Annotated in this window: 55 protein-coding genes, 9 tRNA genes, 1 riboswitch and 1 other annotated feature; of the genes, 12 read left to right on the top strand and 52 right to left on the bottom strand. The window is 46.1% G+C overall.

What is annotated here, in order from left to right; translation table 11 throughout:
* Positions 1–365 precede the first annotated feature (365 nt).
* Together mqnE and WH46_RS07490 are read left to right on the top strand one after the other, a co-directional pair.
* Positions 366–1,472, top strand: coding sequence for an aminofutalosine synthase MqnE (gene mqnE / locus WH46_RS07495; RefSeq protein ID WP_017815713.1), 1,107 nt, complete (start codon positions 366–368; stop codon positions 1,470–1,472).
* 311 nt (positions 1,473–1,783) lie between these two features.
* Positions 1,784–2,860 carry an NAD(P)/FAD-dependent oxidoreductase gene (locus tag WH46_RS07490; RefSeq protein WP_017815714.1) on the top strand — a complete coding sequence of 359 codons (1,077 nt, stop codon included), beginning with the start codon at positions 1,784–1,786 and terminating at the stop codon, positions 2,858–2,860.
* A gap of 87 nt (positions 2,861–2,947) precedes the next feature.
* On the opposite strand, the gene WH46_RS07485 is transcribed toward WH46_RS07490, so the two are convergent.
* On the bottom strand, positions 2,948–3,202 hold the full coding sequence (locus WH46_RS07485; RefSeq protein WP_017815715.1) for a YuzB family protein: 255 nt from the start codon (positions 3,200–3,202) through the stop codon (positions 2,948–2,950).
* 214 nt (positions 3,203–3,416) lie between these two features.
* On the opposite strand from WH46_RS07485, the gene WH46_RS07480 reads away from it, so the two are divergent.
* Entirely contained in the window at positions 3,417–3,662 is a 246-nt protein-coding gene (locus tag WH46_RS07480; protein ID WP_017815716.1) for a NifU family protein, read from the top strand.
* 79 nt (positions 3,663–3,741) lie between these two features.
* Here the strand turns inward: WH46_RS07480 and WH46_RS07475 are convergent, their stop codons facing one another.
* Positions 3,742–4,533: an SDR family oxidoreductase gene (locus tag WH46_RS07475; protein WP_046226262.1), complete on the bottom strand. Its 792-nt coding sequence runs from the start codon at positions 4,531–4,533 to the stop codon at positions 3,742–3,744.
* Between the two features lie 158 nt (positions 4,534–4,691).
* Between WH46_RS07475 and ybaK the strand changes: the two genes are divergently transcribed.
* The gene (ybaK, locus tag WH46_RS07470) at positions 4,692–5,177 is read left to right on the top strand and encodes a Cys-tRNA(Pro) deacylase (RefSeq protein ID WP_046226261.1); all 486 of its coding nucleotides are present in this window, start codon (positions 4,692–4,694) and stop codon (positions 5,175–5,177) included.
* 90 nt (positions 5,178–5,267) lie between these two features.
* Here ybaK and WH46_RS07465 read toward each other — a convergent pair whose 3' ends face one another.
* The 18 genes from WH46_RS07465 to WH46_RS07380 all read right to left on the bottom strand — a co-directional run bounded on the left by WH46_RS07465 (position 5,268) and on the right by WH46_RS07380 (position 25,994).
* Entirely contained in the window at positions 5,268–6,107 is an 840-nt protein-coding gene (locus WH46_RS07465) for a MetQ/NlpA family ABC transporter substrate-binding protein (RefSeq protein WP_046226260.1), read from the bottom strand.
* 93 nt (positions 6,108–6,200) lie between these two features.
* Positions 6,201–6,875 carry a methionine ABC transporter permease gene (locus tag WH46_RS07460; protein WP_046226259.1) on the bottom strand — a complete coding sequence of 225 codons (675 nt, stop codon included), beginning with the start codon at positions 6,873–6,875 and terminating at the stop codon, positions 6,201–6,203.
* Complete coding sequence (locus WH46_RS07455; protein ID WP_017815602.1) at positions 6,875–7,891, bottom strand: methionine ABC transporter ATP-binding protein; 1,017 nt, start codon at positions 7,889–7,891, stop codon at positions 6,875–6,877. Before WH46_RS07455 ends, WH46_RS07460 begins: the two co-directional genes overlap by 1 nt.
* A gap of 138 nt (positions 7,892–8,029) precedes the next feature.
* A riboswitch (SAM riboswitch) is annotated at positions 8,030–8,185 on the bottom strand.
* 838 nt (positions 8,186–9,023) lie between these two features.
* Positions 9,024–10,037: a COX15/CtaA family protein gene (locus WH46_RS07450; protein WP_046226258.1), complete on the bottom strand. Its 1,014-nt coding sequence runs from the start codon at positions 10,035–10,037 to the stop codon at positions 9,024–9,026.
* Between the two features lie 351 nt (positions 10,038–10,388).
* Positions 10,389–10,745, bottom strand: coding sequence for a thioredoxin family protein (locus WH46_RS07445; RefSeq protein ID WP_017815600.1), 357 nt, complete (start codon positions 10,743–10,745; stop codon positions 10,389–10,391).
* Positions 10,746–10,778: 33 nt separating this feature from the next.
* Positions 10,779–12,413: a putative polysaccharide biosynthesis protein gene (locus WH46_RS07440; protein WP_046226257.1), complete on the bottom strand. Its 1,635-nt coding sequence runs from the start codon at positions 12,411–12,413 to the stop codon at positions 10,779–10,781.
* A 252-nt stretch (positions 12,414–12,665) separates the two neighbouring features.
* Complete coding sequence (locus WH46_RS07435; protein ID WP_046226256.1) at positions 12,666–13,154, bottom strand: DUF456 domain-containing protein; 489 nt, start codon at positions 13,152–13,154, stop codon at positions 12,666–12,668.
* Between the two features lie 221 nt (positions 13,155–13,375).
* A complete protein-coding gene (locus tag WH46_RS07430; RefSeq protein WP_156172233.1) occupies positions 13,376–14,125 on the bottom strand; it encodes a Cof-type HAD-IIB family hydrolase in 750 nt (249 codons plus the stop codon).
* Between the two features lie 581 nt (positions 14,126–14,706).
* Positions 14,707–15,597 (bottom strand): metal ABC transporter permease, encoded by an 891-nt coding sequence (locus WH46_RS07425; protein WP_046226254.1) that lies wholly within the window; start codon positions 15,595–15,597, stop codon positions 14,707–14,709.
* Positions 15,587–16,504 (bottom strand): metal ABC transporter permease, encoded by a 918-nt coding sequence (locus WH46_RS07420; protein ID WP_046226253.1) that lies wholly within the window; start codon positions 16,502–16,504, stop codon positions 15,587–15,589. The genes WH46_RS07425 and WH46_RS07420 overlap by 11 nt, the downstream gene beginning before the upstream one ends.
* 15 nt (positions 16,505–16,519) lie before the next feature.
* Positions 16,520–17,311, bottom strand: coding sequence for a metal ABC transporter ATP-binding protein (locus WH46_RS07415; protein WP_017815594.1), 792 nt, complete (start codon positions 17,309–17,311; stop codon positions 16,520–16,522).
* 50 nt (positions 17,312–17,361) lie between these two features.
* Entirely contained in the window at positions 17,362–18,429 is a 1,068-nt protein-coding gene (locus WH46_RS07410; RefSeq protein WP_082208337.1) for a metal ABC transporter solute-binding protein, Zn/Mn family, read from the bottom strand.
* A gap of 292 nt (positions 18,430–18,721) precedes the next feature.
* The gene (locus WH46_RS07405) at positions 18,722–20,743 is read right to left on the bottom strand and encodes a peptidoglycan D,D-transpeptidase FtsI family protein (protein WP_046226252.1); all 2,022 of its coding nucleotides are present in this window, start codon (positions 20,741–20,743) and stop codon (positions 18,722–18,724) included.
* A gap of 271 nt (positions 20,744–21,014) precedes the next feature.
* Positions 21,015–21,398 (bottom strand): hypothetical protein, encoded by a 384-nt coding sequence (locus tag WH46_RS07400; protein ID WP_046226251.1) that lies wholly within the window; start codon positions 21,396–21,398, stop codon positions 21,015–21,017.
* A gap of 129 nt (positions 21,399–21,527) precedes the next feature.
* Entirely contained in the window at positions 21,528–21,914 is a 387-nt protein-coding gene (locus tag WH46_RS07395) for a hypothetical protein (protein ID WP_046226250.1), read from the bottom strand.
* Between the two features lie 169 nt (positions 21,915–22,083).
* The gene (locus WH46_RS07390; protein WP_046226249.1) at positions 22,084–24,081 is read right to left on the bottom strand and encodes a peptidoglycan D,D-transpeptidase FtsI family protein; all 1,998 of its coding nucleotides are present in this window, start codon (positions 24,079–24,081) and stop codon (positions 22,084–22,086) included.
* 269 nt (positions 24,082–24,350) lie between these two features.
* On the bottom strand, positions 24,351–25,505 hold the full coding sequence (locus WH46_RS07385) for a transglutaminase domain-containing protein (protein ID WP_046226248.1): 1,155 nt from the start codon (positions 25,503–25,505) through the stop codon (positions 24,351–24,353).
* A gap of 33 nt (positions 25,506–25,538) precedes the next feature.
* The gene (locus WH46_RS07380; RefSeq protein WP_017815589.1) at positions 25,539–25,994 is read right to left on the bottom strand and encodes a VHS/ENTH/ANTH domain-containing protein; all 456 of its coding nucleotides are present in this window, start codon (positions 25,992–25,994) and stop codon (positions 25,539–25,541) included.
* Between the two features lie 215 nt (positions 25,995–26,209).
* On the opposite strand from WH46_RS07380, the gene WH46_RS07375 reads away from it, so the two are divergent.
* A complete protein-coding gene (locus tag WH46_RS07375) occupies positions 26,210–26,554 on the top strand; it encodes a toprim domain-containing protein (RefSeq protein WP_407944403.1) in 345 nt (114 codons plus the stop codon).
* 125 nt (positions 26,555–26,679) lie between these two features.
* Here the strand turns inward: WH46_RS07375 and cyoE are convergent, their stop codons facing one another.
* Positions 26,680–27,615 (bottom strand): heme o synthase, encoded by a 936-nt coding sequence (cyoE, locus tag WH46_RS07370; RefSeq protein ID WP_046226246.1) that lies wholly within the window; start codon positions 27,613–27,615, stop codon positions 26,680–26,682.
* Positions 27,616–28,042: 427 nt separating this feature from the next.
* Between cyoE and WH46_RS07365 the strand changes: the two genes are divergently transcribed.
* Positions 28,043–29,038 carry a metal-dependent hydrolase gene (locus tag WH46_RS07365; protein ID WP_017815586.1) on the top strand — a complete coding sequence of 332 codons (996 nt, stop codon included), beginning with the start codon at positions 28,043–28,045 and terminating at the stop codon, positions 29,036–29,038.
* A gap of 420 nt (positions 29,039–29,458) precedes the next feature.
* Here WH46_RS07365 and WH46_RS07360 read toward each other — a convergent pair whose 3' ends face one another.
* The 3 genes from WH46_RS07360 to WH46_RS07350 form a co-directional block, all read right to left on the bottom strand.
* Complete coding sequence (locus WH46_RS07360) at positions 29,459–30,391, bottom strand: ABC transporter substrate-binding protein (protein WP_156172232.1); 933 nt, start codon at positions 30,389–30,391, stop codon at positions 29,459–29,461.
* Positions 30,392–30,496: 105 nt separating this feature from the next.
* Positions 30,497–31,501 carry a FecCD family ABC transporter permease gene (locus WH46_RS07355; protein WP_046226274.1) on the bottom strand — a complete coding sequence of 335 codons (1,005 nt, stop codon included), beginning with the start codon at positions 31,499–31,501 and terminating at the stop codon, positions 30,497–30,499.
* A 21-nt stretch (positions 31,502–31,522) separates the two neighbouring features.
* Positions 31,523–32,527, bottom strand: coding sequence for a FecCD family ABC transporter permease (locus WH46_RS07350; protein ID WP_046226244.1), 1,005 nt, complete (start codon positions 32,525–32,527; stop codon positions 31,523–31,525).
* 383 nt (positions 32,528–32,910) lie between these two features.
* On the opposite strand from WH46_RS07350, the gene WH46_RS07345 reads away from it, so the two are divergent.
* On the top strand, positions 32,911–33,096 hold the full coding sequence (locus WH46_RS07345; RefSeq protein ID WP_017815582.1) for a hypothetical protein: 186 nt from the start codon (positions 32,911–32,913) through the stop codon (positions 33,094–33,096).
* 1 nt (position 33,097) lies between these two features.
* On the opposite strand, the gene trpS is transcribed toward WH46_RS07345, so the two are convergent.
* Positions 33,098–34,087: a tryptophan--tRNA ligase gene (gene trpS / locus WH46_RS07340; RefSeq protein WP_017815581.1), complete on the bottom strand. Its 990-nt coding sequence runs from the start codon at positions 34,085–34,087 to the stop codon at positions 33,098–33,100.
* A gap of 161 nt (positions 34,088–34,248) precedes the next feature.
* Positions 34,249–34,523: a binding site (T-box leader), on the bottom strand.
* Positions 34,524–34,651: 128 nt separating this feature from the next.
* Between trpS and WH46_RS07335 the strand changes: the two genes are divergently transcribed.
* Positions 34,652–35,629: an aldose 1-epimerase gene (locus tag WH46_RS07335; RefSeq protein WP_017815578.1), complete on the top strand. Its 978-nt coding sequence runs from the start codon at positions 34,652–34,654 to the stop codon at positions 35,627–35,629.
* Positions 35,630–35,859: 230 nt separating this feature from the next.
* On the opposite strand, the gene WH46_RS07330 is transcribed toward WH46_RS07335, so the two are convergent.
* Together WH46_RS07330 and WH46_RS07325 are read right to left on the bottom strand one after the other, a co-directional pair.
* Entirely contained in the window at positions 35,860–36,267 is a 408-nt protein-coding gene (locus WH46_RS07330) for a hypothetical protein (protein ID WP_046226243.1), read from the bottom strand.
* A gap of 300 nt (positions 36,268–36,567) precedes the next feature.
* A complete protein-coding gene (locus WH46_RS07325) occupies positions 36,568–38,373 on the bottom strand; it encodes a M3 family oligoendopeptidase (protein WP_046226242.1) in 1,806 nt (601 codons plus the stop codon).
* Between the two features lie 216 nt (positions 38,374–38,589).
* Here WH46_RS07325 and WH46_RS23640 point away from each other — a divergent pair, with 216 nt between their 5' ends.
* Together WH46_RS23640 and WH46_RS07320 are read left to right on the top strand one after the other, a co-directional pair.
* The gene (locus tag WH46_RS23640) at positions 38,590–38,742 is read left to right on the top strand and encodes a YycC family protein (RefSeq protein ID WP_017815575.1); all 153 of its coding nucleotides are present in this window, start codon (positions 38,590–38,592) and stop codon (positions 38,740–38,742) included.
* Positions 38,742–38,972, top strand: coding sequence for a hypothetical protein (locus tag WH46_RS07320; RefSeq protein ID WP_017815574.1), 231 nt, complete (start codon positions 38,742–38,744; stop codon positions 38,970–38,972). Before WH46_RS23640 ends, WH46_RS07320 begins: the two co-directional genes overlap by 1 nt.
* Here the strand turns inward: WH46_RS07320 and WH46_RS07315 are convergent.
* From WH46_RS07315 to WH46_RS07305, 3 genes are read right to left on the bottom strand one after another with little or no spacing between them, the layout of a single operon-like run.
* Positions 38,969–39,196, bottom strand: coding sequence for a hypothetical protein (locus tag WH46_RS07315; protein WP_156172231.1), 228 nt, complete (start codon positions 39,194–39,196; stop codon positions 38,969–38,971). The genes WH46_RS07320 and WH46_RS07315 overlap by 4 nt on opposite strands.
* Before the next feature lie 57 nt (positions 39,197–39,253).
* The gene (locus WH46_RS07310; RefSeq protein WP_026136412.1) at positions 39,254–39,964 is read right to left on the bottom strand and encodes a DUF2225 domain-containing protein; all 711 of its coding nucleotides are present in this window, start codon (positions 39,962–39,964) and stop codon (positions 39,254–39,256) included.
* Positions 39,965–39,985: 21 nt separating this feature from the next.
* On the bottom strand, positions 39,986–40,384 hold the full coding sequence (locus WH46_RS07305) for a globin domain-containing protein (protein WP_046226240.1): 399 nt from the start codon (positions 40,382–40,384) through the stop codon (positions 39,986–39,988).
* 595 nt (positions 40,385–40,979) lie between these two features.
* Here WH46_RS07305 and WH46_RS07300 point away from each other — a divergent pair.
* Complete coding sequence (locus tag WH46_RS07300; protein ID WP_017815570.1) at positions 40,980–41,789, top strand: NAD kinase; 810 nt, start codon at positions 40,980–40,982, stop codon at positions 41,787–41,789.
* Between the two features lie 284 nt (positions 41,790–42,073).
* Here WH46_RS07300 and WH46_RS23805 read toward each other — a convergent pair whose 3' ends face one another.
* Positions 42,074–42,868: a YutD family protein gene (locus WH46_RS23805; RefSeq protein ID WP_082208338.1), complete on the bottom strand. Its 795-nt coding sequence runs from the start codon at positions 42,866–42,868 to the stop codon at positions 42,074–42,076.
* 21 nt (positions 42,869–42,889) lie between these two features.
* Complete coding sequence (gene lipA, locus WH46_RS07290; RefSeq protein WP_017815568.1) at positions 42,890–43,783, bottom strand: lipoyl synthase; 894 nt, start codon at positions 43,781–43,783, stop codon at positions 42,890–42,892.
* Positions 43,784–43,963: 180 nt separating this feature from the next.
* Here lipA and WH46_RS07285 point away from each other — a divergent pair, with 180 nt between their 5' ends.
* The gene (locus WH46_RS07285; protein WP_046226239.1) at positions 43,964–45,193 is read left to right on the top strand and encodes a multidrug effflux MFS transporter; all 1,230 of its coding nucleotides are present in this window, start codon (positions 43,964–43,966) and stop codon (positions 45,191–45,193) included.
* 282 nt (positions 45,194–45,475) lie between these two features.
* Here WH46_RS07285 and WH46_RS07280 read toward each other — a convergent pair whose 3' ends face one another.
* From WH46_RS07280 to WH46_RS07185, 20 genes are all read right to left on the bottom strand, one after another.
* A complete protein-coding gene (locus tag WH46_RS07280) occupies positions 45,476–46,267 on the bottom strand; it encodes a TrmH family RNA methyltransferase (protein ID WP_046226238.1) in 792 nt (263 codons plus the stop codon).
* Positions 46,267–46,929, bottom strand: a complete 663-nt coding sequence (locus WH46_RS07275; protein ID WP_017815565.1) for a potassium channel family protein — start codon at positions 46,927–46,929, stop codon at positions 46,267–46,269. Before WH46_RS07275 ends, WH46_RS07280 begins: the two co-directional genes overlap by 1 nt.
* Before the next feature lie 178 nt (positions 46,930–47,107).
* Positions 47,108–48,691: a peptide chain release factor 3 gene (locus WH46_RS07270; protein ID WP_017815564.1), complete on the bottom strand. Its 1,584-nt coding sequence runs from the start codon at positions 48,689–48,691 to the stop codon at positions 47,108–47,110.
* Between the two features lie 273 nt (positions 48,692–48,964).
* Positions 48,965–50,518 (bottom strand): glucose-6-phosphate dehydrogenase, encoded by a 1,554-nt coding sequence (zwf, locus tag WH46_RS07265; protein ID WP_046226237.1) that lies wholly within the window; start codon positions 50,516–50,518, stop codon positions 48,965–48,967.
* A 248-nt stretch (positions 50,519–50,766) separates the two neighbouring features.
* Entirely contained in the window at positions 50,767–51,414 is a 648-nt protein-coding gene (locus tag WH46_RS07260) for a response regulator (protein WP_017815562.1), read from the bottom strand.
* A gap of 4 nt (positions 51,415–51,418) precedes the next feature.
* Entirely contained in the window at positions 51,419–52,480 is a 1,062-nt protein-coding gene (locus WH46_RS07255; RefSeq protein ID WP_046226236.1) for a sensor histidine kinase, read from the bottom strand.
* Positions 52,481–52,718: 238 nt separating this feature from the next.
* On the bottom strand, positions 52,719–53,387 hold the full coding sequence (gene liaF / locus WH46_RS07250; protein ID WP_046226235.1) for a cell wall-active antibiotics response protein LiaF: 669 nt from the start codon (positions 53,385–53,387) through the stop codon (positions 52,719–52,721).
* Between the two features lie 227 nt (positions 53,388–53,614).
* On the bottom strand, positions 53,615–54,349 hold the full coding sequence (locus tag WH46_RS07245) for a PspA/IM30 family protein (RefSeq protein WP_017815559.1): 735 nt from the start codon (positions 54,347–54,349) through the stop codon (positions 53,615–53,617).
* A 1-nt stretch (position 54,350) separates the two neighbouring features.
* On the bottom strand, positions 54,351–54,848 hold the full coding sequence (locus tag WH46_RS07240; RefSeq protein WP_017815558.1) for a PspC domain-containing protein: 498 nt from the start codon (positions 54,846–54,848) through the stop codon (positions 54,351–54,353).
* 3 nt (positions 54,849–54,851) lie between these two features.
* Positions 54,852–55,514: a PspA/IM30 family protein gene (locus tag WH46_RS07235; RefSeq protein WP_017815557.1), complete on the bottom strand. Its 663-nt coding sequence runs from the start codon at positions 55,512–55,514 to the stop codon at positions 54,852–54,854.
* Between the two features lie 228 nt (positions 55,515–55,742).
* Positions 55,743–56,054, bottom strand: a complete 312-nt coding sequence (locus WH46_RS07230; protein WP_017815556.1) for a LiaF transmembrane domain-containing protein — start codon at positions 56,052–56,054, stop codon at positions 55,743–55,745.
* A 686-nt stretch (positions 56,055–56,740) separates the two neighbouring features.
* Positions 56,741–56,814 (bottom strand) — tRNA-Arg (locus WH46_RS07225).
* Positions 56,815–56,830: 16 nt separating this feature from the next.
* Positions 56,831–56,904 (bottom strand) — tRNA-Cys (locus tag WH46_RS07220).
* Between the two features lie 13 nt (positions 56,905–56,917).
* Positions 56,918–56,992 (bottom strand) — tRNA-Gly (locus WH46_RS07215).
* A gap of 13 nt (positions 56,993–57,005) precedes the next feature.
* Positions 57,006–57,080 (bottom strand) — tRNA-Gln (locus WH46_RS07210).
* 18 nt (positions 57,081–57,098) lie between these two features.
* Positions 57,099–57,171 (bottom strand) — tRNA-His (locus WH46_RS07205).
* A 30-nt stretch (positions 57,172–57,201) separates the two neighbouring features.
* Positions 57,202–57,275, bottom strand: a tRNA-Trp gene (locus WH46_RS07200).
* A gap of 5 nt (positions 57,276–57,280) precedes the next feature.
* A tRNA-Tyr gene (locus WH46_RS07195) sits at positions 57,281–57,365 on the bottom strand.
* 4 nt (positions 57,366–57,369) lie between these two features.
* Positions 57,370–57,445 (bottom strand) — tRNA-Thr (locus WH46_RS07190).
* Between the two features lie 19 nt (positions 57,446–57,464).
* Positions 57,465–57,540, bottom strand: a tRNA-Phe gene (locus tag WH46_RS07185).
* Positions 57,541–57,671 lie beyond the last annotated feature (131 nt).

Raw genomic sequence — 57,671 nt, 5'->3', positions numbered from 1 at the left:
TTTTTAAGTAATTGTATTGCCCGTGTCTGATGAGAGGTTTATAATGAATAGTGAACGATGACGTGAAATGTCGAATTTCTGTCAAAAACAATTACGTTTTTAGCCTTATTTTTCGTTGTAACTTTTTTCACAATTATTGTTAATATGGATGACTTCTTATGTACATTGTTGTATATTGAATATTAGGCGTTATTTCAAAAATGATATAGTTGTGTCGAATGTTGTGACAAATCAAAGATAACCGAATCATAAATATAGGCTTCTATTATTCAATAGTGCCAAATTGGTGTAAGACAGGACAAGAGCGTCTTACGGGATTAGACACCAGAGACAGAAGCGTCACAGGAGAACAGGAGGAATATAGCATGTCCACCCTTATTACACCACATACCGATACACGGATGGCAGAGATTATCAATAAAGTACGCGCAGGTGAGCGTTTATCCCTGGAAGATGGGGTATATTTATACGAGAGCGATGATATTTTGACGATTGGGCAGCTGGCTAACGAAGCCAATATGCGCAAGAACGGCAAAAAAGTATATTTCATCGAAAATATGAGTCTTTACTTCACCAATGTATGTGAAGCTCACTGTGCTTTTTGCAACTTCCGCAAAGATGAAGGCGAAGAAGGTTCCTACACACTCAGCGGGCAGGAAATGGTCGATTATGTGAATCAGCATATTCACCCGGGCATTCGCGAATTCCATATTGTCGGCGGTCACAATAACAATGTGCCTTTCCAATATTATGTGGATTCACTCAAAGCACTGAACGAAGCATTCCCGGATGTTACCCTCAAGGCTTACACTGCAGCCGAGATTGATTTCTTTACCCGGATCAGTGGTCTGGGTATCAAAGAAGTACTGGTTGAACTGCAAGCAGCAGGTCTGGAATCCCTGACCGGTGGTGGTGCCGAGATTCTGTCGGACGAATACCGCAAAAAAATGCGTGTCAACAAAGCCAATGTAGACCGCTATCTGGAAGTACACCGCACGGCTCACGAGCTGGGCATGCGTACGCATACTACCATGCTGTACGGTTCGATCGAGACGTATGAGGATCGTGTAAACCATATGATCCAGATTCGTGAACTGCAGGATGAGACTCATGGATTCCAGGTATTTATTCCATTATCCATGCAGCCAAAAAGCAAAAACGCCAGCATTATGCGTCGCAACTCGGCTTATGAAGATCTCAAAACGATCGCGATCAGCCGTCTGATGCTTGACAATATTGATCATATCAAAGCTTATTTCATTAATATCGGTACCCAGCTGACCCAGATGGCTCTGGCGTTTGGCGCATCCGACGTACACGGTACAATCCTCAAGGAACGTATCAGTCACGCTGCAGGAGCCCTGACACCGGAAGGTCTGACTCGCAAGGAACTGATCTGGCTCGTTAAAGGGGCAGGTCGCATTCCGGTTGAGCGGGATACCTTCTATAACGAAATTCAAGTGTACGAATAACCGTTAATCTGCGCGAGCTTCACCGCTTTCGCAGGCAATACCTTTATCCGCGCTTTGCATTTCACTATACACCGGGCTTTACTTAATTGAACAGGCATGTTAATCACATGCTTTCTCATTGAAGTAAAGCCCGTTTATCCGCCTGCCGATAAACTTATTATAGTGTCAGGCGATTGGCATTACCCGGTCTCGTTATTGGCTTCCCTGCGCCGGATGATGTCAGTATACATTATCGTTTCCAAGCTATGTAATTCTATCCGGGAATCTATTACATTCTCAATTAATCACACTGCATAAAGGGAGAAGATATCATGAAAAACTTAGTCATTCTCGGCGGAGGGTATGGTGGAACCACCCTGCTGCATGAGCTGCTGGACACCAAAATTCCGGCGGATACTCAATTAATCCTGGTGGATCGCATGCCATTCCAGGGACTCAAAACCGAATATTACGCACTCGCGGCAGGAACTTCCTCCGATATGGAGCTGCGTGTCAAATTCCCTGTTCATCCCAAGCTATCTGTTCGCTACGGCGAAGTAAATGGCATCAATATGGATGAGAAAAGTATTTCTTTTGCCGATGGAGAACCGCTGGAATACGATCAGCTGGTGATTGCACTGGGCTGTGTCGATAATTTCCATGGTGTACCGGGAGCCGATACATTCACTTCTACTATTCAGACTTTTGAAGCTACTCGCGAGACGTACCGCCGTGTGAACAACCTGCCACCTCAGGCAACTGTAAATATTGTTGGTGGCGGACTGAGTGGTATCGAGATTGCTGCCGAGATTCGCGAAAGCCGCGAAGATCTGCATGTTCGTATTCTGGATCGCGGAGAAAGACTGCTGTCTGCTTCTCCTCCACGCCTATCCAAGTATGTACAGGATTGGTTCAAAGAGCATAATGTAGAGATTCGTAACAAAATCAATATCAGCCGCGTTGAGGAAGATTGCGTCTATAACGGACCGGATGAGCGTATCCCGGCAGATATTACGGTATGGACCGCAGGTATTCGTCCGGTACCGCTGGTTGATGAGCTGAACGTGAATCAGGACAACTCCGGCCGCGTCATTCTGGATGATCTGTACCGTATTCCAGGCCGTCCGGAAATATTCGTATGTGGTGACTGCGCATCCCTGCCATTCGCTGCCAGCGCACAGGCTGCTGAAGCACAGGCAGAACAGATTGCCAATGTTATCGTTGCCGGCTGGAAAGGTGAACAACCCAAAGTACAACCGCTCAAGCTCAAAGGTACACTTGGCGCACTCGGCAAGCATGCAGGCTTTGGTTCAGGATTCGGATTTGGTGGCAAAAGTTCCGTTACCGGCCGTGTACCACGTCTGCTGAAAAGTGGCGTGCTCTGGATGTCCAGACATCATTTCGGTTAATAGGCCAGGCACTGTCGCGCCTTTGACTGGTGATATATTGCATAATTGTGGTTAATCGGCATGTCTGTAAATACAAAAAAGCTGATCTCAATCAAGATCGAGATCAGCCCAGGCATCCGCCTCATTAATTTTATCCATAATTAATGTATATAAGGAATCCACATCTTCCGATGCGACAATTTCTCCGTTAACGAGTGCATACGGCATGGCATAACATTGACCGCAGTTCCCCAGACAACCGTATTCGATTACATCGTAATCGGGATGATTGTCGAGCTCCTTCATAATGCGATCTGTGCCATTATGCATATTGCTCTGGCAAAATTCAATAATCGGTCTCATGTAATACGCTCCAATCTGTGTCCTTTCAGTATAGCGATAAAGCTGTTTTTTTATCCTGCCGATCTGATCTATTTTATCATGTTTAATGCAGATTGTGACGGGATCATGTCTCATTTTCAAAATAAATTTGAAATGAGTATAAAAATCAATGGCACAAATGCTGAAATTGGTTTACTTTTATATTATAATATACTTACGAAAGGAGTTGAACAATATGAGTGAAAGCGTACAAGCTGAAATGTATGATGAAGTAATGGAAGTTCTGGACAAATTGCGTCCATTCCTGCAGCGCGATGGCGGTGACGTGGAACTGGTTGATGTTGAAGACGGTATCGTCAAACTGAAACTGATGGGTGCATGCGGTAGCTGCCCAAGTTCTACAATCACACTGAAAGCCGGTATTGAGCGCGCCCTTTTCGAAGAAGTTGAAGGTGTGGAAGAGGTAGTGCAAGTATTCTAAGCCGTTCCTTTTCATGCATTGATCTATAGGCAATTGCCACCAAAAGAGACCTTCCGGACGGAGGGTCTCTTTTTTGTGTTTATTTTACATACGGCCGAATCGGATCCAGTCCTCCGGTAATTTCCATGATATTACCTGTAATAAAGTCCGAATCGGTCTCACACAGATAGGCGATCACACGAGCAATATCCTCACCGCTTCCCGGTCTGCCGCGCGGCGTCTCGCCATCACTCATGCCGAGTACCTCATCGATTCGCTTCTCCTTGTTGTCTCCGCGAATATCACCGGGACAGATCATATTCACCGTAATACCGCTTGCGGCTTCTTCTACAGCCAATGTCTTGGTAAAGGAAACCAGACCGACTTTGGCTGCAGCATAGACGGCACGATGCGGCCAGGCTCTGGATTCTGCTGCATGACCAAAGCCAAAATGAATAATTCTTCCCCATTTGCGCTTGCGCATCAGCGGCAGTACCCGATGGTCCAGCAGCATAGCCCCAATCAGATTCCCCTGCAGCATGTCCATAATCTCGGAACGTTCATATTCCATAAATAAACGGCGTTCCCGGATAAAAGGACCCGCGTTGTTCACCAATATATCCACACTGCCCAGCTGTTGCTCAACTTCATCTACCAGCCGGTCAATATCCTTTTCTACTGATACATCTGCCTGCACAGCAATACAGCGTACACCCAGCTGCTGAATCTCCTGCTGCAGCTGCAGAGCTTCTGCTTCACTGTGTACATAATTTAGAGCAATATCATAGCCCTGACCGGCCAGCGTAAGCGCCGTCATTTTGCCAAGTCCCTTGGCGCTTCCTGTTATTAGAGCGATTCTGCGTTCCAATATGATGCCTCCCTGGTCATTCATCCTCAATTCGAGTTCACTAATAGTGTACAAACTAGTGATAGCAGATGTCAAAAGGTAACTACTAATCATACCTCACTACAGGGTACAGGTTGAATTCAGGCTGTATTTTGGATAGATTAGAATGAGAGTATGATTATCGGCAGAAAGGAATCCTGATCATGAGTGCCAATAAAAATAAAACGAATGCCATGCGCATTCTGGATAAAGAACAGATTCACTACCAGATCCACGAGTACGATCCGGAAGACGGTCAGATTCACGGCAATGCTGTAGCTGCCAAAATTAACAAGCCTGCCGAGATGGTCCATAAAACGCTGGTGACTCAGGGCAAGCATGGACTTCATATCTTTGTCATTCCGGTTGGTGCAGAGCTGGATCTCAAACAGGCTGCCCGCGCTGCTGGTGAGAAAAAGCTGGAAATGCTGCCGGTTAAAGAACTGCAAAAATGGACGGGGTATATCCGCGGCGGCTGTTCGCCAGTAGGAATGAAAAAGCTGTATCCTACCTTTATCGATCATCGCGTAACCCAGCTGGATCAAATCATCGTCAGCGCAGGACGGATCGGTACACAGATCGAACTGCACCCGCAGGAACTGGCTCAGGTTGTGCAGGCACGATTTGAAGAGTTATGCATGGAAGATTAGAACTTCTGCGCAGAATGATCAATGAATAGAACGCAAAAATACGGTGAGCCCTATATAGGACATCACCGTATTTTTATTATGGTTTATTAATTATTTGGTTTCAAATGCAGGGATTACAGCGCCTTTGTACTGCTCTTCGATGAATTTCTTGGTATCATCGGAAGTCAGTGCTTTTGCCAGCTTCTGGATCGCTTCGGAATCTTTGTTATCTTCACGGGATACCAGATAGTTCGCGTATGGTGCGCTGCTATCTTCAACTACCAGTGCAGATTTAGGATCGATTTTGGCTTCCAGTACATAGTTCATGTTGATCATCGCCATATCAACCTGGTTCAGCTGACGAGTCAGCATTGCTGCATCCATAGGTACGAATTTCAGGTTTTTCGGATTAGCAGTAATATCTTTTACATCGGAAGTGATTTTGGTTTTGTCTTTCAGTTCGATCAGACCATTGTTAGCCAGCAGGATCAGTGCACGTGCACCGTTAGATACTTCGTTCGGGATCGCGATAGTTGCGCCGTCAGGAAGCTGATCCAGGGAAGTGTACTTTTTGGAATATCCACCGAATGGCTCGATGTGTACGCCTTGTACCGTTACCAGGTTCATGCCGCGGGATTTGTTTTGCTCATCCAGGTAAGGCTTGGTCTGGAAATAGTTTGCATCCAGTTTGCTGTCATTCAGCTGTACGTTAGGCTGGATGTAATCCGTGAATTCAACAACTTCCAGGTTAACTCCTTCTTTGGCCAGAACAGGTTTGAGGTGGTTCAGAATCTCTGCGTGTGGAACAGCTGTTGCGCCGACGCGCAGTGTAACTTCCTTGCTTCCTTCAGCCGCACCGGATGATGCGGAATCTCCAGTGTTTTTATTGCCGCAAGCTGCGACGACAGCGATCAGCATGATGCTGATCAGAGCGAGTGCCCATTTTTTCATTGTGTGTTATCCCCTTTAAGATAGTTTGGTATATAGGATGAAGATATGAAGTTCAGAACGAATGATACAGGCTGTACCGACGTTTGTTCCTTATTATCTTCTTGAAAAATAAATTACCAGACGGTCGCCAATCATCTGCAGTACCTGCACAATGATAACCATCAGCACGACAGCAACCAGCATAACGGCTGTCTCATAGCGGTAATATCCATAGTTGATTGCCAGGGTTCCAAGTCCCCCTGCGCCTACCATACCAGCCATCGCCGTATTGGAGACGAGAGCGACGACAGTAACTGTCAGACCAGCGATCAGTCCAGGCATCGCTTCCCGGATCAGCACCCGGGTAATGACCTGCCATACGGAAGCGCCCATCGCATGAGCAGCTTCGATCACGCCGCGATCGACTTCACGCAGTGCTGTCTCTACCAGTCTTGCAAAAAACGGCGCTGCTGCAATGACGAGCGGCGGAATCGTTCCTTTGACACCGATCGTCGTACCGACCAGCTTATCCGTCAGCGGCAGCAAAGCCACGATCAGGATAATGAATGGAACCGAGCGAAGAATATTCACAATTACCGATAATATGCTGTATACCACACGTATAATAGGCGATGTCGAGCGAGCCGACATAAACAGGATTATTCCCAGCGGCAATCCCAGAATCAGGGTGAACAATGCCGAAGCACCGAGCATGGCGAGTGTATCCTTGGTAGCTGTACCAAACTCTGTCCAGTCTACCTGCGTAAAATCAAGTGCACCTACATCCATTACTCAATCACCTCCACATCCAGGCCTTCGCCGGTCAATATCTCAATCGTACGGCGGATCAGCGCCTCTTCTCCCTCAAAACGGACAATCAGCTGTCCGTAAGGCACATTTTTCAGTGTGGAGATGGTTCCCTGAATAATGGCAAAATCTACACCCGTCTGACGCACGGTCTGTGACAGAATAGACTGGTATGTCTTGTCTCCCAGGAACGAAATCTTTACAGCCAGTGCAGAAGCACCATGTGGTGCAGATAGCGCCGTATCCAGCAGTTCAGCCTGGCTGTACTCACGGCTGATAAAGTCGCGGGTAACTGGATGCTGCGGCTTCAGGAACACTTCAGCCACAGGACCCTTTTCCACAATACCGCCCTGATGGATAACAGCGACACGATCGCAGATGCTCTGGATCACATGCATCTCATGGGTGATCAGCACAATGGTCAGGTTAAAACGGCGGTTGATATCCAGCAGCAATTTGAGAATCGAATCTGTCGTCTGCGGGTCGAGTGCGGATGTCGCTTCATCACAGAGCAGCACATCCGGATCACTTGCCAGTGCACGGGCAATACCGACACGTTGCTTCTGTCCACCGGACAGCTGGGCCGGATATTTGCTTGCATGGGCTTCCAGACCGACCAGCGCGAGCAATTCCTCTACTTTGGCACGTACATTCTTTTCCGGGGTCTTGACGAGCCGCAGCGGAAAAGCAATGTTGTCATAGACGGTAGCCGAAGACAACAGGTTAAAGTGCTGAAAGATCATGCCGATCTTGCGGCGACGGGCTTGCAAGGCTGACTTGCTCAACCGGGTTAGATCCACTCCATCGATCCATACCCGTCCGGATGTTGGTCGCTCCAATAAATTAATACATCGTATCAGTGTACTTTTACCAGCACCCGAATGGCCGATAACACCGAAAATCTCGCCACGTTCGATCGAGAGATTCAGCTCGGACAAGGCAGGGGTTACATTTTTGCCTTTGCCATAGGTTTTGGTCAAATTCTCCAGTTGAATCAAGCTGCTGGTCCTCCTCCTCGCATCTTGCTCTATTTCAAGCTTTCATGCTGTTATGTCCTTATTTGTTCTTCAAGCGACCGCTTTATACACAAAAAGAGCCCTTTGCAGAAAAGGGCTCTCTATCATCTAGATATTGCCTTCTCATCTGCCAAAATCGCAGGATGCTATAAATTATGCATCTGCCATTTTGAAGGATTTAGCACCATGTCATTTGGAAAATAAGACCTTAACGGTCATTTCCAAATCGGCTGCCGGGTTTCATCGGGCCAGTCCCTCCACCACTCTCGATAAGAAAATATGAAAACGTCGAATGAAAATCTTTACTCAGTATATTGAAGATCACATCGTTTGTAAAGCAAAAATATATGGATTTTCGATAGATTCAGCAAAATTTCATCAAATAGTTTTTAAAGTTTATCAGAATACTTGGGATTAGTAAAAAGTTACATATTTAAAGGATGAAATTGGTCAGCGTGCTAATAAACTTGCCTCTGGATGGGCTTTGGAGCCGTTTGGTAGCAAGTTAGTGGGCTTTAGTACTTTTTCGTCCTAGTCGGCTGAATATGTTAGAGCTTTTTTGTTTTTGATGTTGGAGGAATAGTTATGCAAAGAAAATTGATTTTCATGGACTTTAATTTTGGTGAGGCAGGTGTTATTGATTTGGGCTTTGGTTCGTGAGATGATGTTTCATTTGCTTTATAAGGTTATGCTTCATTCGCTGCGAGAAGAGATTCTACCATTCTCTCCGGTTAAGAATGGAGATCCTGAACAACCGCTTGCAGCGGTCGATCTCCATTCTTAAATGTCGGTCATTGGTAGAATTCTCTTCTCTCCGCTAGAGGAAGGTGGGAATTTTTGTTTTAAACAAAGATACGCGCAATACGTTATGTGTTTGCTGTGTTTGCTGTGTTTGCTGTGTTTGCTGTGTTTGCTGTGTTTGCTGTGTTTGCTGCTTGATTATATGTGGCTCTGTCTAGCAATGCCAATAAAAAAGCCGTCCAAATAACTAATGGACGGCTGGAGGATCAACTAGACGAATGATCTGTAGAATACATAATATGCAGATGCGATATAAACTCCGTTTTATGCGCGAACCTGATTGCAGACTTAATTCATAAGACACTATACGCAATCAGTGTACGGTACCTGTCTTCTGATCGGCTGTGCTTGTACCTTCTCCCCATGCGTTGGGTGCCAGTCGGCCGTAAGAACCGCGGCTGAGCTGCCATACGCGCAGACTCATGTAGCAGAGAACACCGAACAGGAACTGAATAATCAGGGTATGTGACATGGTAGCGAAGAAGTAGACTTCCGGTACATACATGGTGAAAATATTGATTGCTCCGCTAACGAATTGCAGCAGGATCAGCAGGATAGCCAGCAGACCCATTTTGCGGATGCCCGGATTATGCGGATGACGACGATAGGCATAATGGGCGAGAATAGCGATCACGATCACGAGTGCGACAGCAGCAACACGGTGCAAAAAGGCTACTGCGACACCGCCGGACAATTCAGGGATAATCGCTCCATTACAGAGCGGGAAGCCCGAACAGCCACCACGGGAATCGGTATGCGTGACAAATGCTCCTGTATACACGACGATATACGTAAAGATTGTAGCGAACCAGGTCAGGTTGCGGAACCCTTTGCTAACTGGAGGCTCATCGGCGATATCATGAATCTTTTGACGAAGATGCAGTCGGCGTGCACTGAAGGCGAGCAGCGCGGAGCTGGCAAATGCGATCATCGAGAAACCGAAATGCAGTGCCATGACTGGAGACGATTGGGAGAATACTACTGCAAATGCGCCCATAATCGCCTGCAAAATAACAAAGAACAGAGTGAATGCAGCATACACGCGCAGCTCTTTGTTTTTATTAAAGAACATAAATCCGATAAAAGAAAACAGTGCCGTAAGTCCGGCAAATCCGCTGACTGCACGGTGTGAATATTCAATCAATGAAGCGATCGTGTAAGCCGGGATAAATTGGCCGTGACACAGCGGCCACTGGGCTCCACATCCCATACCGGAACCTGTTTTGGTTACGACGAGGCCGCCCATCGTTGCGAGAAACATGGCGAGACAGGTTATATAGCTCAGCCATTTCAGTTGCTTAATTGTTATTAGTGGCTTTTTGGCCATGATGAGAATCACCCGCTATTTATATGATAGTGACGTTCATTTGAAGTCAATCTTATTATATCAATTCTGGCTCGTTCCTAGCGGCAGGTTTGTGACAAAAAATGATCAATCTCTGTAGTATGACAGAATGGAACAGGTGTCGATATGATGTTTGATACCCGGATACAGGATTTATAAAAAAGCAGCCTCTCCTGCATTCCGTGAGCTTACGGTATCCTGGTAAATTCGTGTTACCCTGATTCCGGCAAGCTCCATGCTTGGAGAAAGCTGCTTTTTAATATGACAGGATGATCTTCAATGCCTTTCTAAGTGATCCAATGAACATCCTTTATATTTTCCAAGTGTACATTCTTACTCGGCTGTCTGTGTATTCAGCGCCGCATATACAGCCACTGCACGATCGAGGAACTGCTCAATCTCCTGGCGTGACTTGCGGGCTTTGTTTACAAAGCGAACCAGTTCTTTGCCATTGGCATAGGCTACAAAACTTGGGATGCCCATAATGTTCTGCTCCTGGCTCACATCTCCTACACTCTCCACATCCACTTCGACCAGCTGCAGACGATCTGCATACTGGGCTTCCACTTCCGGCATGAATGGATCGATAAATTTACAATCTACACACCAGTCAGCTTTGTAGACAGCTACAGTCAGTTTGGCAGAGTTAATAGTTGTATAAAAGCTTTCGCTTGAATTAATCATTTGCATGGGGTTATACCCTCCTTGATGAATAATAAATAATCAGGCTTTGCGAGATTGCAGACGCATCAGTGGTGTCAGTAGCTTACGCAGCGGCTTCGGATACGAAGACAATTCCTCTGCACGTACTACGCGCAAGATCACCAGCATCACCGGATACACTATCAGTGTCGCTATTCCTACCATACAACAACCGATGAAAAATGCAACCCTGTCGTTTATCCATGCCGTCAATCCGATTCCCGCCTGATTCAGGCCAAGTCCGACCAGTCCAAGCACAACAACCGTAACCAGGAATCCCGGCCAGCGGCTGCCCAATACAGAGAAGTTAACGACCTGATGCAGGGAGCGCAGATTGAGAATCGTAATCAGAACAAAACATAATCCGGTCGCAGCAATAATACCGTAGATACCAAGGAACTGCGACAGCACCAGGCTCAATACCAGTTTGAGTGCAATACCGGCCAGTACATGGACCATCGAGCGATTTACTTTATTGATTCCGATCAGCATGGAGTTGCTGGTCATCATCGTAATCTGGAAAATCGTACAGATAGTCAGCAGCGCAATAATACTTGGTGCATCTGCCCCTACGCTGTCACGTGAGCTGAACAATAATCCATTAATACAATAAGCAGCGGTCGCCAGCATCAGTACAATTGGAACACCGGTGAGTACCGAGATTCGCAGGGCAAGAGTCATCTGTTTTTGCAGATTCTCCTGTTCTTTGCGGGCATAGGCGGCCGAGATAATCGGAATCAACGAGGTACTCAGCGCTATCGCCAGAATTGGGGGAATACCCGCTATACTCTGCGCACGCTGTCCCAGAATCCCGAGTGAAGCCGTTGCCGCCAGATTGCCAACCTGATCAATCAGCAGCGGTTTGATGATGGTACTATCGATAATATTGACTGCCGGAATCGTCAGGGAAGCAATAACGATTGGAATCGATAATTTGAAAATATCCTTGTAAATCCGGCTTAACGGAATAACGGCTTCCCCGTCTGCTCTCACTTCCAGACGGTTCGCGGCATCCTGTTTGCGCAGCTTGAGTGTAAAGTAAATCATTACCACAAAAGCACCAATACTGCCGAGTACACTACCAAATGAAGCTGCTGCAGCAACTTCCACATCTCCATAACCAATACGAACCAACAGATACGCCAGTAAAATGGCCGTAAACACACGAGCAAACTGCTCTACAATCTGGGAGACACCGCCCGCGATCATCATATTGCGTCCCTGGAAATAACCACGCATCATGGCAATCGCCGGGAACAACAGCAGAGATGGTGCAATCGCCTGCAAGGATAATGCCGCTGCCGGCTCCTTGGACAACATTGCATAATAAGGCGCTCCGAAGTACAGAAGCAGTGTCATGACCACCCCTGCCGCTCCGGCAAACAGCAGTGCTGCATAATAAATGCGCTGTGCTTCATGCGGACGTCCTAGCGCATATCGCTCGGATACCATTTTACTGAGTGTACTTGGAATACCCGCTGTAGCGACGGCCAGCAGCATCAGATACACGTTATTGGCAATCGAGAATGCCGCATCCCCGGTAAACCCTAACAAATGCTCCAGCGGTACACGCTGAGCCAGTCCTAGCACACGGGCGACCAGTGCCGCCACGGCCAGGATGATCGTTCCTTTGATAAATGATTCTGCCTTAGCCAAAATAATTCCCCTTCTCTCCAGTCACATCATGGATGCATACTAATTAAATCGTTTCATTATATGTTTTGCTTTGCTACCTGCTGACTATTGTAGGTACAGCAGGAATCAGCAATAAAATCCTGAAGCTTACAGACTGTCTATGTAACCGAACCGGCACAAAAAACCGGAAGGCTGATTGGCCTTCCGGTCGTCGTCTTACGTCAGCATTACTATTATAGACAAGCTGTTGCGTAATTCGCAATGCACACTCGCTTAATGTACTACAATCCAGATAATCCAGACGATGATCATAGCCAGCTGCAGAATAATTTTTACAATGGCACTGGACAGCAGTCCTAGCATTGTTCCCCAGGCTACTTTGAGGGCAGTCTGGAAGTTCTTGCCGCTGATCAGCTCCCCGGCAAGTGCACCGATCAATGGACCCAGTATCAGACCGAAGGCCGGAATAACGAATGGACCGATAATCAGACCGATAGTCGACAAAATAACCGACAGCCTCGTCCCACCGAACTTTTTGGTGCCATAAGCGCTGACCAGATAATCTGTTACGAACAGTACAACTACGATAACGGTCTGGATAATCCAGAACCATGGTCCAAACTCAGCGAACGAGAAAAACCATCCGTATACGAAAAATGCAAAATATATCGCCAATGCTCCCGGCAGTACCGGATATATCGTACCCAGCATCCCTACCACAAACAGAGCAATGACCAGTATCCAACCTATTACTTCTACCATGCGTCTCTCTCCTTTGACCGTTCCGTGCGATCCGAATCGGCACATCATCATTCCTGTCATTCAGACAGTAACTTTGGGGTGTCTTCATCCTGCATCTACTCTGTATCCAGCGCAGATCAGCATAATCGCTCCCGTAGATATACTCTACTATTTGTATACCTGTATACTGTCCAAATGACACATTGGTTTCAAATGCAGGAGATCAACAGAACACAAAAAGATTAGATCAGGATATGATCGCGAATGACTTCAACAATTCCGTCATCATTATTGCTGGCTACCACCAGATCAGCTTCTTGTTTGACGGTCTCCTGAGCGTTACCCATGGCTACACCCAGTCCTACCGCTTGAATAACAGCCAGATCGTTCAGACTGTCACCTACCGCGACGACTTCGGACATGTCGATATTCAGTAGCTGGCAGACTTCGGCAATACCGGCTGCTTTGTTAATACCCAGTGGATTAATCTCCAGATTGTGCGGAGAGGAGTTGGAGATTTCCAGACCGCCCATATCCTGCAGCGCCATCAGGATCTCATGACGTAGCTGATCGTTTTCGGTATTATAACCAAACTTGAGCCACTCTATTTGCTCCAGCGGTGTATTTTCCAGCCAGCGGTCACGATTGTACAGACGCTCGACAGCATATGCCCAGAACCATACATCCTTCTCTACAGCCAAATCATGCATCTTGCGTACCAGATCCGGGTCCAGCAGCGTACGGCGATACAGTTCGCGCGGTGTTTTCCACACTTCACTGCCATTGACCGTAACCATCGGTGTCTCCAGTCCGAGCTCCTGTCCATAAGGTAATGCACTGCTGGCTGCGCGACCGGTAGAGAGGCAGACATGAATGCCTTCATCCATAGCTTTATTGATCCATTTGCTCGTCTCCAGGGTGATTTCGTGATTGTCGTTGAGCAGCGTTCCATCCATATCGAGAGCGAGCAGCTTGTATTTGCGTATTGTCATTATGAGGTGTTCCTCCATCTATTTTTTTATTTATTTGTAAACTGTGAAGTTAACAGCTACGAATTATGGCGTATCAGAGGTATTTTAGCATATTATGCTCAACGCTCACAAAAGCTTTTGTAAAGTGGACGTTAGAATGGTACATGGCAACAGCAGCTACGTTTGTGATATAGATGTGGTGTGGAGATGTATTTAAGTGGTTGACATTGTATCCACTCCGGTAAGGAATAAGGGCACGTCCTCCGGTGGAGTAGAGGAATCTATGAATTAGGAGTACATGTAGATTCCTCTATTCCAATGTCGTCCTTTGCCCTTATTTTCTTGCCTTCGTTCCGTGCTGTTTGCATACTTCATACTTGTTATTTCTTGTTTTTTTACTTTTTACCTCTTAAATATTCACTTCATAATTAATCACGTTGTTACTGACTCTTTTATTTTAAGGGATTGCTGGTAATGGGTTGTACCTTGTTCAATGTATTGAATTTGATTCTGCAATAAAAAATGACCAGCAGTATACCGGTCATTTCGTCAAAACCTGTCTATTTCCATTAGAATTGATTTATTCAAATCCCAATATTATTTTAGTTAGACGTCATAGATGATGCTATACGTTTTTGCTGTAATTTGCGGAACAAGATACCATGGCGTGGAGACAGCAGGAACGTAATAATGAAGAAAATACCTGCTATAGTTACGATACTGCCGCCGATCGAGGCATTCAGTATATAGGCAGTATAATAGCCCACAATAGAGCTAACAACGCCAACGATAACGCTGTAAATCAGCATTCGGCCAAGGCGGTCGGTCAGCAGGTAGGCGGTAGCAGCAGGGATAACCAGCATACCTACAACGAGAATGGCACCTACGCTCTCAAAAGAAGCTACCGATGTCATCGATACCATACCCATCAAGAGATAATGGAACAGCATGACTGGAATACCGCAGGCTGCTGCCATCGCCGGATCAAAGGCAGTAATTTTGAACTGTTTGTAAAACAGTCCCAGCAGCGTCAGAATAACCAATAATGCAAAGCCCAGCATCCAGACCGAGCGTGGTCCCATATCTATACCATTCATCATCCAGGTATCCCATTGTACATAGGCGATCTCGCCAAACAGGACACAATCCAGATCCAGATCGATATTGCGAGCATTCAGACTAACCAGAATCACACCGACAGCGAACAAAGCGGTAAAAATAATACCGATCGATGCATCTGACTGGATGCCGGAGCTTTGCAGCCATTGAATAAGAAATACGGCAATCAGCCCCAACGCAGTGGCTCCGATCATCATCGCCATCGAATCCCGCCCTCCACTCAGCAGAAAGGCAATCGCAATCCCCGGCAGTACCGCATGACTGATCGCATCGCCAATCAGTGCCATTTTACGCAAAATCAGAAAGCAGCCCAGCAGACCACAGCTGGCTGACATTAGTGCTGCCGTCAGCATAATCCAGAAATCACTGCTCATGCGATACACCTCCCTTGTTGTTCCATTCCAGCCGATTCCGTCGATGCTGCCACAGGCGGGCAAGCCATCCCCGTCGCGGTGCAAATAGTGCAGATATTGCAAAAATCAGCGTCGCTGCAAGCACGGTAACAGGTCCTGTCGGCAGTTGGGAGACCATACTGCTCGATACGGTTCCTGCAGCACCACTGACAGCGCCGAATATCCCTGCCAGTATGATCATAATATGCAGACGATCTGTCCAGTAACGTGCTGCTACCGCCGGAGTGATCAGCAGCGCCGACATCAGCACTACACCGACTGCCTGAATACCTGCTACGACGACAAATACAGTCAGCAGCAGAATGATCTGCTCCAGCCAGACAACCGGCCAGCCAAGTCCCTTTGCAAAGCCCCGATCAAAGCTCACAAGCTTGAACTGCTTGAACAGCAGGATACAGACAGCAATCAGTACAATGCTGATACCGGTGAGCAGATACAGATCTTGCCGCATCATGGAAGCTGCCTGTCCAAACAGGAATTTGTCCAGTCCACTCTGTCCACCATTGCCGCTATGCTGAATGCGGGTCAGCAGCAGGACACCAATCCCAAAGAAAAAGGATAAAACAATCCCCATTGCTGCGTCCTGCTTGATCCGGGAATGTTCGGTAATCCAGCGGATTCCTACGGTTGCCAGCATACCGGCAATTAGCGCACCGATCAGAAACCCGGCCGTCGACTTCACTCCCAGCAGCATAAAGGCAATACATATTCCCGGCAGGGCCGCATGAGCAAGTGCATCGCCGATCAGGCTTTTCTGCTGTAGCACCATAAATGAGCCAATAACTCCACTGCTAAGACCAAGCAGCATGCAGCCGAGAATAATCCAGCGAATATTAGGATCGTTAACGATATAAACAAGCATATCCATCGCTATTACTCCTCCCTATTTCCCCGTCATAATCATGCTGCCGCTATCTTGTAAAAAGGTCAGCCGACCACCATACGTACGCTGCAGCATCTCGGTATTGAATACCATCTCTACCGGACCGGCTGCGATAAGTTCACGATTCAATAGCAGTACATCGTCAAAATAGGCCTCTACTGTCGATAGATCATGATGTACGACCAATACGGTCTTACCCTGCTGCTTGAGCTGTTCCAGCAGAGTAATGATCGCTTTTTCAGTAGCGGCATCTACACCGGCAAATGGTTCATCCATTAGATACAGATCAGCCTGCTGAGCAAGCGCACGGGCAAGAAAAACACGTTGCTGCTGGCCTCCGGACAGCTGACTGATCTGACGGTTCGCATAATCCGCCATGCCGACTTTGGACAAGGATTCTATCGCTATCTCTCGTTCCTGCCTTCCTGGACGCCGAAACCAGCCAAGTCGTCCGTAAGTGCCCATTAATACCACATCCAGCGCATTGGTTGGGAAATCCCAGTCTACCGATTCACGCTGCGGCACATAACCGATCCGTTTGCGCTGACTGGCATAAGGCTGTCCATACACACTAACTTCACCACGGATTGCAGGTACCAGTCCGAGCATCGCTTTGAGCAAAGTAGATTTGCCGGCTCCATTGGGGCCAATTAGCGCGACCAGCCGGCCTTCGTCCAGCTTAAACGATACATTTTGTACAACAGGCTGTTTATGATAGGCTACGGTGATTCCTTGAGCATGTAACGGACTGACTGCTGTATGATCAGGCATATTTACAGGTTTTTTATTCATATTGATTCCTCCCTTGTTGAATTGGATTTGAATATAAGGGTCATTGGTGATTACCGAAGTGCTTTTACAATCGTCTCTGTATTATGGCGAACCATCCCTATATAGTCTCCGGCAGCAGTGCCTTGTTCACCCAGCGCATCCGAGTATAATTCACCACCTATACGGACAGTATGTCCCTGCTGCGCAGCTCCGGCGATAATAGCTTCCATAGAGCGGGCAGGTACACTGCTTTCTACAAAAACAGCCTGAATACGGCGCTCTACCAGCATATCGCGCAGTTCACTTACATCACGTGAACCATATTCGGAAGCTGTGCTAATTCCTTGCAATCCGCGGACTTCGATATCATATGCATCTCCGTAATAACCAAAAGCATCATGACCTGTTATAAGTACGCGGCTTTGCTTTGGAATACTGGCAATTTGCTGCCGGACTTCTTTATCCAGCTGCTTCAGTTCAGCTAAATAGGCGGATGCATTGATCCGGTAATCTTCTGCATGACCAGGATCGGATGCGATCATCGAATCCCGAATCTGCTCGACTGCCTGCATCCACAGACTCACATCGAACCAGATATGCGGATCATATTCGCTGGAATTCTCCTCGCTCTGCCGCAGCTCACTGGTCGGAATTGAAGCTGTTACAGCGGTTACGTCACGTGTCCGACTCATTTTCTCCATAATATTCGTCATACTGCCTTCCAGATGCAGTCCGTTATATAAGACCAGATCGGCTTCATCCAGCTTACGGATATCACCTTGGGAAGCTTTGTACATATGAGGATCCACGCCGGGGCCCATCAGACCGGTTACATATACATGCTCTCCGCCTACTTGATGGGCAGCATCCGCGATCATGCCTGTAGTAGCTGTAATCCGAAATTTGTCTGCAGCTTCGGCTTCGGCATTATTTTCCGATCCAAAAGGGTTGCTGCAGCCGGCAATACATATAAGCAGTAGCAACCCCAAAAATACGGGAATATATTTTGTAAGTTGCTTATTGTCAGAACTGCTCGCTTGGCTGGTTACCGTTTTACGGTTATTGATCGTTTGAACGTGCTTCAGGATAGAGGCTTTTATTTTGTTCTGTAATTTTTGTGTTTTTACATTTCGCTTCATCATTTCTCTCCTTTTCTTTTAGTAGCAGATGTTATAAGTGCAGTTTCAATCGGATTATTATTGCTATCTTACAAAAATATTGCCCATATGACCTTATTTTTATATAAGGAAATAATGTTTCCTTAGTGCAAATTTTAAGGGATGAAATGTCAAAATGCAAGTGCTAAAACCCCGGCTGTACATACACAAAAAAAGGCACTTCCCTCCGCAGAGGAAAGTGCCTTTTATGCTGATTGACTTGCTGTTCAATAGGATAGCTCCTACTATTGTTGGAAAAATCATCGAAAGTCCATTATTGCGATGCTGCTTCTTCACCTTCACTGGTCGATGTATTTTTCTTTGGAATGCCATCCAGACCGTATTCCTGATCATACGCGTCAAAAATTTTGACTGCAACAGGTGCCGCACTTTTGGAACCGAATCCGCCTTCCGGAATAACTACGGCTACCGCAAGCTTTGGATTATCACGTGGAGCGAAGGCGATGAATACACCGTTATCGACAATTTTGCCGTATACCGACTGCTGGGAGGTACCAGTTTTACGAGCTACATCATAGCGATAATTATTCAGCACTTCCACTTTACTGCGCATTCCGTTAATAACGGTATTCCAGTATTCCGGCGGGAAGTCAACAGTGTTCAGCACTTCCGGCTTGGTTACTTTGACTACATTACCTTTGGCATCCGTAATCTTGCTCACAAATTGCGGCTTGAGACGTTTGCCTTTGTTGGCAATGGTAGTAACATACTGGGCAAGCTGGAGCGTCGTATAACGTCCCTGCTGACCAAAGGAAGCATAGGCCATCGCTGCCTGCACACTACCTGCTGCTTTGAGGTTGGTATACTCGCCACGACCTTCATTTTCATAAGGCAGCCCACTCTGGGTCGATACACCAAGACCAAATTCCTTCATATATTTATCCCATACATCAATTGATTTGCTGCCATATTTAACAACAAGCTTCTTACCCACCATATCGACCATAAAAGCATTGGAAGATTTTTCGATAGCTTTTGTCGGATTTAAAGACTGAAGTACTTCTCCCAATGCATTTCGTACTCTAGTCTCATGTCCTGCTTTACCAAATTCTGCGTAACCACGATCATAGTACCATGTATCGGAAGTGAATAGTCCTTCTTTCATTCCAATCATAACACTGAGTGGCTTGATAACGGAGCCAAGCAACACCATGGAGGATGCGCGTCGTCCATTATAAATCTCTCGGATGGTTCCATTTGGATAAATCGATTCTAGATCAGCAATTTGTTGTCCTGATGGTGATTTGGACCAGATATTCGAATCATAATCGGGCATACTTGCCATCGCAATTACATTGCCAGTCTGCACTTCCATGGCTACCGCGTAACCAGTTAGCGCATTACCCGTACCACGCTGGTAGCGTAGCTGAGCGACCTGATTGGTAATCGCCTGCTGAGTTGCAAGCTGTACATTCTTATCAATAGTCATCCACAGATTGTGACCTTTTTGAGGTGGTATTAATGTATCTCGTCCGTCAGCACGATTAAGTGCATTGACAGGTGTACTACGCACACCATTTTTCCCTCTTAATTCATCTTGGTACATATATTCCAGACCATCTATACCTACAAATTCTGTATCAAGATACTTATCTTTGGCTCCGGTAAGTTGCGCTCTATTTCTATATTTGATCAAGCCACCTTGATAGTTTTTATCTCCCTTAACTCCAGAGAATCCTTTAAGATAACCGACCGCCTGAACTGCTACGCGATCCGGGCTGTATTGACGAATACTTTCCTCTCGAACTTCAATACCCTGATAGTCACTTTTGTGCTCCAAGAAATAAGCGATTTCTTTGTTGCTGAGATCTTTTTTAATTCGGCGCGGCGTATAACCGAAGTTTTTACGATACGTAATATCCATCGCATCAATAATCTCGTCAGCCGTCATTTTTTTGTCCGGATCACCGTATGTATTAAATACACGCTTCAGGTCTCCGACAATTTTGTAAAATTCCGGTTTGTTCTTTTCCAGCTGATAATCTTTATTCAATGTAAAATACAGCGATTGTGTTGGAATCGAATACGCGATCTTGGAGCCTGATGCGTCATAGATAATTCCGCGGCTCGGCAGAATCGGTGTCTCATTATTGGTAATACTTGATTCTTCCTCCGTCAATGTAGGCCCTTCCACAAACTGTAAAATAGCTAAACGTACCACAAGCACAGTGAATATAAGAAAAGTAGCAAAAAAGAAAATATTCAGCCGGATCGAAAACTGGCGTCGGTGACTCTCTTCAAACTCTTCCGACTCGGATGAACCTATTTTTTTCATGAACGTTATAAACCTCCCTTTATTGTGGATATATCATCTATTTCAGAATGCTTTACAAATAGAGCATTCCATAATATGTAGTTGTTTCTTCATTTTAGCATAACCTGCTGCAGGAACACATCCCGGATGCAATATCTATTAATCATTCTAAGATCAATCAAAAGAATACTTTTATATTTTATTAATTACAATTATACTTACTTAGCTTCTATTCTCTGTATAGAAGAGAACAAAAAAAATCAAGGGGCAATCTAAATCTGCCCCTTGATTTTTAATTATCTATTGCTGCTCTAACTGTAACACCATTATTTGTTTGAATATCAACTCGTGCTTGAAGACGATAAACTTGACCTTTATTCAAGAATACATCAATACTATTATTATTAGGATAGCTAGAAGAGGTTCCAACTCCTAATTCAGATGCTATTGTATGATTAGATACATTTAACACCATGCAATCTCCTGAAAGGCCTCCACTTCCCGCAATCGAACAAGTAAATTTTTGATATTTTCCTGTTCCTTGAAATTGAGAAGATTCTTTAAATACTATCTTACTATCTGACTTTACCATTTCTACTTGAGCTGCATCTGCTATAGGAGCAAGTAGTATCAAAGAAAACATGCCTACCATTAAAACAGTGATTATCTTTTTCATAATAATATACCTCCAAGAATATCCTTAATTACGCAATCGACATTAAAACACTCTAATTTCAACTGACATTCCTATGGTGATTTCTAACTTTTAATAAAGTGAGGTATTATACTGATATTCTTATCAATCTTATCGAATTGAGGCAGTGACAGAAGTATTGGATGGCGCTGTAATTTCAACATCAGCTTTGAGGATATACTGCGCTCCTTTGTCCATGTAATAATCTACAGATTCAGTTCCAGGTGAGTGTGTTCCAGGACCTCCAACATTTAATGTCCTAGTTGAAGCGTTTGAAATTTTAGTTAACTCACAATAACCGTTGCTTGCCACATTTGATGCTGTGCCTGCGTATGTACATGTAAATTTAATATATCTTCCCTCGCCAATAACTCTAGTTTCTTTTGCAGCATTCTCAGATTTTCTTGAAGTTACAGATGCAGAGGCAGCATCCACAGAAGAAGCAGCCACTCCTACAGTTATAGCAATTGCCAATGCAGAAATCCAAACCTTTTTCATAATCAAATTCTCCTTTAATTGTTTTTTTATCCTTTATCTTCAAAAAGAACAACGTTTATTATAGTACAATATATACATATAGTCAAATATTCTAAAATTAAAAATAAAACCAAGCTACCAAGCTTGGTTTTATTTTTAAGATAAAAATTATTAAACTTTGAGAATAAACCTATTTATTGATATTCAATTTATTCTTTTTGGGCACACCATCCAGACCGTATTCTTGGTCGTACGCATCAAAGATTTTACGAGCTACTGGTGCTGCACTCTGTGCTCCAAAACCACCTTCTGGAATAACTACAGCCACTGCCAGCTTTGGATTCTCTCTCGGTGCAAAGGCAATAAATACCCCATTATCTACAGTATGTCCATAAATAGATTGCTCTGATGTACCTGTTTTGCGAGCATAGTCATAAGGAAATCCATCGAAACCAGATACCTTACTTTTCATTCCTGATTTAATGCTATCCCAATAAGATTGCGGGAATTCAATAGTATTTACGACTTCCGGCTTGATTGTCTTAATTACATTACCTTCAGAGTCAGTAATTTTGCTGACTAACTGCGGTTTTAAACGCTTGCCTTCATTCGCGAGTGTGGTTACATACTGAGCCAGCTGTAACGTTGTATACTTCCCTTGCTGACCAAAGGAAGCAAAAGCCATCGCTGCCTGCGCACTACCAGCAGCTTCCAAATTCAGGTATTCGCCTGAACCTGTACTTTCGCCAGGCAATCCACTTTTTGTAGATATACCTAGACCGAATTCTTTCATATACTTATCCCATACATTAACGGAATTAGCCTGATATTTCCGATATAGTGGAAGTCCCACTTCATCGATCATAAATGCATTAGACGAATGCTCAATGGCTCTCGCTGGCGTCAAAGGTCCATAAACATGTCCGCTAGAGTTACGTACTCTGGTCTCATGACCTTCCTTACCAAACTCTGCATACCCTCTATCCTGATATACAGATCCCGGTGAGATCAATCCTTCTTTAAGCCCAATCAGTACGGTAAGGGGCTTGATAACCGATCCCATCAATACCATGGAGGAAGCATGACCTTCACGATATACTTCTTTGATCGTACCGTTGGCAACATGAGGCTGGATTTCTTTGTACGTTTCGTCTGTCATGTTTTCCCAGACGTTGGTATCGTAGTCTGGCATACTAGCCATGGCCACAACTTTACCCGTACTTACTTCCATTGCTACGGCATAGCCTGTCTGGGCGTTAGGTGCATACGAACTGCCGCTTCGATAGGAATGCAGATAAGACAGCTGATCGGTAATCGCTTTTTGGGTAGCCAGCTGTACATTTTTATCGATCGTCATCCAGACGTTATTTCCCTTTTGCGGGGCAGTCAATTCAGTTCGACCTGTGGCAATATTAAGTGAATTGACAGGCGTTGTTTTCAGACCATTTTTACCGCGCAGATCATCCTGGTATGCATACTCAATACCATCTACACCTACATACTCGGTAGACAGATATTTCTCATCTGCATCTGTTACTCTGGCTTTGTTAATGTAATGATCCATCGTCGCGCTGACGCCACTGAACTGGCGCAGGTAACCGACTGTCTGTGTTGCTACTTGATCGGTATCATAGTGACGTACACTTTCCTCGACAATCTCGATTCCCTTGAACTCATCCTTGTGTTCCAGGAAATGGGCGATTTCTTCATTGGTCAGATTCTTTTTGATTCGTCTTGGCGTGTATCCAAATTGTACCTTGGATTCAATATCCATCGCTTTGATGATCTGCTCGGCAGTCATTTTTTCCTTGGGATCGCCATATTCATTAAATACTTTTTTGAGCTTGCCGACAATTTTATATAGTTCCGGCTTGTTCTTTTCCAATTTGTAATTTTTGGTCAATGTAAAATAGAGCGATTGCGAGGACGTGGAATACGCGATTCGAGCTTTACCCGAGGCATCCATAATATTCCCGCGAATCGGTGGAATTGGCGTACTCTTGGTCGAGATGCTTGCTTCTTTTTCCCTTAGTGTGGGTCCTTCGACGAATTGGAGAATCGCCAGCCTTACAATCAGGACAGTAAATACAATAAATGTCGCAAAAAAGAAAACGTTCAGACGGATAGAGAACTGACGTTGATTTCGAAGTTCGCGCTTGGACGACTCATCAATACCCGATTTCTTCATTTCTTGATCTTTCTCCTTCTTTTCACGACATCACAAGACAGCACCTGTTTATAAGGCACGGTCTTGTAATGCCTGATCGTTCAAATGTATCTGATTACCTTGGTATAGATGCCGCTATTCACAGATACCTTCTTACGAATGGTACTGTATTGTGCGGTTTGGGACTCTACGACTCAACATGTACTCTATATATTAGCATAGCCGACAGGCGATTGAGAAATTTCGCGTTTAGCTGTCGAATTACTGGATTCGGAGCCTGCCAGTGCACCTTATAATACGCTTTGTTCAATATGGGTCTCTGCAAATTTGGGCGGGTTAAACCAGTTGCCTGCAGATGCCCATGTCGGATCAAGCGGTACCCACTGTTGCTGATCCGGCAGATACACCTGGTTCCAGGCATGCGGTCCGTAGCCTCCCTGACCGTTATAACCGAGCCCGGTAACAACCCGCACTTCGATTCCTTGCGAACGAGCCATTACCGCATACAGACGGGCATAATCGATACAGACGCCCATTCGGGTAGCAAAAGTATCTTCCGGTGTCTGTTCATGCCATACGCCGCGCTGCTCATAATCTGTAACTTTGCCATAGTCATAACTAACCCGTGAACCAACCCATTCGTATAAGCGCTGCGCCTTGTCTTCTGTTCCGCTTGCACCCGATACGACGGATGCCGCCGCTTCCTCGATATCCGCAGGAATACTGCGATCGACTACATCGTATTTACGCTGGAAAATACCGGTCAGCTCCTGCTCCACGGCACTCGTGAATACAGGTAGGGTATTCTTGACAAAGGAACCTGTAAGCGGCTGTACGACAGCTGTAACCGTATGACTATAGAGCGAGGAAGCTTCTACATAAGAGGACATTTTCGTATTGGGATAGAGGCTGATCGCGATAAACAGAACCAGAATAACAATCCCGCAGCGCAGTAGTCCATTCACGAGTCCAATGCCACCGCCCAGTACACGGCTGAACCACGAAGAACGACGTTCTTCCATAGGCAGACCTCCCTGCCGCCACCTCTCCGGCAGCAGCAGTACAGCAAGCAATGAAAAGGAAATACTCGCTACCACATAGCTCAGCATAAATAGCACTACAAAGCGCAGCAGCGAGAACTCCGAGATCAGATAGACCGCCGAATAGTACATTTCCCACCACCATTGTAATTCTCCCTGCGGTACGGACGAAGATACCTGCTTTGCCCAAGTCTGTACATGTGGAGACACCCATAGGGCAAACGGAGCAGCCAGAATAATCGCAATGATTGTCAGCAGCGTACGACTTGCCCATGAGAACAGCATACCGGCTGAACGGACCACACCATGACGGATTCCCTGCAGTACGGATATCAGCACGATGCCATAGAACAGACAGGAGACCAGACTGCTATCGAATAATGCTTGGATACTGCTCAGATCCATACATGCGTTCCTCCCATTTGATCAGACTGTTCATCAGGAGGAAGCTCCTGCAGCTGTATTTTTCTTGGCCTGGTCAATCATTGAACGAATGGTACTGTTAATCTCCCATTCTCCCAGAGGAACACCACGGAAAGTTACTCCGACTTTGCCTGCTCCCGGCGTGCCTTTCAATTCAATCGTGTCGGTCTTGATGGTATAGGTGCCATCACCGTTCTGGATAAAGCGGGCACTCTTCGCCTCATCTTTCATCACATCCATCGCCTGCTCCTGTAGAGCGGCTACGGTCTGACCGGTTACGCCGGAGACGGTATCACGGATCTGATCGATAGAAATTCCGCTATATATGCACACGGCAACGACAATGATAATAACGATCAGCCATTTGATCACCGTTTTGACCAGATTAATAACCATAAACAATATAATCAGGGCTACCAGAATGATCAGCCAGTTCTGCCTGAAAAATTCGCTCCATACCTGCCAATCCATCTTGTTTCCCCTCCTGCATTTTGCATCTGCTGAGTCAAATTCAGCACAATTGGTGTATTCATTACAATTCAGAGATTTATCATAGGCTGCCAATTGGGTCGGCAAGCTAGAATCATTATAACCGAAGTATATACAGGGTGTCAGCAGTTTCCCGCACTCCTGTTTTTGCATCGGAACCTCGCTATCCGATACCATTATTTATAGAGGTGATGACCTTGATTCATATTATTGTAGAAGGCAAAAATGACCGTAGCAAGCTGCGAAGACTGCTTCAACCCGAAGTAGAGATTTTATGCACCTTTGGCACACTGAATTCGCAAAAGCTGGAGAAGCTGCGCAAGCAGGTTGGCCAGAACGAAGTGTATCTGTTTATGGACAACGATCCATCCGGTCGCAAAATACGTGCTGTTTTGAGCGATACTTTTCCGGATGCCACCCATATGTATACCCGGCGCGGCTATGCAGGTGTAGAAGGCACACCGGACGAATACGTGGTTGCCCAGCTGGAAAAAGCAGGACTGGACGAGTACATTATCGATCCCGGGCCTTCGTGGTCATAAATCGATTTTTGCCTATTAAAAATGCCGCAGAGATGAAGAACACTCTGCGGCTACAATAATAAAGTATCCGGTATTACCCGGGAAATGGGAGCTGTAAAACTTCAATTTGTACTCTATTATGGCTTTTATTTATGAACAGTATCAATAATCATCAGGATAAAGCTTAATGTGAGATAGTTAATGGAGAAAATAAAAGCTGTTTTCGCCCATTTATCCGTATCCGGTTTGCGGAAGCCTGCTACTGCCATGAACAGCCATACGACTGATAATACCAGCGATACAATCATGTAAATGACTCCGGTATAGTTGTACACATACATCAGAATCGGAATAGGAATCAGCAGCGCAATGTACGGCAGCATCTGATACTTGGTCCGCGTAATTCCTTTGACAACGGGAAGCAGCGGAAAGCCTGCAGCACGATATTCTTCCACACGACGAATACCAAGTGCCCAGAAATGCGGTGGTTGCCACAGGAACAACATCGCGAACAACAGCCAGGCAGCCAGATCAATATGATTGGTTACTGCTACATAGCCGATTACAGGTGGCATCGCACCGGAGATTCCACCGATGGAAGTACTCCATGTAGACGAGCGCTTCAGCCAGAGCGTATAAATAACCACATATACGAACATGCCGAGTACCCCAAGCGCTGCCGCCAGCAAGCCGGAGAATATGGCGAGTACACCCAGACCGAGTACACCGAGTCCTATAGCATACCAGAGAACTACATTCGGTGACAGGCGGCGTGTAGCCAGTACACGATCCTGTGTCCGTGCCATCTTGGTATCCAGATCACGGTCAAAATAATTGTTAAATACACACGAAGAAGCCATAACGAGCATGGTGCCGAGCAATGTCCAGATCAGATGTATAAAATGAACATTCCAGCCGGAAGCAAGCCAAAAGCCGCCAAACGTAGCCACCAGATTCGATCTCAGAATCCCGGGCTTGGTTAAAGCGACAAAATCTCTCCAGGTCACGGCCTGGTCTTGCGGAGACGGGCTTACGAACGTTGTGGAATCCGGGGGAGTTTGATAACCCAAATGTTTATCCACGTTTATAAGTTCCTCCTTAATATTCAGCTAATAACAGCCGATGAGTAAACAAGAAGCATAATCACAAAAATATTCACTCTCTGTATATCATCTGCAAATGCGTTATGCATTTTTACAGATTTTCACAAAAAGTGAATAAAATAAATCACCCAAAATAATTGCTCTATAAACTTTATCATACCTGTATACAAAAGTCTTTGGAATTCAGTGGTAGGATCGGTCATTATTATGACAATTTATTGACAAGGTGCTGAATTCATCGTGCTTTAATATTTTCGTCTTCCGTTTATGGTAAACTACACACTAACTGGAACAGATATATAATATAGAGACAGAATACTGCAGTACTCCTGCTTTTACTGTCGCGTCAGACCTCCTATTCCTCATGAATACGGACATCCTGAAAGTCATAAGGAGAGAATACCGAATGGATACTGCTACCCATTTTGCCATGGGTTTTGGACTTGCCGGACTTGCCTATGTTGATCCTGTTGTTGCTTCCGATCCGCGGCTTGCTATTGCCGTTATGGTCGCTACAATTGTAGGTTCACAGGCGCCGGACTCCGACACCATTTTACGACTAAAAGATAATGCGACCTATGTGCGCAATCATAGAGGTATCACCCACTCCCTGCCGTTTATGGCACTGTGGATTGCACTGATCAGCGGATTTACGTCGCTGTTGCTGCACCAGGAAGGCTTCTGGCATATTTTGCTATGGACAGCTGTAGCCGTCGTACTGCATGTGTTTACCGACTTGTTTAATACGTATGGGACCCAGGCGGTGCGTCCGTTTAGCGAGACATGGATTTCATGGAATATTATTAATATTTTTGATCCATTTATTTTCGGTACTCATATCGCAGCCTTAATTTTGTGGATTACGGGATTGGTAGCGCCTGCTCCATTATTTGTAACCCTGTATGTCGTTATCGCGCTGTACTATGTATGGCGTACGCTGACTCACTGGTACCTGACCCGCAAAGTCGAGCAGATGGATATCGAGGACGGACGCTCTCCGGAGCCAGATGGTCACTATATACTCATCCCTACGATTTCCCTGCGCCGCTGGCATGTGGTTCATGCCAAAAAAGATGGCAGCTACCGGATCGGTTGGTATAGCCCGGACAAGCTGATCTGGATCGATTCGATTCAGTCCATGAGTCATCCGGCGATCGAAGCTTCACGCAGTCATCGCGATATACGCGCACTCCTGTACTTTTCTTCCTACACGGTCTCCGAGGTAGAAGAAACATCGAACGGTTATATTGTACGCTGGGCGGATGTACGTTATCGTCATCGTCGTCAGTATCCGTTTGTAGCAGTTGTTGTGATGGATGAGAATTACCAGGCGATTGATTCCTATGTAGGCTGGCTGAGCCCCGACAAAATGAACGACCGACTCAGTCTGCATATGAGCTAAGGAACTGCATTTAGTGAATGAAGTGAATCCAATACGTACGATGAAATGAATAAAGCCCCTGCTTTTCCGTATACCAGTCAGGATGGATATCCTCTCGGTGATAGGAAAATTGCAGGGGCTTTTTGGTGATTAGATTCATCCACTTCAGAAAGGAATAAGAGACTGTCCTCCGGTTAAGCCTGGAGATCCTGAATCTTTAATTGGAAAAGAGGATCTCCAGGCTTAAAGGTCGTCCAGTTCTCTTATTTCCTTTCTGGCATTCCGTATAGTTGATATCATTTGCAAGTTTACACTGGCTTCTAATCTTCAATCTTCAATCTTCAATCTTCAATCTTCAATCTTCAATCTTCAATCTTCAATCTTCAATCTTCAATCTTCAATCTTTCCAATTATCAAAATAAGTTTGGGAGAAACAAGCTTTTATTTGGAAAATAACTGTTCGGCATCATCCAGTGCCATACTGTGACCGAGGGAAGAGTAATCCAGCCACTTTTGTCCATCCAGCATATAGACATGCTTTTCTTTTACCGCTTTGAGATTCTGCCAGACCGGATTGGATTCCAGTGCGTCGAATGTCGCTTGCGCTTCACTGCCTTTACTGATAATGACGAAGATCGCATCAGCATGGTAATCCGGCAGTACTTCTTTGGAGATCACAGCGAATGGCTCCGTAGCTGCAATATCAGCTACACCATCAGCAGGCTGAAGTTTCAGATCATTATACATGATCGGACCGAGAGGTCTGCCAGTACTCATCACGCGCAGCTCCTTGGCTGTTGCACGAATCGCCATGACTTTGGCATCGGCGCCCAGTTTGGCGTGGATCATCTCGCTTACTTTGGCAGCTTTGGCATCATAGGTTTTGATAAATTCATCTGCCTGCTGGGTACGTCCTGTATGGGTGGCGATCTGTTTGAGTTGGTCCTGCCAGGTTCCCTGGTCCATATCGATTACGATTGTTGGAGCAATAGCTTCGAACTTGGCCAGATCTTTGCCAGAGTATTCTTTATCGATATAAATCACGTCTGGCTGCAGAGAAAGCAGTGCTTCCATATCCGGATCAGCGACCGGCCCCAGCTTGGTTGTACCCTGCAGCTGATCGGCTACATGCGGCAGAAAGTCTTTGACATCACCGCCGACTACAGAGCCGACAGGCTTGATACCCAGAGCAAGCAGATTATTGGTAATATGAATCGACATGGAAGCGACCCGTGCGTTGACATCGTGTGTGATAGTACCATTTGCTGTTTTTTGGACGGCCGTACCAGATGGTGCAGCTGCCGGTTGTCCGCAGCCTGCCAGCAATGACATCATAATACCAATAACTATAATAAGATGCGTTTTTTTGAACATATTATAAAACCTCCACATAGATGAGTTACTTTTATTCATTGCTTCGGTCCGGAATCCGAACCCCTTTACTACTTATTCAATATCGTTTCTTTGTCTCCATCATTATTAGAATTTACTTTTGAATAATAAATACAAAAAATAAGGACCACCGATCGCAGCTACCACTACACCAGCCGGTACAGCATTGGGGTGAAAAATCGAGCGTCCTATCGTATCGGCTGTCAGCAGAATCACCACACCGAGCAGTGCAGCTGCTGGCATAAAGTAACGGTGCTGCGTGCCGGCGAGCTGTCTGGCTATATGTGGAGCAATCAATCCAATAAATCCTATCGAACCCACCATAGCTACACTCGCGGAAGACAGGGCAACTGCCAGCAGCATTAGACCAATTCGGTTCCGATTGACCTGACTGCCTATACCGGAAGCCAGCTCATCTCCGAGCGTGAACAAATCCAGATAACGCGAGTGCCAGTACACCAATGGCAAGAGCAATATAATCCAGGGTAGCAGCGTCCATACATGAACCCAATCTCTGGCCCAGACGCTGCCTGCCAGCCATGTCGCTGTAAACGTGTATGTATCCTCATCCAGCTTCAATGACAGCAATAGTGTGATCGCGCTGATCCCGGCGGCTACTGCAATACCAACCAGAATCATACGGATCGGCAATAGTCCTCGCTGACGGTCATAAGACAGCAGGAAAATAACCACTGCCGTCAATACCCCGCCTGCAAAAGTGAACAGTGGGATCATCAGGGATACCGGACCGTCCATGGTACGGAAAAAGGATACAAAAACAATTAACCCGAACCCTGCCCCGGCATGAATACCGAGTACACCAGGATCAGCCAGAGAATTGCGGGAAGTACCTTGCAGAATCACACCAGCTACCGCGATACCCGCTCCAGCCAGAATCGTAATCAGGATGCGTGGTAACCGGTAATCGAACATAATCATATGTTCCTGCCGGGTGCCAAGTCCTAGCAGCGTGTACAATACTCGTAGCGGAGACAGACGAATTGTCCCTGTATTGATACTAATCAGGATGACTACAATCGCGATGACCAGCAGGATAATGCTCACCCACCAGGCACGACGTGCACGCTGCATTTGCATATGATGTAGATTCATTTACAGTTCTCTCCCTTCCCGCCTTGCCAGATAGAGGAAAAAGGGAACTCCGACCATCGCTACCATCGCTCCGATAGCAAACTCCCTGGGCGGCTGAACTATACGCGAAGCAAGGTCTGCCCACACCAGCAAAATTGCTCCCAGCAGCGCAGACAACGGAATGACTGCGCGATAATCCACGCCAATCAGACGTCTTGCCATATGCGGTACAACCAGACCCACAAAACTGATTGATCCAGCCGCCGATACCGATACACCTGCCAGAATAACAACTAACGTCAGCGCTATCACCTTTATGTAGCGGACCCGTATTCCCAGATTGATTGCCGACTCATCCCCGAGCGACAAAAAAGTGATCGGTCGCCCCAACAAAATGGCCCCTATCATTGCCAGTATAATCACCGGTGTAATCAACTGTAGATGAGCCCATGTAATCCCGCCCACCCCTCCGGCATACCAGAAAGCCAGATCTTGGCTGAGATCAAAGTAAATCGCTACGCCGGTGCTAAAAGAGTGCAGCATTGCGGCAATCACTGCCCCGGCTATGGTCAACTTCATCGAAGTCAGCCCTCCCGGTGTGGCAGAGCCAAGCAGCAAAATAAGCAGTGTAGCCAGTGCCGCACCAGCAAATGACAATAGCATCAGCTGTAAATAAGAAACTCCCGGAATAAATGCAAAACTTAGTGCCACCACTGCTGCCGAACCTGCATTGATCCCCAGAATACCGGTATCCGCCATCGGGTTGCGTGTTACTCCTTGCATCATGGCACCTGCCGTACCAAAAGCCATGCCGATTACAGCTGCACCCAGAACGCGCGGCAATCGCAAATCATGTACAATCTGATGGGAAGTCAAGCCTGGATCATAATGCCATACAGCAGACCAGACTGCAGACAGTGTCAGTTCTTTTGCCCCATAGGACACAGCGAAAAAGACCGACAGCAGTAGTCCCGCTGCGGCAGCCAGAAGCCAGATCCCGATTTGCAGTTGTCTACCAAATACCATATTTGTCCATAGCCATCCTTTCCAAATAATATTGATAATCATTATCAGTATAGCATAGCTTTATTTTTCGCCCCACCGATAATTAAAGGCAGGAATGGAGATGTCTGACAATCTACTCCTTTTATCAATTACAAAAAAGCCCCTTTTCAGATCCAAAAGCAAAAGAATACCCAGAGGCATTCCTGCTTTTTTAACCGAAAAAGGGCTTACGCGTACTGCAATGGTAACGATGATAGGCAACCGGCATATGGAAACTTCCGACAGATTCGCTTGACCCATGACCAGCGGTCAGGCACAATGGATATAAGCATTGTTATACGCTTACATCACCTACAACTATTTATTTTATCTATATTCTATTTTTTCAGGAGGCTGTTATCCCTATGAGTAAAGGTCTTTCCCTCTGGTTTGCTGTTTCTTCGATTATGCTGCTGCTGTTTTGTGCTATTGCGATCTCTCATTCTGCGTGGCTCGCAGTACTGCTAGGCGTACTGGGCGTCGCCAATATCGGCTGGGGCTTTGTAATCAAAGCCAAGCGGGAACGCCGCAGCAGCAATCATCCGGCCTGAATCAGAATCCTTTAGGCAGGAATCCCATCTTGTCTTTTACTCCGGTCAGAATTTTCTCCGCTGCGGCCTGTGCATTTTCGGCACCCTGGCGGAGAATATCACGGACCTCACCCGTTTGACGAATCTCCTGATACCGCTGCTGCAGCGGCTCCAATCCGGCTACTACCACTTCAGCCAGATCTTTTTTGAATGTTCCATACATCTGTCCTTCAAATTTATCCGCCACCTCAGCCAGAGATAATCCCGAGAACTGGGAATAAATCGTCATCAGATTGCTGACTTCCGGCTTGTTTGCTGGATCATACTGCACTTCACGGCCGGAATCTGTTGTTGCACGGCTGATTTTTTTGCGAATTACACTTGGCGGATCGAGCAGGGCGATATAGCTGCCGGTATTCGGGTTGCTCTTGCTCATTTTTTTCGTACCGTCATCCAGTGACATGATGCGTGCGCCCACTTCCGGAATATAAGGCTCCGGCAAAGTAAAGAATTCACCGAATCGATGGTTGAAACGTGCTGCCAGATCGCGAGTCAGCTCCAAATGCTGCTTCTGGTCATCACCAACCGGTACCACGTCGGCATTGTACATCAGAATATCCGCTGCCATCAGTGCCGGATAGACGAACAGTCCTGCACCTACATTTTCTTTGCCTGCCGACTTGTCCTTGAACTGGGTCATACGCTCCAGCTCGCCCATAGAAGCCAGTGTCGTCATAATCCATCCGAGTTCTGCATGCTGTGGAACATGAGACTGCAGGAAAATATTCGCTTTGGATGGGTCCAGTCCTGCCGCCAGATACAGAGCTGCGACCGATTCGGATGCTTCCCGCAGTGCTGCAGGGTCCTGTGCCACAGTGATGGCATGCAAATCCACTACCATAAAGTAGCAGTTATATTCATTTTGCAGCTCTACAAAGTTTTTGATTGCCCCGATATAGTTACCGATCGTCAATAGACCGCTTGGCTGAATGCCGGATAATACAGTTTTCATTGGTGTTCCTCCTCAAGTTGATGATGCATGGGAATAAGTACAGAGACAGATCGGACATGATGCATCTGCTGGATTTGCCAGATGAGCTGTTTGCAGCTTATACTCTGCTCCACTCAGGATACTTTGCCTGTAAAATGGAACGCAAAAAGGCCACACATCCAGCAAGGGACGTGTGACCGTGGTGCCACCCTCATTTACCGGTATCACTTGGCTGCAGTACTATATCCTGGTTCCGCAGCACAGACAGAGTCCGGCCTCATACAGGTTCCGTTAACGGTGAACCAACCGGCCAGCCTAATCCGGATGCCTCCACAGAGGTCCATTTCAGCCAGGCACTCCAGAGTCCATTCAGCAGACCATCTTCACCGGTTCGCATCTACCACCGGCTTTCTGGAGAAGCATTCTTCTGCCTACTATTCTCTATCATCGTATTCCCAGTATCTTGCACTCATCATAATTCCCAAATCCGTAAATGTCAAATCGCTTTTTATCCGTAAAATCTGGTATGATAACTGTATTATTCTCACTCCCATTTGTTCTGAAAGATCAGGAAGGAGCAGCACAATGAAAGTGACCAAAGGAACCTGGAACAATTATGATACGTACATTTTAAAAAGCAAGCAGCTTGAAGTCACTCTGCTGCCCAAGCTAGGCAACAATGTTATCGGTATTCGTGACCTACAGGAGAATCGTGACATTCTTCGCCGTCCAGAAGAAAGCGATCTGGATTTTTATTTACAAAAGCCTTATCACTTTGGTATGCCCATGCTGATGCCGCCCGGCCGGATTCGCCGCGGGCACTTTGAGTATGATGGTGTGGAGTATCAGTTTGATCAGAATACTGCCAATGATAATCATATCCACGGCCTGCATCGTACTCAGCCATGGCGTGTATCCGATATTGACGAGAACGATGCCGGCTGCCAGATTGTTACCGAACTGCTGACTACGGATGATCCCAACTGGATCAGACAATATCCGACACCGCTCAAGCTTGAAATGACCTTGCAGCTGCAAGGCACTTCACTGATGCAGCGCCTCAAAATTACCAATCTGGGCGAGCATTCGGCTCCATTTGGTTTTGGACTGCATACCTGGTTCCTGCTGGATGGCGAACCCGAGCGCTGGACGCTCAAGATTCCGGTCAGCGATCAGCTGCTTCAGGACGAAGAGCAGATTCCAACAGGTGAAGTCGTACCGCTGGACGAATGGGAAGAGCTAAATACCGGCATGAATATGGCAAACCGCAACTGGGACAATCTGCTGCGAATCGGTGACAAACGTCCGGTTAGTGCAGAGCTGAAACGTGATGATGGCTACGGTCTGCGTTATTCGGCTGATCCGGATTATTTCAAATACTGGGTATTGTATACCAAGGGCGAAAGCGATCAATTTCTCTGCATCGAGCCGTATACCAGTCTGCCGGATGCTCCAAATTCATCACATCCACAGCAGTTTACCGGATTGATCGAACTCCATCCGGGCGAACCGGTAGAACTGAGTCTGCAGCTGGATGTTATCGAGAAATTTACACTTTTATAATGAATATCAAATAAAAAGGGCCTCCCATCGGGAAGCCCTTTTTGCCATTGTTCGATTCCAGTACATCGGGTATGCGGCTCAAACGAGCCAATAAAATATAAAATAAACGTATAATGGCAGTAAACATGATGCCTGTTCCGATCCAGTGGCTCTACTTTTGTTTCTTGCTTCTTGTTACATCGTGCAACTCAAACTATACCTTGCTGCTTGACGATCATTTCTCCCAAAACCTACGATAATTCTGCGTTGGTATCGCTGTATGTAGCTCTAGGATAGCGAATCATGTGGTTAGCCATGTTGTAGTTGGATTCAATTACCGTATCGACCGCAATCAGCCCTTTGCGTACTGCAAATTCATAGCCGATTTCCCCATGCGTCCAATGATTTTTGAATTTTAGCGATTCAATTGCCATTTGTCGAAACGATTTGATCTGAATTGCACTCAGACCATGTTCTGGACAACTCCACTCTCCATCTCTACCGGCGATCGGATTATGCTTGATACCGAACTTCCCAATCATGTTATTACGGATTTGGATAAATACCGTTCCCGAATCCAGACAGGATAGTTCTTTTTCAAGCTCTTTAAAGACAATATCAAGTTGTCTCGCTAGAGAAACCAGATCATTCTTAGGCATTTCTTCCCCTTCTTCCCTCTTTTTGTCCTGTAAAATCAGGACTTAAGACTCATTATATGTCGGTCATTCGGATCTATCAAGCCATATTTTCATATTTAGGTATTAAGAACCATTATTCGACATAAAATTCCTTTAACTACTAAGTGACCTTATTCTGATAGATTCTTTTGAACATTGGAAGTCAGCGAAGATTTTATTACGGTGTGTCCAGCAGCATTTAACATAAAAAGCTCCTTTTATTTCGTTTGCAGAAATAAAAGGAGCTGCCATATATCATTAATTCTTAAAACTTATATTCTATCAGGAACGAGCATAAGAAGCGGTCATTTCCAGGAACAGCTTCACATCCGCAATACCGACATCGACTGCTCCCTGCCAGAATTCAGGCTGTGTCAGATCGACACCCAGATGCTTCTGCGCCAGCTCTTCCACCGTCATACGGCCGGTATCCTGCAGCAGTGCATCATACTTAGCGGCAAATCCGGCACCTTCCCGCTGAGCCAGCGCGTAGATTCCTGTACTGAACAGATAGCCGAATGTATAAGGGAAATTATAGAAAGGCACACCTGTTTTGTAGAAATGCAACTTGGATGCCCAGAAATGCGGATGATACGACGCCAGCGTATCGCAGAAGGCTTCACGCTGCGCTTCTTCCATCAGGCGGCTTAACTCTTCACTGCCTACCATACCCGAGCGGCGCTGCTCATAGAAGCGTGTCTCGAACAGGAAGCGGGCATGTATATTCATAAAGAATGCAATACTGCGCTGGATTTTGTCTTCCAGCAAAGACAGTTTTTCTTCCTCGGTTTTGGCTTCTTTAACGAGTGAATCCGCTACGATCATCTCGGCAAAAGTCGATGCCGTCTCGGCAACGTTCATCGCATACTGCTGACTGAAAGCAGGCAGATCATTCATCACATGCTGATGATATCCATGACCCAATTCATGAGCAAGTGTCGATACATTGGAGGCTGTCCCGCTGTAAGTCATGAAAATGCGTGTCTCTTTGCTCAATGGCAAAGAGGTACAGAAACCGCCCGGACGCTTGCCGGCGCGATCTTCCGCTTCAATCCAGCGTTTCTCAAACGCCTGGGTAGCGAAATCTGCCATCTCCGGATTGAACTTACGGAACTGTTCTACAATCAGATCAGCCGCATCATCATAGCTTACTTTGCTGTCGACATTTCCGATCGGTGCATCTACATCATTCCAGCTGAGCCGCTCTACACCCAGTACCTCTGCCTTGCGCTCCAGATAGGAGACAAACACAGGTTTGTTTTTGACGATAACGTCCCACATTGTATTGAGGGTCTGCTCGGACATCCGGTTAATGGCAAGCGGTTCTTTGAGTACGTTGTCCCAGCCGCGGCGATCATACAGCTTCAGACGGAAACCGCCAATATGATTCAGTGTATCCGCACAAAAGTCTTCTACACCAGTCCATGCGTCTTCCCATTTCTGGAACATTTCTTCGCGCAAGTTGCGATCCGGGTCGCTCATTTTGTTCGCTGCCTGACCTGCCGAGAGCATAACGGTCTCGCCATTTTGTTCAAAAGGAATACGCACATGGCTGACAATCGTATCGTAGAAGTCACTCCAGCCATGATAACCATCTACAGCCAGTCCCAAAGCCAGACTTTCCAGTTCAGGCGACATTTTCTCCCCGGCGACTGAACGGATTTCATTCAAGTAAAAGGCAATCGGTGCTACCTCTGGACGCTTCATCCAGTCGGCAAATACTTCATCCGGGGTATCCAGCAGAACACTCTGGAACTGTACGAACAGAGCCTGCAGATTCGCCGACAGATCGGACAATGCTGCCGATAGACGGGTAGCCTGCTTGTCACCCTGATCCTGAGCGGTCAGACAGCTGGCAAATGATCCTGCTTCGCGCAGGCGTATTCTTGTATCCTGCAGCTGCTCCAGCAGCGTATCAAATGGCTGTGTCTCTTCTACCTGCTGCGGAGCCGACAGCTGCTTTAGCTCGGACGTCAACCGGTCGATATCCTGCGTCAGTTTGCCCAGAAATACTTGTAATTGTTCGGAAGTAGAGCCTCCTGCAAAAATGGGTTCCAGATTCCAAGTTGGATTCAGCGGATGGTTCATGTTGACATCACCTTTCTGTGTAGGTCTGCATGCAGACAGAAGTAAGAATATGACCAGTGGTTAATTATGGATTGCAACAATGCCAGTGAGCGTAATTCCTCTACTTTATGCTACTCACGGTCTTCCCTTGGGCGGATCATGCTTCATCATCGCCAAGAGGGTATAACTATAGTATACTCTAATTCAACACTATTTTGTAATGAGGAGGGAGCTTAGATGCGACCACTACAGATTTCTGCGGATACGGCTGTCAAACTGGCCGAGAAGCTTAATGTTCCTCTGGAGCAGCTCATGCATATGCCACAGCACATCCTGATGCAAAAGCTGGCCGAACTGGCCAAAGATGAGCAAAAGGGCGGCAATGAATAATGATTCCATTTAATCAGGCCTGGCCTTACGATATTGTAATGAATGATGTATATATTCAGGAATGTCCTTTTTGCCATACCAATAATGTACTGCTGCCGATCCGTCCCAAGGAGCTGGCGACGATTCATAATGGCAAAAAGAAGCTGTTGGTCTTTCCCTGCTGCAGCAACCGGGTTACCCTGCTGGACAGCGATTCCGACTATCTGTTGACTGATACCGTACTGCGTTAAGCGAGACGCAGTACACACAGTACACGCAGTACACGCAGTACACGCAGTACACGCAGTACACGCAGTACACGCAGTACACGCAGTACACGCAGTACACGCAGTACACGCAGTACACGCAGTACACGCAGTACACGCAGTACAGATGATTGTAGACTGCTGATAATAGTTGTATAGCCTCTCCATGTATTATTTTGGGGAACAATTCCATGTATTTTATCCATCAAAAAGGAGCCTCTCTGCATGAAGGCTCCTTTTGTCTATCCTGGGTCATACTATAAATCTTATTGCTGCATTTCTTCCGGCAAATCGATATTTTTGGACAGCATCTGTTCACGCAGTACCACCCACTGCTCACGTGAAGCACGGATCATCGCCGAATCGGTAATACGCTGATCATTAATAACGCGCGAGAACCATTTTACCGCATCATTAAACTCACCCAGACGGCGGTGCAGCTCTCCGATCAGATACATCAGCTTCGCATCACTGCCGCTGACACTCTCCAGCTCGAATACACGAATATACGATTCCAGACAATACCGGATAAAGCGCAGTTCCTGCTCTGATTCCCCTTTATAACGATACAACCAGGCAATATGATGCAGGAAACTGGCGACGATGCGCTCACGATCCCCTATCGTTTGTGCACACATCAGAGCGAGCTTGTAGGCTTCGAGTGCCTGTTCTGCTGTCCGATGTCCTCCCATATCCCGCTTGGCAACGCGGCTGCCAATCTGACTCATATATTTTTGTTTCTGATCACCGTTTAGTTTGGCAAGTGAATTCTCCGTGGATGCAAATCCACAATGCGGACAGATCCGTACCACATAGAAATCAGGATTCTCATGCTGGTAATAAGCACAAAAATCAGAATCCCGCCGTGTAGCCCGTTTCATGCTTGGACGTACACGACTTGTTTTAAAGTCCTCTTCACATTGCGGACAATTTACCGTTATCTGATATAGCGGTTCTAACTCTACAGACTCCCCCATCTAATCCATCTTCCCCCAAAATTAATTTGTATTTACAAAATGGTGCGCTGGTCCGGACAGGCGGTCAATGATAAAGACACGCAGCTCGTCTTCTACACCAATATCAGTCAATGCTTCGTTCATGCAGGCCAGCCAGGCATCGGCTTTCTCATGTGTAATCGGAAATGGCATATGTCTGGCTCTCATCATCGGATGACCATGCTTTTCGGAGAACAGAGGTGGACCTCCAAAAAACTGTGACAGGAACATATACTGCTTTTCCATTACCGGATCGATATTTTCCGGAAATAAAGGACCAATCAATGGATCACGCTGAACCTTTGGATAAAATGCTTCAACCAGACTACGAAGACCTTCATCTCCGCCAAGCAGCTCATAAATAGATCGATCAAATTTCACAGTGAATCGCCAACTTTCCATGCGTCATTGCCAAAATTATAACATAGTTGAATGTGTACTTGAATGAAGCAGCATAATTTAACCGAATGCCGATCCATTTTAGGATCATTTTGCAATAAAAAAGAACGCTAAAGGTTAATTTAGCGCTCCTGCCCTTTTACGCCTTGGCGGCGAAAGTGGATATATGAGTAGAAATTAAGTTAGATTAAAGTGTCGAAATAATTAGTACATGCTTCCGTCTTCTTCACCAGGCTGTACAAAAGAGGATCGGATGACATACACGAACGCACACACGACAAGACCAGATATAATACTCACACTCATCTTGATCACTCCGTTTCTCAAAGTTATATTGACTTCCGACGGTGGATAATGTGTTATTCTTGTCTTTATTTTACCATACCTCTACTCAAATAGGACCTATTTTGTAAGCGTTTACTTTAACAATTAGATTACAGACTCTTTACAAAACGATATATTGTTGCGTTTATATTTCGTCTGCGTAACTATATCGTTTTCCTGTTAATTATTCAGTAAAACATTGTGTTCCCTGTAAGAATTGATTATCATCAAAAGTGAGTAGGTTAACCATACTGGACAAAGGAGCTTCCATAACTTGAGATACTATGTACTTGATCGCGGAGACCAATTATCCATTGAACTTAGTGAACGATTCCATAAGCTGGCTGCCAAGTACGGTTTTGAACTCGATGCGGAATCACCTGAAATTGTCGTCTCTATCGGCGGAGACGGTACGATGCTGCACGCTTTTCATACGTTTATCGATCATATTCCCGACCTGGCCTTTGTCGGTATTCACACCGGTCATCTGGGATTCTATGCAGATTGGAAGGCCGATGAGCTGGAAGAACTGGTGAAATTCATGGCTGGTGAATCCAGTGACAGCATGGAACATCATCCCAAGATCGTCAAATATCCACTGGTCGATCTGGAGATCACGACCAAGAGCGGCACTTCCCATTACACGGCTCTCAACGAATTTACACTGAAAGGTGTAGACGGTACAACCGTGGTTGCCCAGGTCGATATCAATGACGAGATTTTTGAAATGTTCCGTGGCGATGGAATCTGCATCTCCACGCCATCGGGTAGTACTGCCTATAACAAAGCGCTTGGTGGAGCCATGGTACATCCGACTATCGAAGCGCTGCAGATTGCCGAGATTGCTTCGATCAACAACCGTGTCTACCGTACACTCGGCTCATCCATGATGCTGCCCAAGCACCATCACTGCGATATTCATTCCCGTAAGCCGCAGCGTTTGCAGCTAACCATCGATCATCTGAATCTGTCGATTGACGATCTGATTTCGATTCGCTGTCAGGTTTCCAAAGTACGTGTTAGCTTTGCCAGATATCGTCCGTATCCATTCTGGAACCGGGTGAGACAATCTTTCCTGGGCTGATTTATCGTAAACTGCCATATAGCAGTAAAAAGATACTTTGTGTTTCTGTACTTTATATGACTTTGCATTGTACAACTACTATTAGACAGACACGCCAAAAAGCTGACTTCCTAAACGAAGTCAGCTTTTTGTATATTCTATCTGATATGCTATTCATTTGTAGAAAATATCAATCGTATTCAGGCTCAGCCTATCGTATCGTCGACAAACTGCAATCTGTACAGCCTCAAGAAATCAGCAGTAATCAGATGATTCTCTGGATTCTGCCTTCTTCTAGCTATCCGTTATTCGGATCGCTGCGAAGATGAAGCTTCCTGATGATTCTCGGTGTCTGTAGTGCGATTGGGTTCTTCAGGCAGTGGGGATGACATTTTGGTCTCTCCTGCCGGTGTTATCGCTTGGGTTGCTGGCTGCGGCGATGAATCTGGATTCTTTACCGCTGGCTGTTCTACGGTTGGTTTGACCTCGACTGTAGGCTGCACCGCAACTTTGTTCTCCACTACAGGCACAGGTTGTACTTCTGGTCTTGTCTCTGGCGCAGTCTGTTGCGATGAAGATTTGCGTTCTCCCACTGGCTGTGCCACCGATTTTGTTTCGGCTGCCGGCTGCTGCGAAGAGACTTTGGTCTCTGCCGCGGGTTTGGAACCTCCATTACCTTTGGATCTGGAGCCTTTATCAGCTGATGCTGTTTTATCGGTTTTGTTGTTCTTGTCCTGTCGTTCTTTGCGTGAGCCATGTCCTCTGGACGGTCTATCCGGTTTTTCGGCTTTGTCCTCTTCGGCAGTAGATTTCGGCGGATTGCCGGTATCTTTTACCTTTTGGAGTACAAAATAGGCACATCCAAAATTGCAGTATTCATTAATATATTCGGTTAGACTGGACAGTGATGTATCCTTGCCTGCCTTCGGATGACCATCACGGTAAAATCCTTTGAGACGCAGCTGGTTGTATCCCCAGTCGCCCAAAATATAATCATACCGATCAAGTACTTCACTATAGCGGTCACGGAATACTTCCACATTCCATCCGTCCCGGTGTTCTTTGATGAGCTCGTAAGTTTTGCCACCAATCTGAATCAAGTTTTCCCCGCCTTTCAGCAATTAAACGGTCGAAGCTTCCTTCGACTTGGATGCGGATTTCACCTGTTCATGCGCATGGTAAGAACTGCGGACCAGCGGACCGGATTCCACATGACTGAATCCGCGTTTGAGTCCTTCTTCTTTGAGAATTGCGAATTCGTCTGGAGTATAGTATTTGGCCACGTTCAAATGCTTGGGACTTGGCTGCAAATACTGACCCAATGTCAGAATATCGCAATCTACCGCACGAAGATCATCCATTGCTTGTAGAATCTCATCCCACTCTTCACCTACACCCAGCATAATGCTGGATTTGGTCGGGATGTCTGGTTGAAGTTGTTTGGAATTGCGCAGCAGTTCCATGGACCGTGGATATTTCGCTCTCGCTCTGACACGGTCAGACATGCGTTCCACAGTCTCGATATTATGATTAAGAATATCCGGCTTGGCATCCATTACGATTTTGAGGGAATCAATATCTCCCATAAAATCAGGAATCAGCACTTCCACACTACATAGTGGAAGACGCTTGCGCATCGCACGGATCGTTTCCGCGAAAATGGTTGCGCCTCCATCTTTTAGATCATCGCGGGCCACACTCGTAATAACACAATGATTCAGGCCCATCTTCTCAGCGGCTTCCGCTACCCGTTCTGGCTCTTGCAAATCAAGCTCCGTTGGCATTCCCGTATTGACAGCGCAAAAACGGCAAGCACGTGTACAAATATCTCCCAGTATCATAAACGTGGCAGTACGGTTGGCCCAGCACTCATAAATGTTCGGGCAGCGTGCTTCTTCACACACCGTATGCAATGTTTTGGAGCGCATCATGCTCTTGATTTCCTGATAGTTTTCGTTGTTGGTCATCTTGATTTTGATCCATTCGGGCTTCGGTTGCTTAGCTTTTGTAGACAAGATGTTTGACCTACCTTCCTCAAGTTGTATTGTCTTTCAGGATTTATTGATCATTGGGATACATTATAACACGAAATCCATGCAGCTGAAATCTTTGCTTTCTTCATTCCTTCGGATCGTATACACTAAAAGTTGTTGTATAGACAATGAATTGTTTTTAGAAAGGACGATTACTGTATTATGTCAAAATCTGCACCCTCCGAACCGTTAACCTCGGCCAGCCTAACAAAATCGCGGCGGCTCTGGATTGCTCTTATTCTGGGCTCGTTATCGGCTTTTGCTCCATTATCGATCGATATGTATCTGCCAGCATTACCTACACTGGCTGATCACTTGCAGACCAACGCCTCGCTCGCGCAGCTCAGTCTGACTGCTTGTCTGCTTGGTCTGGCGCTGGGACAGCTGATTGTAGGACCGCTCAGTGATGTCAAAGGCCGCCGTACACCACTGATCATCTCGCTTGTGCTGTATGCCGTATCGTCCCTGCTCTGTGCGCTAACCGGCAACATCTGGATGCTGATCTTGCTCCGCTTTGTACAAGGGGTAACAGGCGCCGCGGGTATCGTGATTTCTCGGGCGGTTGTACGCGATCTGTACTCAGGTCACGAATTAACCCGTTTCTTCTCCTTATTGATGCTGATTAATGGGGTTGCCCCGATCGCTGCACCGATCATTGGAGGACTTTTACTCAAGTTTGTGCCATGGCAGGGTGTGTTTGTTGTACTCGCTGCAATTGGTGCAATCATGTTCGTTATGGTACTGTTTGGACTGCCGGAGACCCTTTCCCAGGAACGCAAAGTTACCGGAGGATTAGGTACGACACTGCGCACTTTCGGTCGACTGATCCGGGATCGTGCTTTTATCGGGTTTGCTCTGTCGCAGGCATTTATTACCGCAGCCATGTTCGCCTACATAGCAGGATCGCCTTTTGTTGTGCAGGATATTTTCGGTGTTTCTGCTCAGGGATTCAGCCTGTTTTTTGCGATTAATGGTGTAGGAATTGTTATTTTCGCTCAGCTGGCTGGGCGACTATCCGGTAAATATGGTGAATTGCGACTGCTACGAATCAGTCTGGTTATTGCTTTTACCGCTGCACTGCTGCTGCTTGTTATCGCTATCGCAGGCGGCGGCTTGATTCCGATTGCTGTGATGCTGTTCCTGGTCGTATCGTGCGTGGGTTCGGTAGGCGCCACTTCTACTTCCCTTGCCATGCAGAGCCAGGGAAATTCGGCAGGCAGCGCATCGGCTCTACTTGGCCTGCTGCCATTGCTGCTTGGTGGCGCAGCTTCTCCGCTGGTCGGTCTGGGCAGCGGCTTGACAGCTGTACCGATGAGTCTGGTCATCTTCGGCGCAGAAGTGCTGGCGGCACTGAGCTTTATTGTACTGGTACGTCGTCAGCGTCAGCAGTAAGTGATAATAATTGGTAAATAATAAGCTGATCGCAGGTATTGTTAACGAATGGCATGGACTTGATATAACCCATTCAGCAACCAAATGGAATACACAATACACGCAAAAATATTAAATATAAAAACACCGCAGAACCAGTAAAAATCATGGATCTGCGGTGTTTTTGTATAAAGGACATTTTATCATTGTTATTCAGTATTCATCACTTGTTTACTATACCATGAGATCCGTGTATAATCCCGATTCTCGGCATCGTTATACAATTCTCGCAGTAGTTATAATTTAGACTCCCCGCTGACGCATCGCTTCAAACAGCAAAATTGTCGATGCCATCGCCGCATTCAGCGATTCTGCCTGCCCTTGCATCGGGATCAGAATATGTTCATCAACCATTGCTGCTGTGGACTCCGAGATGCCTTTACCCTCATTACCAATTACGATCCAGGCACCACCGCTAAAGTCATACGTGTAACACGATTTCTCTGCCTGTAATGAAGTGCTCAGCAGCACAGCACCCTGCTCTTTGGCCGCAGGCAGAATCTCCTGCAGATTACCTTCCAGCACCGGCAGATGAAACAGCGATCCCATCGTGGAACGGATCGTTTTGGGATTGTACAGATCGGCGCAGCCCTGTCCAAGTACGACACCTGCGGCACCCGAAGCATCAGCACTACGGATAATCGTTCCTACATTGCCCGGGTCCTGTACGCCATCCAGTACAATAACAATGCCTTTCGGTGCTGTTACAATGGATTGCAGCAGCGCATTACGCTTATACACAATCGCAAAGACCGGCTGTGGTGTGCGAGTATCCGTACATTTGGCCAGAACAGCTTCTGAGACAGCGACATACTGCGCACCACCTGAGTACGAAGCAATATCGGTTTGCAGTTCGGCAGGTATTCCTTTTTCCGTATCATAGACAATATACTGGATATCCCAGTCACTGCGCAGTGCTTCGCTCACCAGATGAATGCCTTCAATAATAAACTTCTCCTGCTTATCCCGATGCTTTTTTTCCAGCAATTGGGCCCATTCTTTTACACGTGCATTTTGTGTCGATAAAATTTCCATTAGTTTTCCAGATCCATTTCCATTTTAATCAAATCATGCTTTTGACCGACAATAACCAGTATGTCATCCGCTTTGAGCCGTTCTTCTGGTGCTGGAGCAATGTTCATATGATTGTTACGCTTGATCGCCATGACATTGCAACTGTAGCGTGCCCGGATGTTCAATTCAATCAGGTTATGCCCAACCATCGAATCCGTTGCTCTCATCTCGACGATACTGTAATCATTGGAGAGCTCAATATAGTCCAGTACATTTGGTGATGTCAGATGATGGGCGACACGCACCCCCATATCCCGCTCAGGGAAAATGACTTTGTCTGCACCAATCCGCTGCACTACTTTACCATGTAGTTCATTCTGAGCTTTGACGAGAATCATCGGAATTTCCATTTCTTTCAGAATGAGCGTCGTCAGAATGCTCGCTTGGATATCTTCACCAATCGCCACAACAACCACGTCAAAGTTACGAAGTCCCAGTGCCCGCAGTGCTTCTTCATCGGTCGAATCAGCGACAACAGCCTGTGTTGCAATATGGGAGACTTCCTGCACACGATGTTCGTCCGAATCGATCGCCAGTACGTCAAATCCCATTTCACTCAATGTTTTGGCAATACTGGAACCAAACCGACCGATTCCAATAACTGCATACTGCCTTCTAGCCATAATGTACCTCCAGCCTATTCATTAAAGTAAGCGTATCAATATTCCTTATACCGCTTTATATACGGATTATGGTTCCAATCTGTACTTTGAATGTTATAAATAAATGCAGATTGCCATACAGGAACTTCTTCTGTATTCAGCAATCTGCATATTCAACTTATTTCAGCAAATGATTAACTTATGGAGCGGTCTGCAGGAATTGTGCATCCGGATTTTTCTCTATCGCGGTACGCATCGCGTACTCATTCTCGAACAGCACGACATGATTTCCTTTTTTGTCTTTGACCAGAGTAGAGTTGATGCGGAATTTGGACGGGTCCAGATTCTCGGCTACAATCCAGCGTGCAAACTGGAACGGCATGCGCTGAAGCTGTACCTCCACGCCGTACTCATTTCTCATCCGGTATTCGAATACTTCAAACTGCAGCTGTCCTACCACACCCAGAATTGTATCGTCGAAGCTAACCGTATTAAATACCTGAATGGTACCTTCCTCCGTCAGCTGATCAATACCCTTCTGATACTGCTTGTATTTCAGCGCATTTTTGGCAGTTACTTTGGCGAAGATCTCTGGAGAGAACGTCGGCAGCTCGTCGAAGACAATGCTGCTACCTTCACTCAGTGAATCCCCGATACGGAAAATGCCCGGATCGAACAAACCGATAATATCGCCTGGATACGCTGTTTGTACAATATCCCGATCCTGTGCGAGGAACTGCTGCGGCTGAGCCAGCTTGATGTCTTTGCCGACGCGTACATGCTTGACGCTCATTCCGCGTTCGAATTTTCCGGAGACAATACGCAGGAAAGCAATCCGGTCACGGTGTGCAGGATTCATATTCGCCTGGATTTTAAATACATAACCACTGAACTTCTCGTTCGTCGGCTCGATCATACCTTCTGTACTGCGGCGTGGTTCCGGTTTTGGTGCGAGTTCGAGGAAGTTCTCCAGGAACGTCTGCAGTCCAAAGTTATTGATCGCACTACCGAAGAAAATAGGAGTCAGCTCGCCTTTGAGTACTTTATCGTAATCAAATGGATCGCCCGCCACATCCAGCAGTTCAACATCCTGACCCAGTTGATCATACAGGAATTCGCCTGCCATCTCCTTGATAATAGGATCGCGGTAATCTTCCACTTTACGTACTTCGATTGTGGAATGATCATCTCCCTGGAACAGCTCGACCTGATTTTTCATACGGTCATATACACCGCACAATTCACGTCCCATACCAATTGGCCAGTTCATCGGTACCGAGCGAATACCCAGCACCTGCTCCAGCTCTTCCATCAGATCAAATGGACTGCGTCCTTCACGGTCCAATTTATTAATAAATGTGAAAATAGGAATTCCGCGCTGTGCACATACTTTGAACAGTTTGATCGTCTGTGCCTCGACCCCTTTGGCTACGTCAATCAGCATGACTGCCGCATCCGCTGCAGTCAGCGTACGATAGGTGTCTTCACTGAAATCCTGGTGACCCGGTGTATCCAGAATATTGATGCGGTGACCATTATAATCAAATTGCATCACGGAAGAAGTAACCGAGATACCACGCTGTTTCTCAATTTCCATCCAGTCACTGGTGGCGTGTTTGCTTGCTTTACGTGCTTTGACGGTTCCCGCCAGACGAATCGCACCACCGAATAGCAGCAGCTTTTCCGTCAGAGTTGTTTTACCCGCATCCGGGTGAGAAATAATCGCAAACGTTCTACGTTTGTCGACTTCCTGTTGCAGTTCTTTATCTATCATTTTACTCATTATCATTTTCCCTTCATCACTTGAATAGACTGTACTTATTGTAGCATATCCACAGCAAAAACACTCTTATGTCATGCTAACATAAGAGTGTTTATTCGATAAAAAGCGCTTCTTTTATTGTAGGGTATTGCAAGTAAAGTGTCTATACATCTCTTAATAATCTTTACTTGTCATGTCTTGTTCTATATCGAACCGGGCAATGACTTTGTCTTTCATTTTTCCTGTATCATCTGGAAAATCATTTTTTGCTGGTTCGTAGTGATCGTTAGCCTTTTAGCGGCTGTTAGCCTGCCAGATCACGTCATCTTCATCCTGACCGTTAACCGGCCACCAGTGGAATCCATCTTGCTGCAGCAACTCATGCGTCTCATCCGGTCCCCATGAACCCGCTGGATAGGACTTCACATCAGATGGATGCTGTTTCCAGGCCTGGTCGATATGATCAATAAAGCTCCAAGCTGCAGCCACTTCATCCCAGCGGGTAAAGTAGGTCGAATCCCCTTGTGCCGCATCTTCCAGCAGACGCTCATATGCTTCAGGCGAGTTGATGCCAATCATGCAGCTTTGGCAGAATTCCATCGCGAGCGGCTGGATTTCCGAATCGGAACCCGGTTTTTTGGCATTAATTTTGATATAAATGCCTTCCATCGGATTTACCCGGATGACCAGCAGATTCGGCTCCAGGTTATGACGTTGTCCCAGATATACATTGGTCGGCGTACGCTTGAATTCAACAATAATCTCTGTTGTTTTTACCGGCAGGCGCTTGCCTGTACGAATATAGAAAGGCACACCGGCCCAGCGGAAATTATCTACGAATACCCGTGCCGAGAAATACGTTTCCGTATTCGATTCCGGATCAACTTTTTCTTCCTCGCGGTAACCCGGCAGTTCCTTGCCTTTGGCCGAGCCTGCCGCATACTGCGCGCGAACGACGTTTTTATCGACTTCTTCTGCAGTTAGATAAGGTCGCAGGGAACGCAATACTTTGACTTTCTCATCATGGATATCTTCAGGCAGCAGCCGACTTGGTGGTTCCATCGCGATCATAGCCAGCATCTGAAGCATATGGTTCTGGCCCATATCCCGCAGTGCACCCGAGTGATCATAATAGCCTCCACGCTCTTCGACACCAACTGTTTCACTGAGGGTTATCTGCACATTGGCGATATGCTGATTATTCCACAGCGGCTCGAAAAAGGCGTTACCGAATCGAATGACTTCGATATTCTGAACCATTTCCTTGCCCAGATAATGGTCAATCCGGAAAATCTCATCCTCTGCAAATACCTGTGCCAGTTCGGTATTCAGCTTGCGTGCCGATTCCAGATCATAACCAAATGGCTTTTCAATTACAAGACGGTTCCATCCTTGTCCATCCATCATACCGCCTTCACGCAGATTCAGCGATACACTGCCAAATAGCTCTGGTGCGAGTGCGAGGAAGAACAATCGATTTCCAGGAATGCTGAACTTTTGCTCTAGTCCTTCCGTCTGCTCACGCAGTTCACGGAACCCATCGACGTTATTAATATCCAGGGATTTATATTCAAAATGCTGCGCAAATTTATTCCAGTCTTCACCAGGCTGGATCTTGTAACGGCAGAACTCATCGATCGATTCATGCACGTTATCACGGAATTCCTCATTCGTACGCGGACGTCGTGCTACGCCAATAACCGCAAAATCTTCGGCCAGCTTTCCTTCACGGTACAAGCTGTAGATTGCGGGAAATAGTTTGCGACTGGCCAGATCACCAGTCGCTCCGAAAATGAAAAATACTGCACTTGGGGCCTGCAATGTTTCAACGATTGGGTTATCTGTCATGGCTCCTCCACTTTCTATGTAAATTTTTGTTTTACCGTATACAGGTGCTGTACAAAAATCACTTGTGCAGAATGATGCTCATGATGCTTCATACGCCCTCAAAGGATACACCTTCAGGCAAACGTATTTTACCATAATTACCCGGATTACTGCCATCTAACCACACATAAAAAGTACTTATAGCCTCCACAACTAAATCTGATAAATGATGTTCTATATCTATTTATTATCCTATTCGCTCGAGGTCGTTATTCAGCCAGACCGTTTTTGTAGGCATAAATAGCAGCCTGGGTACGATCTTCCACACCTAACTTGGCCAGCAGATTGGTCACATGGAATTTGACTGTTTTGATACCGATAATAAGCTCGTCTGCAATATCCTGATTGGATTTACCCTGAGCCAGCAGGCGTAGTACATCCATCTCCCGCTCTGTAAGCTGCTCATGCAGAGCACGCTCAGCCGGTGCACGGAAGCGGCTCATCATTTTGGAAGCAACCTGGGATTCCAGCACAGACTGTCCTCGGGCGGCTGCACGAATCGCATCCGCAATTTCACTGGCACGTGATGTTTTTAACAAATAGCTAAAAGCACCGGCTTCGATCACCGGGTACATTTTCTCATCATCCAGATAACTGGTCAGTACAATCACCTTACACTGGGGATTGATTTCCAGTACACGACGGGTAGCCTCTATGCCATCCATCCCATCCATCACTAGATCCATCAGTACTACATCAGGGTTATATTCTTGTGCCAATCTGATGCCATCTGTTCCATTGCTTGCTTCCCCTACGACTTCAATACCGTCTTCTGTATCCAGTACAGCAGCCAGGCCAATCCGCACCATTTCATGATCATCTACCAGCAGCACTTTAATCAATTCACTATTATCCATCTTATTAGGTCCACCCGCTTTCTTCTGTATTCAAAGTCACGATCGGCACCACAATTTCGATTCGTGTCCCTTTACCCGGAGCCGTAATATATTGAATCGTCCCACCAATCTCATTAATCCGTTCCCTCATGGTAGACAAGCCATACGAAGTTTGTTTGGTATCATCGAGTTCGAAGCCGATCCCGTCGTCCCGCAACGTAACACGTACCGAATCCGCTTTTTGGACAATTTTGATCTCCATTCGGCTAGCTTTGGCATGACGCAGAGTGTTCGAGAGCGCTTCCTGTACAATACGGAACAAATGATTTTCGACGCCTTTGAGCAGACGCAGATCCTCATCCATCTCCAGTGCAATTTCCATCGGAATTTTGGCCTGCAGCTCTTGTACAAGTTCCTGTATTCCTTCATATAACCGTTTGCCTTCCAAATAAACCGGACGCAGATGCAGCAACAGCGCTCTCATTTCCGATTGGGCCACCGAAGACATTTCCTCGATCAGTTCAACCTGACGTTTGGCCCGCTGCAGGTCCTTATCAAATGTCCGTCCTACCGCCGTAGCCGTCATGGATATCGCAAACAGCTGCTGGGATACTGCGTCATGCAGTTCACGTGCCAGTCGCTGTCTCTCCTCGATGATAGCAGATACTCGGGCCTGCTCCGCCAGCTGTGCATTATTGGTGGATAGACGCTGAAGGCTGGAGATTTGATCGCCCCATTTTTTGCCGATTCGGTCCATTTGCTCGCCCAGACGTGCCCATTCATCGCTGCCCCATTCGGGAGCTGATTGGGACCAGCTTCCTTTTTCCCACATCAGCAGCGTATCACGCAGCTTGCCAAGCCGCATTTTCAGACGCAGTGCCTGATACAGCCCGTATAAGACACCTACAGTGATGACCGGTATACAGAGAGCTACACCGGTACGTAACATTGACTCCCAGGTGTAATCCATAACCAAATGGCCAGACGTATAGAGCACATAGACTACCACGATTAATAAAAGGACTGCCAGCAGCACTCCTTCACTCATACTGCGGACGATGATGTCTGCAGACTTTTTATCTTTCATGCGTCAAGCCTCCATTCCGTCATGACATTACTGAATCCTGTCCAGCAATCTATGTTTTGTACATGCTCGCTCATACGGTCACCCGTTGATTCCCTACTCCAAAACCAATTGGAACCAACTTTGATCTATATTTTATACAGTAACGCATAGTGTGTAGGTGGCCTACCCGTGTGCAGAGTGACCTACATTTTGCCTAATAATCGGTATGCTAAATATAAATTTCAATTATCGCGTTATCTCAAGCCGATAAACGAATATTTAAATCACCCGCTACATAGAAAATGACCAGTTTTACCCGCTGCGTACTATTCATATAGTTGGCCGATTTCCACTGTACCCGGTTGAGCACACCCTGACGACGCTCCATTCCCATAGAATGTTCGGGATTGAATCCGATTTGCCCAAATAACAAATGAGCTTCAATCTCCACACCATACTCCTCCGGAATCGTAAAATCAAGATCGCCAATCAGCCCATGGAAATAAAGCACTGTATCCGGCTCTTCCGCCATAGCCAGCGACAGATCACAATCAATATCACCAATCGCATGCCAGGAGCTGATACTGCGCATCATCCAAGGATCACGATTATACTGCACTGTTTTGATAAAGTTCTGTTGGGAAAAATACTTTTGTCCACCATGTGCTTTATTGGCACGTACATAAAAGATACCAAGCGAAATCAATCCTATACCCAGCACCAGTGCCAGATGATCCAGCAGCAGTAATCCCGATCCGGTTCCCAGACAAATATATCCTTTGCGCATCTTTCCATGCCGAAGAGCAATTACGCCGATTAGCAGCAAAAGAAGGGCGACAATAGTAAAAAATCCGACATAAGGTCCCAGCAGAACGAGCATCCCAATACCAATTAGTATTACAGCAAAAGCTTCTCTTTTTCTACTCATGTCACACCTCCTTTACCGCCAATAATTAGTGGAAAAGCCATACGGCATGCATGACACACACGCTGTATGGCTTAGCTTTTCCTAGCATATCATATTATTCGCTTGCCGACTAACTGTATATCTTTGTTTGATCTTGTTACTTTTATTCCTGGCTTCCGATCTCTAACGCAGTACCGCTTGATTTAATAGCTTTGCTTACTATCTTTGCTGCGCTACGCTATTACCTATTAATGACGTGAATTTTCATCCGCCGGCGTTGCACTGGATTCGATCGTTTTTGGAGCAGAAGACCCGGATAATTTATTTTTCAGCAGATTAAGCTGCTCATCTACTTTCATTTGCTTTTCTGCCTGCTCTGCACTAATGTACGGAGTGTTATATCCGGAACTGTAAGGAACACGCATTACATCTGCTTCTGCTTCCAGCTGCATAATTTTTTCTTCCATACGGCTGAATCCGAGAGAAGCGCCGCCTTTATCAATAGAGTTGACGGAACTCATTTGAGACATTTGTTTTTTGGCTTTGGCCATTTGAGCACGGGATACCAATTCATTACGCTTGTTGCGCATTTTGTAGAACTCGTCCTTCATTTCATGCAGCTGCTGCATCAGATCGGATACCTGACCTTTGGCTTGTGCATGCATATCACCATACTCTGTATATTTTTGATCGAAATAGATTTTTTCTTCCAGCAGCTTGCGAGCTACTTCTTCCTGTCCATTTTTGAGGGCTGCTGTTGCCTGGCTCTCACGTTGTACAGCCATACGACCTGCTTCTTCAACACGTTGTTTCATACGACGCTCGTTTGCCATTTGTTTGGCTACAGTTACCTCAGCCTGATGAATCTCAGCTTCCATATCGCGCAGATACTGGTTCAGCATAACAATTGGATCTTCCACCTTATCCAGTAATTCATTCACCGATGCCTTTGTCATATCTTTCAATCTTTTAAATACTCCCATGTTATTGTTCTCCCTTCTCGATTTGAGCAATTTTTTTACGTAATTCTTCAACTTCTTTACGAAGTGCTTTTTTCTCGATATCTTCCATCATGGAATCCAGATCAGCTTTTTTACGGCCGACAGGATCCGGCTGTTCATAAGGTGGACGATTCTTGCCAAAATCCCTTGAATTGGTTTTATGAGGAGCATCATACATATTGGGCTCATAGGCATTCTGGGAAGTGCCCCAGTACCCGCCGTACGTATGACCTGGACCATAACGGTCTTCTGGCTGCTGATCGTAAGGACCATACTCAAATGGTCGATACATTGGTGGTTCTTTAGGTACGATGAATATAGCTACCAGATAGATCAGGATTGAAGCAGCCCCGGTAAACGGAATGCTGAGAATAAATAATACTCTGAGCAGCGTAGGGTTAATCTGAAAGTACTGTGCCAGTCCGCCAGTCAAACCAGTGAGAATCCGGTCATGTGCGGAACGATATAACTTTGGCCGCATCGATTAGCCCTCCTTCCGTTCATCATCCAATTTACGTCTCAGACGCTCCAGCTCTTCATCAAGATCAGTGCTGCTGGTACCCGAAGGGTAATGATCCATCTGCCGAACATCCCGCATGGCTTTTGCTTCCATTTCCCAATCCGAGATCCGATCTTCAAGACGTCCAAAAGAAGGCGGATTATTCTGGCCCGAGCCTCCAAAACGGCGATTCATCTGCTGCTGCAGACGCAACGTCTCCATACGTGCATAATAATACTCACGTTTGCTGTAGACTGCCTGGTACTCTGATTTCAGCGTATTCAGTTGATATTCAATTTCGCTGAGAGATTCTTTGTTTTTGTTCAGCAAATCGGTATATTGTGTTTCCTTTTCTTCGTACATGACTTTTTCCTGCAGAGCCATACGAGCCAAATCTTCTTCTTCCGCTTTGAGAGCCAGCATAGCTTGTTCCTCACGCTTTTTGCGCATTGAGGATGCTTTCTCTACCTGCTGATGAAGCTGGCGAGTATGCTGGGCTATACTATTGTATAGTTTCTCGGCTTCTGTAATTTCCTGACGCGTATCCAATAGGAACTGATCTATCAGTCTTACCGGATCCTGACTTTGTTCCAGCTTTTCATTTAAAGTAGCCACGGTAATATCCCGTATACGTTTAAACATGTTCATCGTATTTATGCTCCCTCCTTTACATACTCAATCCAACCATCTACTGCAACTGCAGATCGACATCATTTCTAAGCATAACATTCAGAAACTTGAACCGCCTTCTGCAAAACCACCTATATTCACTCTATCAACAAAATGACAGCGTATTTACTATTTATCGTAAAGTGTTTTAGGCTTTATTAGCAACTTACCCATTCGCCTGAATACGGAAGCGAATTTAGCGCTGAATTAGTACGTTTGACGACGATTTTTCAAAAGTGTTATTCCCCAGATCACCAATGCTATTCCCAGGATAGGACCAATAAGGAAGGACAACTTTGCAAAAAGGATACATGCACCAATAATGCTGAGTATAATTCCCAATACTTTTCTTCCGCTTTGAAGAGCATAGTAACCGAGGATCAGCAGCACTACCGGAATCAGCAACCCAACGAGTTCTCCCATCAGATTATGTACTACAGGGAAGAACTTGCCGAATACCATCAGAATACCTACTGCGATCAAACTTACCGCTGCGATACTTTTACGATTGATATTCATTCCATTCACCTCCTTCTCATTAAAAGATTGCCATGATCATTAATGTTTTATTCCTAATCCGTTGACTACCATACGATATTCGATTGAGCAGTAGCAGATAAAGTATGTTCCTGCCGTTCTGCCAGGCGAACATGTAGCTCATCGCCTTATAGTTACATTCTAACGGAGCAATCCATCAGCGGAAATGGTCTGGGGATGGTATTTTATACTAGACCTAAGTCGGGGCTTCTTCTGGACCGTGTAGCCAACTATGCAATAAATGCAGCTCAAAGAGAGAAAACAAACATTTTAAAAGAATAGGCAGCACAAATAGCAATATGAGTTATCTAAAGAAATACAGTTAATAAGCAATCATATAGAATTAATAATTCAGAAACAATGAACTAACAAAATGGGAATAATAAAAGAATAGATAGGCAGTAATGCGAAGTGATAGAAGTGATAGAAGTGATAGAAGTGATAGAAGTGATAGAAGTGATAGAAGTGATAGAAGTGATAGAAGTGATATCAAATAGTATGAATCAATCGAGATGCAGAAGTTATAAAAACAAAAAATAAAGAAATTAAATAGTATTCATTGTTAAGCATTAGCTATCCTATTAACTTATTTAAAAGAAAAGCGAAAAAAGCCTAGTATATCTACTATTAAAGTAGTTATACCAGGCTTTTCACTTCCTGACTGGAAACGCGCCCTAAGAGATTCGAACTCCTGACCTTTTGATTCGTAGTCAAACGCTCTATCCAGCTGAGCTAAGGGCGCTCAAAATAAAAAATACTGGAGGCGCCACCCAGATTCGAACTGGGGATAAAGCTTTTGCAGAGCTGTGCCTTACCACTTGGCTATGGCGCCATATGAAATTTATTGGAGCGGACGACGGGAATCGAACCCGCGACCCTCGCCTTGGCAAGGCGATGCTCTACCGCTGAGCCACGTCCGCTCATTGATAAAAATGGCTGGGGATATAGGATTCGAACCTATGCGTGACGGAGTCAAAGTCCGTTGCCTTACCGCTTGGCTAATCCCCAATATCAAAAAAATAAAAGGGCGATCGACGGGAATTGAACCCGCGAATGTCGGATTCACAGTCCGATGCGTTAACCCCTTCGCCACGACCGCCATGCTATAAATTATATTAAAGAGATAAATTGGCAGGGGCAGCAGGAATTGAACCCACACCAACGGTTTTGGAGACCGTTGTTCTACCTTTAAACTATGCCCCTATAACTGGTGGAGGCTGATGGATTCGAACCACCGAACTCGGAGAGAACAGATTTACAGTCTGCTGCGTTTGGCCACTTCGCTAAGCCTCCACAATGGTGCCGGCGAGAGGATTTGAACCCCCGACCTACTGATTACAAGTCAGTTGCTCTACCAACTGAGCTACACCGGCATAAAACTATTAAATTAAATGGTGGCTCGGGACGGAATCGAACCGCCGACACGAGGATTTTCAGTCCTCTGCTCTACCGACTGAGCTACCGAGCCGTAGCTTACTGTATTGCTGCGTGTCGACTCGTCTACTCTAAGTCACTTTACAATTACAAGTAGTGAGTGGATACTAAAAATGGCGGAACCGACGGGATTTGAACCCGCGATCTCCTGCGTGCAGGCATGTC

This window comes from Paenibacillus dauci (genome assembly GCF_000971985.1).
Lineage (GTDB): Bacteria > Bacillota > Bacilli > Paenibacillales > Paenibacillaceae > Saccharibacillus > Saccharibacillus dauci.
This window is presented reverse-complemented; position numbering and strand designations above follow the sequence as displayed.

Coding starts and splice junctions, on each gene's coding strand:
- WH46_RS07245 (WP_017815559.1), bottom strand. CDS start 54,349: ATGGGAGTATTTAAAAGATTGAAAGATATGACAAAGGCATCGGTGAAT.
- WH46_RS07405 (WP_046226252.1), bottom strand. CDS start 20,743: ATGAAAAAAATAGGTTCATCCGAGTCGGAAGAGTTTGAAGAGAGTCAC.
- WH46_RS07330 (WP_046226243.1), bottom strand. CDS start 36,267: ATGCCTAAGAATGATCTGGTTTCTCTAGCGAGACAACTTGATATTGTC.
- WH46_RS07450 (WP_046226258.1), bottom strand. CDS start 10,037: ATGGCCAAAAAGCCACTAATAACAATTAAGCAACTGAAATGGCTGAGC.
- WH46_RS07360 (WP_156172232.1), bottom strand. CDS start 30,391: ATGTTCAAAAAAACGCATCTTATTATAGTTATTGGTATTATGATGTCA.
- WH46_RS23640 (WP_017815575.1), top strand. CDS start 38,590: ATGCGACCACTACAGATTTCTGCGGATACGGCTGTCAAACTGGCCGAG.
- WH46_RS07460 (WP_046226259.1), bottom strand. CDS start 6,875: ATGGATGTAGGTGCACTTGATTTTACGCAGGTAGACTGGACAGAGTTT.
- WH46_RS07445 (WP_017815600.1), bottom strand. CDS start 10,745: ATGCAAATGATTAATTCAAGCGAAAGCTTTTATACAACTATTAACTCT.
- WH46_RS07475 (WP_046226262.1), bottom strand. CDS start 4,533: ATGAATGACCAGGGAGGCATCATATTGGAACGCAGAATCGCTCTAATA.
- WH46_RS07435 (WP_046226256.1), bottom strand. CDS start 13,154: ATGGTAGAAGTAATAGGTTGGATACTGGTCATTGCTCTGTTTGTGGTA.
- WH46_RS07350 (WP_046226244.1), bottom strand. CDS start 32,527: ATGGTATTTGGTAGACAACTGCAAATCGGGATCTGGCTTCTGGCTGCC.
- WH46_RS07490 (WP_017815714.1), top strand. CDS start 1,784: ATGAAAAACTTAGTCATTCTCGGCGGAGGGTATGGTGGAACCACCCTG.
- WH46_RS07285 (WP_046226239.1), top strand. CDS start 43,964: ATGTCAAAATCTGCACCCTCCGAACCGTTAACCTCGGCCAGCCTAACA.
- WH46_RS07305 (WP_046226240.1), bottom strand. CDS start 40,384: ATGGAAAGTTGGCGATTCACTGTGAAATTTGATCGATCTATTTATGAG.
- WH46_RS07465 (WP_046226260.1), bottom strand. CDS start 6,107: ATGAAAAAATGGGCACTCGCTCTGATCAGCATCATGCTGATCGCTGTC.
- zwf (WP_046226237.1), bottom strand. CDS start 50,518: ATGACAGATAACCCAATCGTTGAAACATTGCAGGCCCCAAGTGCAGTA.
- WH46_RS07395 (WP_046226250.1), bottom strand. CDS start 21,914: ATGAAAAAGGTTTGGATTTCTGCATTGGCAATTGCTATAACTGTAGGA.
- ybaK (WP_046226261.1), top strand. CDS start 4,692: ATGAGTGCCAATAAAAATAAAACGAATGCCATGCGCATTCTGGATAAA.
- WH46_RS07230 (WP_017815556.1), bottom strand. CDS start 56,054: ATGAATATCAATCGTAAAAGTATCGCAGCGGTAAGTTTGATCGCAGTA.
- WH46_RS07385 (WP_046226248.1), bottom strand. CDS start 25,505: ATGGATCTGAGCAGTATCCAAGCATTATTCGATAGCAGTCTGGTCTCC.
- WH46_RS07430 (WP_156172233.1), bottom strand. CDS start 14,125: ATGACAATACGCAAATACAAGCTGCTCGCTCTCGATATGGATGGAACG.
- WH46_RS07400 (WP_046226251.1), bottom strand. CDS start 21,398: ATGAAAAAGATAATCACTGTTTTAATGGTAGGCATGTTTTCTTTGATA.
- trpS (WP_017815581.1), bottom strand. CDS start 34,087: ATGAAAACTGTATTATCCGGCATTCAGCCAAGCGGTCTATTGACGATC.
- WH46_RS07390 (WP_046226249.1), bottom strand. CDS start 24,081: ATGAAGAAATCGGGTATTGATGAGTCGTCCAAGCGCGAACTTCGAAAT.
- WH46_RS07260 (WP_017815562.1), bottom strand. CDS start 51,414: ATGGATAATAGTGAATTGATTAAAGTGCTGCTGGTAGATGATCATGAA.
- WH46_RS07270 (WP_017815564.1), bottom strand. CDS start 48,691: ATGAGTAAAATGATAGATAAAGAACTGCAACAGGAAGTCGACAAACGT.
- WH46_RS07325 (WP_046226242.1), bottom strand. CDS start 38,373: ATGAACCATCCGCTGAATCCAACTTGGAATCTGGAACCCATTTTTGCA.
- WH46_RS07480 (WP_017815716.1), top strand. CDS start 3,417: ATGAGTGAAAGCGTACAAGCTGAAATGTATGATGAAGTAATGGAAGTT.
- WH46_RS07275 (WP_017815565.1), bottom strand. CDS start 46,929: ATGGCTAGAAGGCAGTATGCAGTTATTGGAATCGGTCGGTTTGGTTCC.
- WH46_RS07280 (WP_046226238.1), bottom strand. CDS start 46,267: ATGGAAATTTTATCGACACAAAATGCACGTGTAAAAGAATGGGCCCAA.
- WH46_RS07335 (WP_017815578.1), top strand. CDS start 34,652: ATGAAAGTGACCAAAGGAACCTGGAACAATTATGATACGTACATTTTA.
- WH46_RS07240 (WP_017815558.1), bottom strand. CDS start 54,848: ATGCGGCCAAAGTTATATCGTTCCGCACATGACCGGATTCTCACTGGT.
- WH46_RS07425 (WP_046226254.1), bottom strand. CDS start 15,597: ATGAGCAGTGATTTCTGGATTATGCTGACGGCAGCACTAATGTCAGCC.
- WH46_RS07355 (WP_046226274.1), bottom strand. CDS start 31,501: ATGCAGCGTGCACGTCGTGCCTGGTGGGTGAGCATTATCCTGCTGGTC.
- WH46_RS07320 (WP_017815574.1), top strand. CDS start 38,742: ATGATTCCATTTAATCAGGCCTGGCCTTACGATATTGTAATGAATGAT.
- WH46_RS07310 (WP_026136412.1), bottom strand. CDS start 39,964: ATGGGGGAGTCTGTAGAGTTAGAACCGCTATATCAGATAACGGTAAAT.
- WH46_RS07380 (WP_017815589.1), bottom strand. CDS start 25,994: ATGGATTGGCAGGTATGGAGCGAATTTTTCAGGCAGAACTGGCTGATC.
- WH46_RS07420 (WP_046226253.1), bottom strand. CDS start 16,504: ATGGATATGCTTGTTTATATCGTTAACGATCCTAATATTCGCTGGATT.
- WH46_RS07235 (WP_017815557.1), bottom strand. CDS start 55,514: ATGAACATGTTTAAACGTATACGGGATATTACCGTGGCTACTTTAAAT.
- WH46_RS07255 (WP_046226236.1), bottom strand. CDS start 52,480: ATGAAAGATAAAAAGTCTGCAGACATCATCGTCCGCAGTATGAGTGAA.
- mqnE (WP_017815713.1), top strand. CDS start 366: ATGTCCACCCTTATTACACCACATACCGATACACGGATGGCAGAGATT.
- WH46_RS07345 (WP_017815582.1), top strand. CDS start 32,911: ATGAGTAAAGGTCTTTCCCTCTGGTTTGCTGTTTCTTCGATTATGCTG.
- WH46_RS07365 (WP_017815586.1), top strand. CDS start 28,043: ATGGATACTGCTACCCATTTTGCCATGGGTTTTGGACTTGCCGGACTT.
- WH46_RS07410 (WP_082208337.1), bottom strand. CDS start 18,429: ATGAAGCGAAATGTAAAAACACAAAAATTACAGAACAAAATAAAAGCC.
- WH46_RS07485 (WP_017815715.1), bottom strand. CDS start 3,202: ATGAGACCGATTATTGAATTTTGCCAGAGCAATATGCATAATGGCACA.
- liaF (WP_046226235.1), bottom strand. CDS start 53,387: ATGAGTAGAAAAAGAGAAGCTTTTGCTGTAATACTAATTGGTATTGGG.
- WH46_RS07415 (WP_017815594.1), bottom strand. CDS start 17,311: ATGAATAAAAAACCTGTAAATATGCCTGATCATACAGCAGTCAGTCCG.